Origin of the sequence: Nostoc sp. LPT (assembly GCF_017115165.1) — a bacterium.
GTDB lineage: Bacteria > Cyanobacteriota > Cyanobacteriia > Cyanobacteriales > Nostocaceae > Nostoc.
Map to the genome: position 1 here is coordinate 56,857 of NZ_JABXKF010000031.1, position 50,224 is coordinate 107,080.

Genomic DNA, 50,224 nt, shown 5'->3' on the forward strand with positions numbered 1-50,224 from the left:
TGTGATGAGGTGGGGCATGAACTCTACGAAATGGATACAGCAGTACGAAATTCGCTGTTGAAAGAATTGAAAGAGAATCCTCATTTTGGCGAAAAGCGGATTAATGAATTGTCTGATTTTTTACTTACCTCTGTGCGGCACCAACTTGAAAGCTATGATCAGGATATTCGTGATTTTGCTCAGGCTCAGAGGTGGACAGCGTTAGCCTATACGCGACCAAGTGAGGCAGCGCGTGAATTAGCATTAACTCTTTCAAAGTTAAAATTGGAGGAAAAAGCAGAGTGGGTTCGCATGGCATCACTAATAGATACCTTCGCAGAGCCATTAGCAGAATTTGCACCCCTAATGACTTATACTCGCGGCATGGCTAGCTTGTCTCGTGGCAATACGACAAAAGCTCTAGCTGAATTAAACCAAGTTGCTAGACAGCAAGACAAGGTAGAAATTGCAGGAGTCAAGTTATCTATTCCTACGCCCTTAATCAGACAAATAGAAATAGATCCCAAACCTGCTAAATTTGTTGAAAACAAAACTAATAATTCCCTTAAAATAAGAAAAAAAATCCTGATTTTGTCAGCTAATCCTACGACAACAGATAAACTTCGCTTGGACGAGGAAGTAAGGGAAATTCAGTCAGGGTTGCAACGCTCTGGCAGCCGAGATAAGTTTGAACTGATTACTAAATGGGCAGTGCGTCCTGACAATTTGCGGCGTGCGCTTTTAGATCATAATCCTCATATCATCCATTTTTCTGGACATGGTGGAGGAAATCAAGGTTTAGCCTTGGAAAATTATACAGGGGAAATGCAGCTGGTGAGTACAGAGTCACTGGCAAGGCTATTTAAGTTATTTAAAGACAAAATTGAGTGTGTATTATTAAATGCCTGTTATAGCGAGGTGCAAGCTGAGTCTATTTATCAACACATTAATTGCGTGGTTGGGATGAATCGGGCAATTGGCGATCGCGCCGCAATTAAATTTGCGGTAGGCTTTTATGATGCACTAGGCGCTGATAGGTCTTATGAGGATGCTTATGAGTTTGGCTGTAGCGCTATTGACTTAGAAAGTATTCCAGAGTCTTCCACCCCAGTGCTGAAAAGTCGGAACAATCCCCAAGGTGCTATCTCTGCTAAGGAAACTATTCCAGATACCGAGATAAAAACAGCAGTCTCCTTAGAAAATCCTGAAGGGCAGGTATCTCTCAACTCTGCTTTCTATGTGGAGCGATCACCTATTGAGGTAGACTGTTATGAAGCGATTCTTCAACCAGGGGCCTTAATTCGCATCAAAGCTCCCCGGCAGATGGGCAAAACTTCGCTGATGTCGCGGGTTCTCCATCATGCTAGTCAAAACGGTTATAAGACTGCACGTGTAAATTTCCAGTCAGCCGATGCAGAATTTCTCGCTAATTTAGATCAGTTTTTACAGTGGTTCTGTGCCAGCATTACTTATGAACTGAATCTACCAGATAAGTTAGGCGAGTATTGGAAGGGTGTTTTAGGTAGCAAGAATAAATGTACAAATTACTTTCAACGGTATTTATTACCCGCGATTAATAGCCCTATCACTTTGGGTTTGGATGAAGTCGATGAAGTCTTCAAGCATCCCATAATTGCGGCTGATTTTTTTGGATTGCTACGAGCTTGGCAGGAGCGGTCAAAGAATGAGACAGTTTGGAAAAATCTCCGATTGGTGATTGTGCATTCTAAGGAAGTTTATATACCGCTCAACATTAATCAGTCGCCTTTTAATGTCGGCTTACCCATTGATTTGCCAGACTTAAATCAAATACAAGTACAAGACTTAGTACAGCGTCACGGACTCAATTGGTCTAACTCACAAATTGAAGAATTAATGACACTCGTCGGTGGTCATCCTTATTTAGTGCGGGTAGCGCTTTATGAAATTGCCCGTCGTAGGATGACGCTAGAAAATCTGCAAAAAATCGCGGCAACCGAGGAAGGCCCTTACAGTGACCATTTACGTCGCCATTGGCTGAATTTGCAAGAGGATGCAGAATTACTGGCTGCGGTCAAACAAGTGATGATGGCAAATCGCCCCGTCGATCTAGGCACAACTGAAGCGTTTAAACTCCGCAGTATGGGGTTAGTTAAGTTTCAAGGCAATGAAGTAGTGCCTCTGTGTGAATTGTACCGTCAATATTTTGGCCATCGTTTGGGGATTAACTTTTAAACATAGGCTCAACTCATCACACAAAATGTTTAACTAGCATTAATAAAATTTTTTCAATTTTGAATACTTTGAAATGCGATCGCGCCTCTTTACCAAACGCGATCGCTAAATTTTGCATCCCCTAAGCAATAAAATGCAACTGCTTGATCGCTGCATTAATTAGATTATGGGTGACAGGAAGGCTATCCACTACCATCCCCAGACACAACAGCATCATGTAGGAGATGGAATAGAGAAACAAATCTCTAGCTACAGTGCGATCCTCTGGATGTTGCAACAAACGCCAAGATTTGTGGATAAATAATCCTCCCAGACTTAGGGCGATCGCAGCATAAACAATTCCACTTGCGCCCAAAGGATAAACCAATAACACGGTTGCAAATACTGTCACCAGCGTATAGTACCAAATCTGCTTCACGGTTGCTGTGTCACCTTCAACTACAGGTAGCATTGGTATCCCGACCTTTGCGTAATCGTCCCGAATCATCAGAGCTAAAGCCCAGAAATGGGGTGGTGTCCACAAAAAGACGATGGCAAAAATTAACCATGCTGACCAGCTTAAAGTGCCTGTGACAGCAGCCCAACCCACTAAAGCCGGAATTGCCCCAGCCGCCCCACCAACAACAATATTCTGGGTGGTGTGGCGTTTTAGCCAGTGGGTATAAACCAAAATATAAAAGACGATGCCAGAGAAGGCTAGCAGGGCGGCTAACAGGTTGGCAAATACTGCTAGGAGTGTAAAGGAAATTGTGGCCAGTGCGATCGCAAAAATTAGAGCATCGCGTGGCTGCACCTTACCCGAAGGTATCGGACGATGGCGCGTCCGCTCCATGTCATAATCAATATCCCGGTCATAGACACAGTTAATCGTCTGGGCGCTTGCAGCAGCCATTGTGCCACCAGTGAGAGTTACTAGCAACAGCAATGGGTCTACTTCTCCCTTAGCAGCAATCCACATACTTCCAGCCGTGGTAATCAAAAGCAACGGAATAATCCGAGGCTTGGTTAGCTGGTAATAACTTTGAACTACCTGTAAAAATGTTTCGTGGTGGCGAGAGACATTAGTCTCAATCATTTTGGCTCTGGTTCCTTATTTTTTTTCAACAACTTACAGCAGAATTCAGAATTCAGGAGTCAGAATTCAGAAGTAAAACAGGCTTTATACCTGGCTTTGATACTTAGCTTGTGTACTTCACTAACTTGAAATCTGCTGTATATGCAGCCCCGTTCAAGCTGGCTCTTTCAGGCAAATGAAAACACAGATTATCTGCACCTACGTGGGTCACATCATCAGTACTGAGTGCTGAGTTTAGGAGTAGAGACGCGATTAATCGCCTCTGTACAAGAGTTGGGAGTTAGGAATTCTTCCCCTGCTCCCTCGTCTTCCTCGTCTTCTTAATCTCCTCCACTCCCTACTCAGCACGAGCTAAACGCCCTGCTACCGCTAACAGCACCACTGGCTCAACGCCTCGCTACCGCTAACGTGACTCAGTACTCACTGAGTCACGTAGTGATAAAACTGTGAAAGCCACCAAAGTACCTAACAAAGTAGCTCCTATAGTTTGATGAGAGACGGTGAGAGGCTCGACTTGGAGGTGTAATTTGAAAGTGGCGAATCCCAACAAGATTTGTAATGTCAACAACGCACCAGCCATATTTGCCAGTCGCCGCAAGGCTGGATGTAGTGCTGGTGTCCGCCAACAGATAAATACTATTGCCAAGGTTGCCACTGTTGGCGGCACCAAACCAGCAATATGGCTGTACATTACAGTACAAAGTTGAGAACCGCCGAGGCATTGGTGTAGCGCCCAGCGAGAGCCTACCAAAGCACCTAGCAGACTTTGCAGGTAAACTAGAACAGCAGCAGTTAAACCGACCCAAGGCAACTTACCAACGGTTCCATTCCCCTGATAGGGTGTGAGTGCTGTGCCGATAATCAGGAGGGTGGTAAAAAACAACAGCGCCGTTCCTAAATGGGCGGTAACGATATCAAACCGCAACAGTTCGGTAACGGTGAGTCCCCCTAAGATACCTTGAAAGACGATTAGAAATAGGGCGAATGTAGATGCCCAAGGCAGCCAAGAGGGCAAGAAACGACGACGCCACCAGGACAAACCGAAAAGTGCGATCGCGCTTAAACCAATTAAAGCCGCATCCAATCTGTGAAACCACTCCAAAAACACTTGGAGATTCATTTGCTTGGCTGGCACGAGTTCGCCATAGCATAAGGGCCAGTCTGGGCAAGCAAGTCCAGCATTCATGACGCGGGTGGCACTGCCTATTGCCATCAAAATTAAGGTGGCTATGCACATTTTCCACACCAAGCGCCGAATCATTTCCTTGGGCTTTTGCTGCTGAAGAGCCGCTTCATTTTGTTGTTGTAGGACAAATTCGCTCATGAATGATACCTTCTGCCCGTTCTTGGTGGATGTCTTAAAATTTTCAATTTTCTTTTAGTGTCCCATCTCCACCCTAGCGTATAGGCTATGGGTTTATAGATTAGCACTCACTTATACTTTGAATCACTCCAGCAAGGTTTTGCCTGAAGCTTTAGGTATTTTTCAAGATGTCAAAAATTGATTAATCACAATTAATTTAAGCATTCTAAATTTTTCCTTAAATTTTTTTACTGATTTGCATCTATTTTCGGCGTTGTATGATAGTAAACTCATACTCAAAATTAGTGAAATAGCCAAAAAAATTAATAAAAATTTCAGACCTTTGTCCCCCATGTCTGACAGCCTAGACTACCTTAGTAAGTGAGCAGTTTTAAGATAACGTAGTAAATTCAATTAAGTAAGCCGTGAAGATTCCAAGTTCAATCTGGACATTACTCATTGGCATCGTGCTAACGCTCGCCAGCCTTTGGTACGGTCAAAATCACGGTCTGTTGCCAGCAGCAGCCACGGATGAAGCCGTGTTAGTGGATGGTCTGTTCAACGCGATGATGATCGTTTCTACAGGTATGTTCCTAATTGTCGAAGGTGTTTTAATTTACTCTGCATTTAAATACCGTCGGCGTGCAGGTGACAATGAAGACGGCCCACCAGTAGAGGGCAATGTACCTCTAGAAATTCTCTGGACGGCGATCCCAGCAATTATCGTTATCGGTATTTCTGTTTACAGCTTTGATGTCTACAACGAAATCGGTGGCTTTGATCCTCATGCTATCCATGAAGCACCGATGAATCAGGAGTCGATGAAAATGCCAGGTCATGGGAGTGCAATGGCCGCAACTTTAAGCGATACTCCTCCGAGCAGTGAACCGAACCTCAATCAAGAAAAATCTGATGAGGCAATGCAAGACCCAGCTACGGCAGAAGTCCGTAATGCTGACCAAATTCCCCAACTGCGGAATGCCCCAGGTGTAGGTAGTGTTGCTCCAACAATTGGGGGCACTCCTGAAAAAGCAGGTAAACCAGCAGAATTACAAGTCAACGTCACTGGTCTACAATATGCCTGGATTTTCACCTATCCTGAAACTGGTATAACTACAGGTGAAATGCACGTACCCATCGGGCGAGAAGTACAAATCAGTATGACAGCCAACGATGTTATTCATGCCTTCTGGGTGCCAGAATTCCGCCTGAAACAAGATGCGATTCCTGGTAGGCAGAGCGAGATTCGCTTCACCCCCAAAAAAGCAGGCGATTATACCCTAATCTGTGCTGAACTTTGTGGCCCCTACCACGGTGCAATGAGAGCGCCAGTAGTTGTTGAGCCACAAGAAGCCTTTGATAAGTGGATGCAAGAACAGCTAGTTGCCAGCAAAGAAATGCTAAATCAAGCCATTGCTGTTAACCCTGCGGATCTATCTCCAAATGAATTTCTTGCCCCTTACACCAAGGACATGGGAATTAAGCCAGAAATCCTCCATCAAGTTCACAAATAGTCATTGGTCATTAGTCATTAGTCACTGGTCATTAGTACTCATACAAAGGACAAGTGACAAAAGACAAGTGACAAAGCGCAAAGTCTGAGCGGAGGTTTCCTCCGTTCCACAAAGGGTTGCCGCAGGCATCAGAACTTTGTAAGAGAGGACAAATGACAAAGGACAAAGGACAAATGACAAATGACCCAAGCACAAGTGCAAGAAACTGCCAATATCCCTGCTCTTATTGAGGAACCAGGGATCAGAAAATGGCAAGACTACTTTAGTTTCAACACCGACCATAAGGTGATTGGGATTCAATACCTAGTCACTACATTCATTTTTTACTGTATCGGTGGCGTGATGGCTGATTTGGTTCGTACAGAACTGCGAACCCCAGAAGTCGATTTTGTCACCCCTGAAGTCTACAACAGCTTATTTACGCTGCACGCCACGATCATGATTTTCTTGTGGATTGTGCCAGCTGGTGCGGGTTTTGCTAACTTCCTCATTCCCTTGATGATTGGGGCAAAAGATATGGCATTTCCGCGCTTGAATGCTGTTGCCTTTTGGATGATTCCCCCTGCGGGTTTATTGTTGATCACCAGTTTAGTGGTAGGCGATGCACCGGATGCGGGTTGGACTTCCTACCCTCCCCTGAGCTTGGTAACAGGTCAAGTAGGTGAGGGAATTTGGATTATGAGCGTCCTCCTACTAGGTACGTCATCGATTTTAGGGGCAATCAATTTCCTCGTCACATTGCTCAAGATGCGTATCCCTGGTATGGGGGTTCACCAAATGCCCTTGTTTTGCTGGGCAATGTTTGCTACCTCGGCACTGACTTTGGTATCTACACCAGTGCTAGCAGCTGGTCTAATTCTGCTTTCCTTTGACTTAATTGCCGGGACAACATTTTTTAACCCAACTGGCGGTGGCGACCCAGTTGTGTATCAGCACATGTTCTGGTTTTACTCCCACCCAGCAGTTTACATCATGATTTTGCCCTTCTTTGGGGCAATTTCAGAAATTATCCCGGTGCATTCCCGCAAGCCGATTTTTGGCTATAAAGCGATCGCTTATTCGTCTCTTGCCATTAGCTTTTTGGGGCTAATTGTTTGGGCGCACCACATGTTTACCAGCGGCATCCCCGGTTGGTTGCGGATGTTCTTTATGATTACCACCATGATCATTGCCGTACCCACGGGAATTAAAATTTTCAGTTGGTTAGCAACCATGTGGGGTGGAAAAATCCGGCTTAACAGTGCCATGCTGTTTGCAATGGGCTTTGTCGGTACCTTTGTAATTGGTGGGATCAGTGGTGTGATGTTGGCAGCAGTGCCCTTTGACATTCATGTTCATGACACCTATTTTGTGGTGGCACACTTGCACTATGTGCTATTTGGTGGTAGTGTTCTCGGCATTTATGCGGCGATTTACCACTGGTTCCCGAAAATGACGGGACGAATGGTGAACGAATTTTGGGGTAAGGTTCATTTTGCCTTAACAATAGTGGGTCTAAATATGACCTTCTTACCAATGCACAAGCTGGGATTAATGGGCATGAACCGCCGTATCGCCCAGTATGACCCCAAATTTACCTTTCTCAACGAAATCTGCACTTATGGCGCTTACATACTAGCAGTTTCGACATTCCCCTTCATCATCAATGCGATTTGGAGTTGGTTGTATGGTGAGAAAGCTGCCAATAATCCTTGGAGGGCACTTACCTTAGAGTGGATGACGACCTCACCGCCAGCGATCGAGAATTTTGATCAAACCCCAGTACTGGCTACAGGCCCCTACGACTACGGTTTGGAAAATGCTAATGAAGGTGTACCTTTATCCGATCCCAATCCCGTCTTATCTGGTGGGCCAAACTCAGTATTAAGAGCAGAACCCGACCCAGCGGTTGCCGCCAATCCTGAAGACCGGAAATAGAGTTAGGAGTTATGAGTTATGAATGATGAGTTATGACTTTAATAAAGTTGTGAGTTCAAAATTTTTAACTCCTAACTTTTAACTCCTAACTTTTAACTCCTCATTCCCCACTTATCAAAATTCATGCAAAGTCAAACTATTGACCCAGCTAAAACCGAACTAAATCATCATCACGCGGCACAAGCCTCCGTCGGTCATCATGAAGAACATCCAGACCATCGCCTGTTTGGGCTAATTGTCTTCCTGATTGCTGAAGGGATGATTTTTATGGGACTGTTCGGAGCCTACTTGGCTTTCCGTGCTACCTTACCTGTGTGGCCGCCAGCAGGTACTCCAGAATTAGAACTATTGTTACCTGGAGTCAACACCATCAATCTAATTTCTAGTAGTTTTGTCATGCACAATGCCGATACTGCTATCAAAAAGAACGATGCGCGGGGTGCGCAAATCTGGTTAGCAATCACTGCTGCAATGGGTGCTATTTTCTTGGTGGGTCAAGTATATGAATATACCCATTTAGAATTTGGTTTAACTACCAATTTATTTGCTAGTGCATTTTACGTTTTGACTGGTTTCCACGGATTGCACGTTACTATCGGCGTTTTGGCAATTGTTGCTGTGTTGTGGCGATCGCGCGTTCCGGGTCACTACAGTAACGAAAAGCACTTTGGTATTGAAGCAGCCGAAATCTACTGGCACTTCGTTGACGTGATTTGGATTATTTTGTTCGGATTACTGTATCTACTGTGAGTATTAATTAACTAGTTGTTTAATCCACGCGAACAACTTAATAAGCCCCCTTAGTGGGGGCTTTTTTAATTAACAGAATAAAAATATCAGTGAAAAAGATTGTAGAGACGTAGCAGTGCTACCTCTCTACAAGGGTTATGGATAATGTATATTTATCGGTTGCCTCAAAAAGTTAAATAAAAAATATATAAAAACAAGCTTAGATTTTTCTCCCTATTACTTTTGCTAGATGCAACTGAGTTGTTGCAAGTGATATATATGCAAGTAAAGTAAAAGGTGGGAAAGGTCGGAAAAGTAGGATGTTTTGGAGAAAGTATTGAATAAGCAGTTAATATACTGTAAATTGATATCTTAAGGACTAAGTAAACCAATAAATAAAAAAAGTTCGCAACTCTATGCGGATTTAATTTAAGGAAATGCAGTCCTAATATTTCTTCTACTCATAAAAGTGGAAACTTAAAGTTATTCGAGAGATTGCAACCATTGTAATTCGCCATTTTGCTTTCTCATTTAAGTAGATTGTACCAATTCAAAAAATGTTTACGACAGATAACCCAACCTGCACTCTCGTCTTGCTAAGGGTAGGGTAAAGATGGATTCTTTTTTAACAATTGGTATCAGATATTAATTGTGGTATTTCATGGAAGCAAATACGCATTACAGATTTGCCATAATTATAAGTAGATCGAGATCGGAAAATGTGTGAGTGATTGAAAAGTTACACCTAATTTACCTCAAAAACCATTACTCGGTATCTACTCAAAAACTTATCTGCTCTTTTTTAATTTTTTCGTCGAACTCACATTGAGCTGACAACCCGATCGCGGTTAATAATGGCTCAAATCTGGTAAAAAAAATTGTGGCGAACACTGTCAGGGTATTTGTGCCTTTTGCCTTTAAATTTTACTGTTCAATGTTTTGTCAGTAATCAGACTTAACAGTTAAAATAAATAAGTAAATATCCTGATTCCTGAATATTCTTTTCTGCCCACAGTTTAAATACTGTAGACTAGTGTTAAATTTACTTAAGTGATAAAATTACAAAAGTATTTCATGAATTAATTTTGTATTAAGATACCTATAAAGGTATTAAATAAAGCAATCAAGCAACTAAGCATCCAACTCTTGTAAAGCATAGGTCGCCCGATGGCTAACTGCCGCAAATATCAGTAAATCTACCAGCAAGCAGTTATTCATAACCTCACCCAAGCTCTGAATGGTCAGTAAATTAAGAAGTAGTACACGCCACATGAGCCAGAACCCTCTAGTCAGAAAAACACTCCGAAGTCGCTTTGAAACTGTCAAAGTGATGGGAAGTGGAGACTCTGATAATACTTACTTATTAGGGGGTGCTATACGTAACAGAAATCGATACTCTTTCAATAGAAAAACACTTCGGAATCGCTTTGAGATTATCAAACACTTAGGAAGTGGAGGTTCTGGTGATACCTACTTGGCCATTGACTTGGATTTACCAGGACAACCCCATTGTGTGGTCAAACATTTCCATCCGAAAGATTCCAGCCCTGCTGTTCTACCCATTGCTAAAAAGCTATTTGATCGGGAAGCGGAAGTTTTATACCAGCTAGGCAACGATCACGATCAAATTCCGAGACTGTTTGCCCATTTTAATGAAGATGGGGATTTTTATTTAGTCCAGGAATTTATTGACGGTCATGCCTTGACTCAAGAAATTGTCCCAGGTCAGTCTCTTAACGAGAATACAGTTTTAAATTTATTAAAAGACATCCTAGAAGTACTGGCTTTCGTCCATGAACACGATATTATTCACCGAGATATAAAACCTCAAAACTTAATGCGGCGGTACTCCGATCGGAAGATTGTGCTAATTGATTTTGGGAGTATTAAGAAAATTGGTGCTTTGGGAGCAGGCTTAACAATTGCTGTTGGAACTCCTGGCTATATGCCAAGCGAACAGGCTAAGGGAAAGCCAAAACTTTGCAGCGATATTTATGCTGTAGGGATGATTGGCATTCAAGCTTTAACAGGTTTAATACCTGAGCAACTACCAGAAGATCCCAGTACTGGAGAAGTAATCTGGCGCGACAAGGCACAGGTGAGTGATGCTCTGGCAAATATTTTAGATACAATGGTTCGCGATCGCTACAGCCAGCGTTATCAGTCTGCTACAGAAGCTTTGCAAGCCCTTAATGATGTAGCGTTGTCAGAGTCTTCACAATCTGCTGACATCAACTACAAGGCTGATGATACCTATTTGCTAACTTATAGAAACTTTATTTTGCTGCTGGGTATCGGTCTTGGTGCAACCACTAGTTTGATAGTAATAGTTTTAATCTACACCTTTATTAATACAGGGTCATCGCTTCCAAACCAACCTACTCCATTAAAGAGTTTTCTAGAAAGATTTGTGGAGTTACCGTTAATTAATACAAATAGTCTACTAGCTAAATCAATATCAAACAGAAGAATCTGTCAAAGCAATTGCACCATTGCAGAAACTACCAAAGAGCAAATTTCATCTCAATGAGAAAGAGTTAATCATCTAGCAACAATCATAAAACTGCCTATTAACCAGCTATTACAGATTTATTTTTAATCTAAATATTTCAAGATTACTGTAGGATAAATACTTAGATATTCCTGTAAGATAAATACAATGAAACAATATTTAAAAATATGGACAATACAAATCAAAGAAAAGCTTTAATTAACAGCGAAATCGCCCTCTTTCTCAGAGGTTTGATTATTGGTAAAGTTTTGACAATTATAGTTATTGGCGGATTACTTTGGTGGTTCTTGAAGCCAAGTATATTGTCGACCCCCAACAGCGTTAACTCTTCCTCTGCTCGAAATGTCAAGAACGTCTCTAATAATGTCTCTAATAAAAAAGAATCAACTTTTCAGACAGTTGCTGATGTTCCCACTGCCTCATTCAATTATGGAGGTAGTACAGCTTGGGCATCTATCCGGCGATTGGTAGATTCTCAGATCCAGAGCGATCGCCCGGAACTACAATTACGCTACGTAAACCCTGTTAATGGTAGCCCTGGTTCTAGCTCTGGCATTCGGATGTTGCTTGATGGGAAAATAGACTTTGCTCAATCCTCCCGTCCTCTCACGGATGAAGAAAAAGCTATGGCAAAAGAGCGAGGCTTCACCCTTGAGGAACGTCAGGTGGGTAAAGATGGGATAGCAGTGGTAGTCAACCCATCACTCAATGTATCGGGTTTAACTGTTGACCAATTGCAGCAAATTTATTTGGGGAAAATTACTAATTGGAATCAAGTCGGTGGGCCAAATCTACCCATTACAGCTTTTTCCCAACGACCAGAGGACGCAGATACAGTAATATTCCCAAGTAACAGCGACTCAAAGGGGCAAGCACTTGGCTCTAATGTACAGTATGTCTACTCTGCTACAGATGCAGTGCGCCAACTCAGTAAAACCCCTGGTGGTGTGTATTACGCTTCTGCCCGTTCGGTAGTCTTTCAATGTAGTGTGAAGGCTTTGCCATTGGGTCGGACTTCTGATCAATTAATTACCCCCTACCGTGAACCGATGGTTTCGCCTGAACAGTGTCCGCGTCAGCGCAACCAGCTAAATACTCAGGCGATCAAAAATGGCAGCTATCCGATGATTGCTAATTTATCTGTGATTATTAAGCAGAATAAAGGTCGCCAACAGCAGATTGGAAATGCTTATGCCAATCTTTTATCAACCGATCAAGGGCAAAAAGCAATTGAGCAAGCCGGTTTCGTTGGAGTTCACTAGGAGATTTGAAGGACAATTGAGCAAGCTTCCTACCAATCCCCGACTTGTTTAAAAAGTTGGGGATTTAGAGCGATCGCTTTTCTATCCATTTACCTTCACTCGACAGCATAAGAAGTAAACTGGCGCTTAAAAGGAGAATGGAACCCAATAACAATATCACAAGGAGGTACACCTAACTCAACTAATCGTTTAGCAACAGACTCTTCTGTACCGTTATACTGTATCCATATTTTCCCATTTTGAATATCAAAATGCATAACCGGGCCAAACACCCGCTTATCTCCTTGCCAGCCAACGTAAGCTAGTTGATAATGGTCGTTTTCGCTGTCTAAAATTAATTGTGATTTGACAGTATCGGTATTAGATGTGATTTGTTGATGTTCACTCAAAATTTGTTTGATAAATTGTCGATAGCGTTCTATTTTATCCATAGCCGAATTTCCTCACGTTTTGGGTCGTAAACGATCAACTTAACTTTGTAACGATGAAGGGTGCGTTGGACAAAAGAAAGTTGGAAAAAGTCTTGATATGTTTCGCTCGGAACGGCTAAATAAAGCACTCTGTCTGCTTCTTTCTCTTCAATAGCTTGGCAGTAATTCAAATATTGTCCGAGTGCAGTATGAAATTCACTGATATCTGAATCTGCAATAAAACTCTTAATTTCAACAGCAATTTTCTCTGTATTACGTTCTGCGGCAATGGCATTTTCAGCCGCTAAATCTATTTGTAGCTTAATTGCTTCACTAATACGAATTGTAAACGGGTCGTGAGTAATTATCCACCCATCTTTGATTAATGCTTTTTTTACCTGTTGATGGAAAACATATTTAGCCATTTTGCTATCTCTAGATTAGAGTCTCAAAATGAAATATTCCATTTTTATGATATTTTAGCGTTTAGTTTAAGCCAAAATTAGATTTTTGCTCTATGCAGTGCGTTCCCCGAAGGGGTTGTCGTTCGCGCAGCGTGTCGTAGACAAGACATCGCACTCTCCATTATTCTGCATTGCTGCGGCGAGTTTTACGACACTTTTCAAACATCCTCTTAGCAATTTTCTACAATCTTTTTATGTCTCGCCCTTGTCGTAACTTTCAACCAGGTTTGTGCTACCACATCACCACCCGTTGCAATAATCGAGAATTTCGTCTTACGCGGTTGGAATGCCGTGAAGTTTTCCTTTATGCCATCAAAAAAGCACAGGAAAAGTATGGATTTAAACTCTATGCAGTGTGCATTATGAGCAATCATGTACATTACTTGCTGGAACCCAAGCAGCCAGAGGAATTACCCAAAATCATGCACTGGCTTAACTGGTACACTGCTATGTGCTTTAACCGAATGTTGAACCGAACAGGGCATTTTTGGGAGAAGCGATACCACAGTACAGTGAACAGTTATCAGTTATCAGTTATCAGTTATCAATAAGCTATGAACAGTTTGGTATATGAGAAGGCGTATAAGTTTGCTATCAGGATTGTAAATGCTTATAAATATTTGACTCAAGAGAAAAAAGAATTTATTTTATCAAAACAATTAATTAGAAGTGGAACATCCATTGGAGCTAATATTGCGGAAGCAAATGGAGCTATATCACCAGCAAAATTTTCTGCGAAAATTTCTATTGCTTACAAAGAATGTCTTGAAACTAAATATTGGTTATCTCTTTTAAAAGACACAGGTTATATTGATGACAAAGCATTTAACAGTATCTATGAAAATGCCGAAGAGATATCAAAAATCCTTTTCTCAATCCTCAAGAAAACTAGAATTTCTGATAACTGATAACTGGTAACTGGTAACTGATAACGGAGGTGCATGAGGTAGCAGAAAAATTTATTCAGGCGAACTGCTATCAGCCCACAGTGCCAGGTATCGAATCGATGAAATATTGATTAATGCGTGGAAAAGTGAGCTTTGATAAATGTTTACAAACTTCTGAAAGCGTTATATGTTACAGTTTACAAGTCTGGACGCGAGAGAATATAAGGTACAGGTACCACCATTTACTTCTAGTTGGTACAAAGTCGTATTTTTGGGGTAAGTGTCCCTTGGAGGCACTTATATCAAACTTTACTTGTTGCCAAAATGTTTGACCCACTTTCCATCCCACGCGATCGCTAAATCGTATATAGGCTTCGTAATTTTTTGTATTATTATCCATCACTCTACCACCGAAACGAGCATAAATCCATCTAACAGGAGGGAGAAACAGAAGCTTGTTAAAAGGCGAATTTGCTTGATTTCCTTCTAGTATTCCACCGACACTCAGATAAATTTCTTTTTGAACGCTAAAACCAAAGTGTCCATTGCTGTACTGTACCCAGAGTTGGTCAATAGTTCTCAAGTCTTCACAAGGAAATTGCCGAATGTCACCCAAGTCTAAATAGCCTTGTTTTTCTCGCCCTGCTACCTGAAGCATAAGTCTATCGGTTTCTTTATCAGCCTCTTCCCACATACCTGCTGCTAAGTAGTAGGCTAGTTGTCCATAAAGAGTAGGTACTTGAAACCGAACCAGTCGAATTCCTTGTTTATCAGCGTACTCTTTATCTTCCTCGCAGGGATGCTGTTGTCGGTCTGTTTGTATGATTTTTCTGTAGCAGATTCCTGGTTCGCCCAACTGTTTGCGACTTCTTAAACTCAGCCAAGCACAAAAACGATTAGCATCCCAAAAACTAATATTAATTACAGGTTCGCTAGCTCGTTTTTTATTTGCAAGAATACGAGGGGAACTTGTTTCATTTAAAAACAGTTGATATTCTGCACAAGTTATGTAACTGCTATCATAAGCTTGGCTTTCTTGTTCAGAATAGCTGTCTAAAGTCTGCAAGTCCTGATTCAGTTGACTGAGGCGGTAAGCTAGCTTCACCTCAGCCGCCAAAGTAAATTCATCCAGCTTATCGGACTCTAATCCTTGCTCTAATTTAGCTCTTAATTGCTGTTGAACTTCTCGCTCTATTTGTTGGGCTTCTTTGCCTTGCCAACATTGGTAGACAAGGGTTAGCACTGGTATTGTTGGATGATTCAGAGCAACTTGAATTAAGTGAGTTGCATCAGTTTGCGCCACATAAAAGCGAATTGTTTCTCTCCACCAAACAAATTTTTTATCGTCAGCTAATGCTTCTAACAATATATTTTCTTGCTTTGTTTTCTCAATTTCCACAGCAGCTAAATATTCTTGAAAAGTTTTGTGAGCAAACTCATATATTCCCTCTTGTTCTCTCTCAGTCAGTAACTCCCGCACACCCAAATCGTCTTTTTTGATAAAGTCTTCTGGTGAAAGGGTTTGATTAGGAAATCTGTCTAACTTTTCTTGAATCAGTGATTTAGCTTCTTTAAATGTCTTTTCATAAGTAGAAGTTTCATCTAAAGTAAATGCCTGGGTATTTTTTTGCATTAACTCTAGCGCTAGGGACTTTAAAACGACTTGTTTTTGATCGGCTGAAAGGGATGTAGAAGATGTAGACAATCCTTTGGCTCGTTGTCGCCCTTCTAACAATACCCGACAAATATCTTTGTATAAATCTACTCGTTTTGTAGACAGAGTAACTTCACTACCATGAGTGATGGCAATCATATTTAGTAATAGGGGATTCTTTGCCATCATTTTTAGAGACGGTGATGTATCAATTTGAGCAATCAGATTTTTTGCTGATTTAATGGCACTATCTCGAACTCCCAAGTCTTCTTTGTTGTTATTTCCCTCTTTTTTGCGGAACTTATACCAGTCTTGAATAAATTTATTGCGTTGTTCACGAGTAAATGGCTGTACTTCTAATTCCAGGAAATTACCTTGCAGTGGTGCTTTTTTATAACCCTCTGGGCGTGAAGTCAAAATAAAAGGAGTATTAGGGTATTCATTGATTTGTTGACTCACCCATTGGCTTACCTGTTGTCGTTGAGTATCATCAGCAATTTCATCTAAACCATCAAGCATAACCAAACATTTATTTTGACGTAGCCGTTTGGCAAACCAACCTTGACGTGGTTCTAGAGGTTGGCTAGATTGCAGTTTCTTAACGGCATTTTCAATCACTAATGCTAGAGGTGGCTGTGGTTCTTGGATAATATCTTGGTAGACATTTCGCAGTTGCAGCAAAATGGGAATTAGCTTCGGAATTTTTCGATGTAATCGGCGTTGTTTGCGTGTAGCATATAACAAAGTGATATGTCTGAGAAGTGTTGATTTTCCCGAACCAGGCGCACCCAAAATCACCAAACGTTGCTTGATATCCCCCGTCATCAATACAAGAATGTTTCCAATTTCTTGCTGTTTGAGCGGATCGAATGCCTGCCGATACTGAATAATATTATGAGAAACCTTTTGAGCAGATGTCTGTGCCATTTTCAAAGGAACAAAAAGATTTTCCAGTCGCAAGGTTCCCCGATTAATTCCCCGAATTTCATATTCCCGACAATCAAACTTTAGTCGTTCGTAGTATTTGCCTTCAAAGTCAGAAGTTAGCTTTGCATACAAATCCAAAGATATTCTTTCAACATTATTTAACATCCAGTCCAGCAATTTATCGATGCGTGGAGCCAGCTTATTAGCAACCTGAATCAGTAGCCACAGAGCAAACGCTCCTACCACGCAAAGTCCAGCTTCTTTCCATTGAGACTTGCGTGCAAAATCAACTGCAACCGCAATCAAAGCCGCAGGTGTTCCTAAACTGACAAGCTTTGAATCTAGAATTTTCCAAAACCCTTCTAGCGTCAAGTGTGCGTTTTGGTCTTTCGAGTCTTCTGCCATTTTAGATTTGTAGACGAAAGTCTGTTGATAAGAGTGAGTATAATTGCCCTCTTCCAAATAAAGCAGCGTAGACGCAGAGCGGCTTGTACTCAGACATCGCGTTTATTCTTAAACTCTAATGGCTGGCGTTCGGATTTCCCATAACGTGATTATATAGTGCAAACTTAGCTTGGGTAAGAAGCGATCGCTACTCAAATAAAAACTAAACAATTAACAAATTTCTGATATTTAACACCACAGAAATAATTAATTTAACTCAAATTATGCATAATTTATTACCGTTAAAACTTGAGAATTATTAATAAAAACTCTGCAAATAATGATTGACAAGTATAATTTTATACATTACAATAAAAATATGATAAAAGCGATTGCCAAATTCCGCAAAGAAGACAGCCATCGCTCTTATCTAAACCCCAAGATCGATAAAGGCGATCGCCTCATCCCGCAAAGAAGTGTGCGATCGCCCTTATCTAAACCCCAAAATCGGAGTATGAATACAATAATGGCACAATTGAAAAATTCCGCCCAGTCAAAATTAGAACAATATCTGCGTGGCGACGATTCCAGTCCACCCATCCGCAATCAATCGCCTGAGAGTTCATTTCCCAAGAAAGAACGGATAAAGCATCTACTCATTGGTTCTGCCAAAGCCGTTACTAGCACAATCCACTATTTACAGGTAATTGGCTACGCCAGTGTTGGCGACTGGAGTCCACTGCAACCAACCGATAACCCAGATGAGGTTATGAGCATTTTAATCCGTCAAATTCTCATCCAATAACCCAGATGTAGAGCTGACTTTTCACGTTATGTAGAAAAGTCCACCAAAAACCTAACCCCCTAACCCCCTTCCCGACGCGGGAAGGGGGAAAATTCAAAGTCTCTCTCCTTTTAGGAGAGAGATTTAGAGAGAGGTTTTCCAGATGCCGTGAAAAGTCAGAGATGTAGAGACGTTGCATTGCAACGTCTCTAAAATTGTTGATTTCTATTAAAAAACCTAAAATTTAAGTAATTTAGAGCATTGCGGAAGCTGCTAAAGACTATACCAAACACGCAAACGTGAAAGCAGAAGTTGCTACAGACTGCGCGGAACAGGCAAATGTGAAAGCAGACACTATCTGAATATATTTAATTTTGCATGACTATTTAATATCATGTCCGCTTGATTACTTACTAAACCCCAAGAACCCCACCCCGCCAAAGCTGCGCTTTGTCTCCCCTCCCCGCAAGCGGGGAGGGGTTGGGGGTGGGGTGCAATGACTGTGGGAATCATAACTAATTATGCGGACATGATATAACAGGCGATCGCTACCCAACTAAAAATCAAATGATTCTAGCGACTGTCTTAAAACTCAATCCTTCTACTCTGCACCTGTGCGCCTCTGCATGAGATTTTCTGACTTTAATTCTCCCGTATTGCTACACTAAGTTTTTCTAAATTTTCCCGCACAGCCACACAACGAAGATGCTCAACACCCCTGACTCGTTCGCAAATATCTAAAGCTTGCAAATAAAGCGGTTCTGCTTCACTGTAACGTCCAGTTGCACGATAAATTTCTGCCAGATTATTCAGACTTTCGGCAACATTGGGATGATTTTCTCCCAATAGGTGCTTATCAAGTTCTAAAGCTCTTATACATAAGGGTTCCGCTTCATTGTAACGCTCCTGCTCTCTGTACATATAACCCAAAGCATAGATAGTATCTGCTAATAGCGGATGCGCTTTTTGTAATACACGCTGCTTGAGTTCCAATGATTCCAAAAACAAAGATTCCGCTTCACTGTAACGTCCTTGAGCGCGGTATATTAAACCTAAATTGTGCAAATCTGTTGCAACATCTGGATTTTCTTCTCCCAAAAATCGCTTATCTAGTTCTATTGCTTGTTGCGATAACGGTTCAGCTTCAGTGTAACGTCCTTGATGATAATAAAGTAGGGCTAAATTATTCAGTATCAGAGCAAAAGAAAGATGATTTTCACCCAGCAGACGTTTTTCAAGTTCTAATGATTGCAAATATAAAGGTTCTGCTTCGTCATAACGTCCTTGTTCATCATATAGTAATGCCAAATTGTTCAGACTGGCAGCAACATCGGCATGGTGTTCTCCCAATAGACGCTTCCTCAGTTCTAAAGCTTCTTGATATAGAAGTTCTGCTTTACTATATTGTCCAGTAGATTTGTAGAGTCCTGCCAAATTATTCAGGCTAGTGGCAAAAGCAGGATGATTTTCTCCTAACAGGCGTTTGCTTAGTTCTAAAGCTTGTTTATATAAAGGTTCAGCTTCGCTGTAGTGTCCCGTTGCACGATATATTCCTGCCAAATTGTTGAGGCTAGTAGCTAAATCTATCTGCAAACCTAATTCATTTTGTAGCTCACTCGCCTGACGCCAATATTTAATTGCTAATTCTTGTTCTTCTTGATAATTTTGAGATTCACCCCGATTTAATCTGCTGTGGTAAATATCGCCCAATCTTGAGTATAACGTAGCCAAGGTGGGGTCTTTAGTTCCCCGTTCTTGTTCTACCTTCTCAATTAACCTTTGTAAATCTTGAATGGGTAAGAAAAAGTGATTAGTTTCATTAGTATCTGTGCTGGCTAATTCTGTATCTCGAAAAACAAAGCGTATAGGTTCTAATTCTTCACCAGGAATAGCATTTGTCTTTTGAGATTCAAACCGAAATACACCGTTGCGCCAACTCCAAAAATCAGGAGCTTTTTTAATTAGGTTGACTAAAATTTGGTTAGTTACCCAAAGCACGATCGCAAATGGAAATTCGCGCAATCCTTCCCTTGTCCACTGTAAGTAACCAAAAAATTTCTCTTGTTCCGATTGCTCATTTCCCAACCTGAGAAAATACAATTGTTCAGCACCCGTCACAGTGATTATTGCCGGATTCTGCTGACGAAGATATTCTTCTTGTTGTACAAGTTGATTAAGGGCAGCTTTTAGGCTTGGTTCCTGACGTGCTAAAGTTACTCGATATGCACCGAAGGCGGATTGTAGTTCGGCTTCATATTGAGCAATAATCTGATCGCGAAAGCTAGCATCATCGCAAACTGCAATCAGTAAATTTAATCCCCGCTTTTGAGCTTCAATAGAAACAATTAAATCATCATACGCATCTTGATTTTCTCCTTCATCATCAAATAATTGTTCACTTAACATTAATTGCTCCCTGCCTTCTCAAGCTTTCGATAATAATTGGATGAACATCGTACCAAGTTTCATCAGTGCGATATTCTAGAACATACAGCCCATGTAGCAAATCCAAAAATTCTGCTTGTTTGGGGTCATTGGGCATAAACTGTTCATAAACACTCTGCAAAATATCTGTATCAGCTTTTCCTAAACGTATAGAAAAATCATTGCGGATTTTATTGATTGCTTGAAGGAGAATTTTATCATCAATGATAACTTCGGCTGTGGGATTTCGCCGGATCATTCGCAAACAGATGCGGCAACATTCCTTAGAAATCCGAATTAACTCTCGCAATACGCCACCACTGTAAATCACAATTTTTTCAGCCGTTTCTGCTACGATTAATTCACTGGGAATCCGCTTTTCTAAAACTTCACCGAGAATGTTTGTTGCTTCCGGGCGAGGTTCAGCGTTAGGGAAGCGATTTTTACCTTTATCAAATATTTTTAATACAGGCATTGCCACAACTTGATCGTTGGTTTCAGTGGCAATTATTGTGCTAATAAATGTTTCTCGAAGAACTGCGATCGGGATAGTGTAAATAATTTGAAAGTTAGGTTGACAGAGAGCTTTAATATTATCTCGATAAATTTCGTTAACTCTGCCTAAGTCAAGTTTATCTAAATCATCAATAATTACTAAAACGTTTTGTTTAGTTGCAGCTTGAATTAGAGCAGCAATTTCATTAATTCTGGCAACTAAATCTGATAACTTGCGTTCAAACTCTTGCTTAATTTCATCCCGAACGCTAGCATCAGCTTTTAATTTAGAGCTAATCAATTTTAAAAGGTCAAAACCGATACTAGCTTCTGCTTGTAAATTTAATTCTTCAGTGCGAGTGCGGGTAGCGAACCACTTATAAAGAGCTTCTTTAGTAGATTGCGGAATATCAACTTTGCGTGCTTCTGCCTCGGTCATTAAATTAACTGCGATCGCAAACAGTATATTAATATGATTAACAGCCGACATTTCAATTTTGTCAGCAATAGAAAAGAGAACTACAAAATATTTATCTTGAATTTGTCGGCTAAATTCAGCTAACAAAGTAGACTTACCACATCCTCGATGTCCTGTAAAGACAATTTTGCCATCTCCATTAGGACTATCCTCTACTAATTGGTTCAGGTCTGCAATCAAATCATCACCATATTCGACTCGAAATCTTTCCATTTCGTTCCGTTCCATCAACGGAAACAGTTCGAGATTGCTGTATGCTTCTTGAAAGGAGTTTAATAAGTCTTGAGACATTGGATAGTGCTGTAAACATGCTAACTATTCATATAATGGCTCATGATTTTTAAAGCACAAGTTAAGGTAATGTCTAGGATAGAGTATGCCTACATAACTTCTCAAATTCCGTTAATAAATAACTACTAAGTGAGTAGTATGTTATGTCTTAAAAAGAGATGCCCTAATCCCCAAATTTCAACCTATCAATAAGTAACAGAGGTCAATAATTAATAAGACTGAATGATAGATTATACATTCGATAATTTAAACTGAATGATAGATTATACAGATAACATCCTAAAAGCTACTTAACACATAAATAAAATAAAATTTTCAGTTATAAAAATAAATTTTTAGTGTGCTTCGTCTCATCTCCCTCTAGCCGATGCGATGGTAGCTGTTGTTACTATTGGTTTACTAGGCGGGTATTTCACTTTTGCAAATATACTTACTACCACAAGACGGAAGTCATGCATTCAAAAGTCAAAAGTCAAAAAGCTTAGAAGACAGGCTTTTGAACGATTTGAAATAGTTGCTTTATTTACGCCGTGCTGTTTTACCCCACCCTAACCCTCCCCGTATGTATTGGGGAGGGAACTGGATTTCTTGTTTCTCCCCTTTCCAAGTTCTTGGGAATCAACTAAATCATCAATATTATTGGGAGGGAACTGGATTTCTTGTTTCCCCCCAATCCATCGGGGGGATTAAGGGGGGTAATTCGACTGTGTGTACACCGTAGCCCCGAAAGGTCGAGAAACTTTGATTCTTGCTCCCCTTCCCTTGCAGGGAAGGGGCTGGGGGTTAGGTTTGAAAGTTTGAACAACTTTCATCAAACCAGCTTTTGCGACTTCAAAACTAGCTTTTGCGACTTCAAAACCAGCTTTTGCAACTTCAAAACCAGCTTTTGCGACTTTAAAACTAGCTTTTGCAACTTCAAAACCAGCTTTTGCGACTTGTAAACTTGCTTTTGCAACTTCAAAACCAGCTTTTGCGACTTGTAAACTTGCTTTTCTCAACGAATTTCAGCAAATATACCTGCATCTATCTAGTTGGCTAATGCCATCCAATGCTTTTATAATTCTGTAACTTCACTGTGGCTGGTGCATCTGCTTATTGCGTATTTTGATGATATATAAATAACTCAGTGTGTAAGATCGGGGTTATTTATAAATTAATCCAAACAGGAAAACTATATGACGCAACGGAAACGAAACTCCATCGCACTGACCAAAGCTGAACGACGCATTGAAGGAATGCAGACAATTAACCCTGAGTTAGACTTTAGTAATGGGTTTTCAATTGCTACTTACAACACTAAAGTAATTGAATTACGAGAAAAGCTAGCCGCTTATAATCAAGCACAAACAATAGTAGATAAGACACACAATGCATTAATAGAAACAGAACGAGAGTTGAATACTTATTCTGAGCAAATGCTGTTAAATGTTGCATCTCGCTATGGCAAAAATAGTGATGAGTATGAGATGGCTGGTGGAACACGCAGGTCAGACCGCAAGAAACCACGCCCAGTAGTAAACCAAACAGTGATATCAGTGAAGTAATTGTTTGGACTCGCTGCTTCTTTAGATAAGGGTGCGTTGACCTTTGTGACAACGCACCATTAAAATTAATATAAAGCTAATCAAACTCTTTTTTACAATAAAGCCCTAATGCTACAAACCCCATCTAAATCGATAACTTTAGATGAGTTTCTCAAGCTACCAGAAACAGAACCTGCTAGCGAATATATTGATGGGCGAATCATCCAGAAACCAAAGCCACAGGGTAAGCACAGCACAATTCAAACCGAGTTTTCTACTACTGTCAATGTAATTCTTAAACCTCAACAGATTGCACGAGCATTTTCAGAATTACGTTGCACATTTGATGGACGCTCAATAATTCCAGATGTGTCTGTGTTTACTTGGGGTAGAATTCCCCGCGACGAAAAAGGCGAGGTTGCTAATACCTTTTTAATAGCTCCTGACTGGACAATTAAGATTCTCTCACCTGACCAAAGTCAAACAAAAGTCACCAAAAATATTTTGCGTTGCCTCAATTTTGGCACTCAAATGGGTTGGTTAATTGACCCAAATGAGCAAACAGTGTTTGTTTATCTTTCCAAGCAGCAACCACAAGTATTTGATGAACCACAGCAAAAACTTCCTGTTCCATCTTTTGCTAATGAGTTAAATCTGAGCGTGGCGTCTGTTTTTGGCTGGTTATTAGAGTAATATTGTGACAGATTTGGTCGTGATGTTTGATGGCGATCGCATTCCTCACTAGGATGCATAGGAAAACGTCCTAGTACCGCAAGGCGAAAGTCAAAAGTCAAAAGTCAAAAGTATTATGGAATAAGCTCTTTAGGGATTTTAAATGGTTGCTCTATTTACGCCGTGGCGTACTAGCTTGTCGCTGCTACAATTTTTTTATTCTACTGTGTTAGAATTTGTACCAATAACTCTGGTGCAATCCGAAACCCCGCTTTACTTATCAATTCATCAATCACAGGCTGCAACGATTCCAGTTCACCCGATTGTTTTGCACGTAGCAAAACCCCCAAAATTCCTGTTACTTTTAATCCCAGAGATTTAGCAACTTTTCTGCCTTCGCGTTCATCCAGAAGTGTCAAATCTGCCTTAAGTTCAACCGCAAGAGCGATCGCTTCAGATTCTCCTTTGTCCAATGTTTGCTTTAAGAGTTGTACAAGTGGTTCATTAGTCACCTCTCGACTTTGAATCCATCCGGCTGAAATCGCCTCACGAATTGCTTGAGAACCAGGTCGCTGTTCACTAATTTTCAACTCATTTAGTACAGCAATTGGAATCAGAATCTCATCAAATTGCTGGTGCAAAAGGATAAGACGATCAATAATTGCCAAATTTAGAATCGGTGAAGTATTACTCACCACGGGCATAAGCCAAGTCATCATCTAATTCTTCAAAACCATAATGCCGCACTACTTGACGACGAGCAAGCAATTGTCCGAATTCATATTTATCCATCTCAGCAAGTTCTCGTGCTTTACCAAAAGGGAGAATTTCTTGTGTGTACAGAGCGATCGCCAATTCTCGACGTAGTTCTTGTTCAATACGCTGCTCTGGTAAACGAAGAGCTTGCAAAATAGAGTCAGATATCTCAATCTGTAATCCCATTATCTTTAGAATGATTAATAGTTTATCTGTTATTGCGATCGTACATTGAATGCACCCGAACTAAACTTGGTTATAGTTGGGGATTGGAGGTTCTTGTGATTGAGCCAGACTTTAGCAGCATGAGCAAAACCGAGTTAAGAGCCTTTGTCATTGCTCACGCCGACAACAAAGCAGCGTTTCGTGCTTTTGTTGACCGCTTTACATCTGAAGCGTCTCCAGAGACTTTTGACATCCCAAAATCAAATGCTGAGATTGAAGAAGTTGAAATTTTGATTAAACAAAAATTAGAACAATTAAAAATGAGCTAGTACCGCAAGGCGGAAGTCAAAAGTCAAAAGAATTGTATTCCAAGCTCTTGCGCCATTTGAAATGGTGAGGCAGTCCGGTCTTGGGGGTTCCCCCCATGAGGAACTGCTGTTAGCGCAGCGTTAGCGAGCCTGCGAGCGTCACCCGAAGGGGTATGTTTATTTGCGCCATGTTGTACTAGATTTTAGAAGTTTCTTTTAAATGTCGCAGAATTAATTGAGTCGAACAACTGTTCGGTTTTGCAACCTACCAAGCTATCCTACTCGATTTGATTTTCGGAGGTTGTCGCCTTCCTCGCTGGTTCAGGTCTGGACTCGCTGATGTACGCTCGATAAATCCCCACTTATCAACTCTGACTTTGGGGAGTAATCACGCCACAGCCACCGCCACCACGCGAAAACCAACATTGTTATTACGATTCGCGCGCGCGTTCCTATTGCGATTGGCAGAACGGCAATTCCTGGCATTGTTGATCCAACTACCGCCACCCAGCAGCTAAAATCGACCTGCCCCATGCTCAAATTCTCAAACTAAGTGAGAAATTTGATTAAATGTAATGTATAATAGTTTTGATATCAATACACCAATTTTAGAAAAAATTTTTTTGATCCGCCTGTGGCGGCGAGGCAAAAAGAAGGGAAAAGAAAAAAAAGTGCAGAGGGCAAAAGGGGAAGAGTGTAAAGAGCAAGGAATCCTCATCCCACAGCCACCGCCACCACGCGAAAACCAATATTGCTGTCACGATTCGCGCGCGCGTACTCATCGCGATTGGCAGAACGGCAACCCCTGGCACCGTCGATCCAACTACCGCCACGCACCACCTTTTCGTCATTCTTTTTACCAGTCAGCCACGCACTACCATCTTTTGGCGCGTCTATGTAATTATTATACACATCTTCACACCATTCCCATACATTACCATGCATATCGTATAAATCGAAAGAGTTAGGCGGAAATTTTCCTACATCTATTGTTTGTTTACGATATTCGCCCTTTGGTGCAGAAGCATAAGGATAGTTACCGTTGTAGTTAACTAAATCTGTGGTTATCGTTTCACCAAAATAAAACGGTGTAGTTGTTCCTGCACGACAAGCATATTCCCATTCAGCTTCACTGGGTAGCCTATAGGTTTTTCCTGTCTTCTGACTCAACTTTTTACAAAACTCTACCGCCTCATCCCAAGTAACTTGTTCTATAGGTCGTTTCTCACCTTTGAAGTTAGAAGGATTACTGCTCATAATTGCTTGATACTGTGCCTGGGTAACTGCATATTTCCCCATGAAGAACCCAGGCACTTTTACCTGATGCTGTGGACTTTCATCTTTATCTCTCCCTGCTTCTCCTTCCGGCGAACCCATCATAAAGGTTCCCCCTCGTATCTGCACCATTTCCAGGGTGATACCATTTCCTAAGTTTTCAATGAAATATTTCGCTTCACGATTGCTACGGTTGGTGATGTTTCCCTTTGCATCCACCGTGACAACTTCAAATTGAAAGCTTTTTAGGCTAATTGCTTCAGTCGTGTGGGAGGTGCTGCTTTCTCCTGAGTTAGGTAATATTAGGTTTGATGGCGAAGAAGGTGTTGAAGATGTTGGAGTTGTAAATGTTGAAAATTGTCCCGCACCAGAAGCCTGAGTATTATTAATCGGGGATGGCTTAGAAGATGGAATTTGAGGAGGTTTACTTATAGGTGTATTTGTAACTGACTTAGATGCTTGTGGAATTGTTTGCTGAGGTAAATCAGGATTTGCAGAATTATTTCGCAACCGGTCAATTCTTTGTAAACTTCCCACCGCCTCGATGATATCTTGCCCTGAAGGCGCAGCTAAATACCGAATCCATAATTGCTCTGCTAAATTTAAATCCCTATTTACTTCTGCTTGGTAAGCATGATTTTTTAAGGTGGTGATATCCGGTAGAGTTGCATATCGTGGCATAAGTATTAGGTGATATTTATTCACAGGTTCAGCAATCACATAAGGCGTTTGCTCTGTATTCTTATACTGGCGAACCAGTTCAGGTACACGAAACTTAAGATATTGATCTAAGCGTTCAACGGTGGCGCATTTACCTTCAATTCCTAATCCTTCTAGTAGTGCAGTAGTAAAAGCACCTTTTTCTAAAGCATTAATTTCATAAGAATACTCCTGTGGGCTACAGGAAAATATGCTGATAACTCCTTGTTGACGTGCTTTTTCTGCGGTTTCTCGCCCAATTCCTTCACCTGTTTTTTCGCCTTCATTGCGACAAGCGTCCAGAATTAGGACAACATTATCAGCACCACAGCGACGCAAACGTTCAGTCACAAAGTTAATAGGAATCGCTGTTTCAATATCTCCTAGCTTGCCATCACTAGGCATGAGATAATCACGTTCAGCATGGCGTATTCCATGACCACTGAAGAAAAACCAAAAATTATCACCTGCACCCATGAAGGGTTTGTTAAATAACTCCAGCAACACTTCCCGTAAGTTAGCACGGTTGGGACAAGTCGATTTACCGCCAACATCAGGGGAGTCATCGGAGAAGAAGAAAATCTGCTCAAATCCGGCTTCATTGCCCAGAAACTCTTGCATCAACTGTGCATCCCGCTTGGCATAGTTTAGCGGTTGCAGAGAATCATACTGGTTAATTCCGATCGCGATCGCCCAATTTTTTGCCATCTCACTGTGATTCTTGACGCTTGAACTTCAGCTTAATCGCTCCTTTGCTCCCAGCTTTGACACCACTGCCAATTAATTTAACTTCTCCTTCGGCACTAATTTCCACCGACAGCTCAATTTCATCTAGCTGCATCCTGGAGTTGATTTTTGCTTGCTGTTCAGCTTGACTAAACAAACTTCCGACTACTTTGAGAAAGTGAGTCATATTTTGCTCTAATTTTTGAGGGCTAACTTGAACGGCATCTCCTACCCCTTTGCTACCAGTGCTTTCCCTGATAGCTTCGTCTCCCCAACCGCGTGTATTCGTACTGCCGCCTTTAGCACCATCAGGAATCGATATTTGAGGGGTATCATCCGTCACAATCCAAATGCGATCGTCTTGGGGTGTTTCTGACATATTACTTTAAATATTTACATTAAATCTTCCCACATTATAGATACAACGGTAGAGAGAGCGATTCCGATTACTAAGAAATTTCACTGAGCATCTTAGACATCGCACTCAAATTATCTCAGATTAGGTGCGATCGCTTTCTCTAAGTAGTCCAATCAAAAATCTAAATATCTGTAATCCAGTCTTAAGTACAATTATTTGATAACTTTCAGTGCGTTTACAACCCATGATCAAACCCGCCGATGTCAGCACCAAACGCTTAATCAGCCTTGCACCTGATAACTGGGTAAAATGGGTAACGCAAATCCCTGATATTGTTGCTGGCGAAATTCTCAACTCAGAATTTCAGTGGATAAGTCGAGAAAGTGATGTTTTAATCCGTGTTGAAAGCCCCCAGTATGGAAAATTTCTCGTTCTTAACGAATTACAACTACGCTATAAACCAGAAATGCCCCGCAGGATGCGTGCTTATGCAGCACTTGCAGAAGAAAAATATAATTTGCCAACGTATCCAGTACTAATTAATATCCTCAAGGCAAGTGATGCTGAAATACCGACAAGTTATGCATTAAATATAGCTGGTTTACGTGCTATTCAAGATTACCGTGTCATTAATCTGTGGGAAGTTGATGTAAACATTGCCTTTGCACAACCATTACCATCACTACTTCCATTTGTACCCATTCTCAAAGGAGGTGATAACGAGTCTACAATTCGAGATGCATTGCGAATATTACGTGCAGATGAACAATTGAATCAACTAGAAACAGTATTAGGATTTTTTGCTACCTTTGTATTAGATAGTGCAATAGTTCAACAAATTCTGAGGTGGGATATGGCACTTTTAGAGCAGTCGCCTTGGTATCAAGAAATTTTTAGCAAAGGGGAAGAACGCGGAGAACTGCGAGGAAGAAAGGAGGAATTATATTCAGGGATTGAATTGGCATTAGAAATTAAGTTTGGCAATCAAGGTTTAGAATTGATGCCGATAATCTCTCAAATTACAGATTTCCAGAAATTAAAAGCAATTCAACAGGCAATTAAAACTGTAAATACAGTCAATGAATTACAGCAAATTTTGTCAACCAACTTGACATGAAACACCAAAAACATAACCCCTCTCCGCCACCGGAAAGGGGTTAATCACTGCCGAAACTCAGCACTAAATTGTACAGACGCGATTCATCACGCTCTATTCAGCAATCTCTAATAAGCATCTTGCAACTCGTAGAAATCAGGCGAGATGTAATCCTTCCGCAAAGGCCAACCCACCCAATCTTCCGGCATCAAAAGCCGCTTGAGATTTGGGTGTCCTTCGTAGATAATGCCGAACATATCGTAAGACTCGCGCTCTTGCCAATCTGCGGTCTTCCAAATCCAGTATACAGAAGGCACTACGGGATTTTCCCGTGGTAAGAACACTTTCACTCGGACTTCTTCGGGGCGATCGCTATTATCACCCACTTTAATCAAGTGATACATACTCACTAATTCTTGTCCTGGGCCAAGGTCAATACCACCTTGACACTGGAGATAATTAAACCCATAAGCATAAAGGGCTGTAGCAGTAGGAAGCAAGAAATCTGCCGCCACCTTAATTATCTCTACACCATTCTTATCTGGTGCTAAAAACTCATGGTCAAAGCCATTTTCCGTTAACCACTGGGAAACTTTACCCGCTTGTACCAATGACTCTTCTTTGGCTGCTGGTACTGGTTTAGACTCTTCTTCGTCTGCTGGTACTGGTTTAGATTCTTCTTCAGGCACGGGTTTGTTCCTCCTTTTGCGCCTTTTCTGTCAGCAGTGCAGGTGGTATTGGCATACCGATCGCTTCCGCCAATTCCTTCGGTGGCACAGAGCGAGTTGCTGACTGCAAATACTTACCAGTTAAGATTTCCTCTACTGGCTTCAAATTATGAGTCGTGCTGTAGTAGCGGTGGGTTTGCTTAATTTTACCCCGCTCTTGCATCGACTCATTGGCGATTTTCTTCCGCAGCTTAATGATTGCGTCGATAATTGCTTCTGGACGGGGAGGACAACCAGGTAAGTACACATCCACAGGAATCAGTTTATCGACTCCGCGCACTGCTGTGGGAGAATCAACGCTGAACATCCCGCCAGTAATTGTGCAAGCTCCCATCGCAATTACATACTTCGGCTCTGGCATTTGTTCGTAAAGACGCACCAGTTGGGGAGCCATCTTCATCGTAATAGTCCCTGCCGTAATAATTAAATCGGCTTGGCGGGGGCTAGAACGGGGAATTAGCCCAAAACGGTCAAAGTCAAATCGGGAACCAATTAAAGCTGCAAACTCAATAAAGCAGCAAGCAGTACCAAATAACAACGGCCACAAACTAGAAAGCCGCGCCCAGTCGTAGAGATCGTCAACCGTCGTCAAAATGACGTTTTCTGAAAGGTCTTGAGTGATTGTAGTCCGTTCAATGGGGTTGATGATTCGTTCTTTGCCCTGGGTTGTTAAGTTAGAATTCAAGACCATTCCAAAGCTCCTTTACGCCATGCGTAAACTAAAGCGACTACAAGAATTGCAATAAAGACTAGCGCTTCAATAAATGCTAATAGCCCCAAACGGTGAAAAGCTACCGCCCAAGGATACAAGAATACAGTCTCCACATCAAAGACGACGAAGACCAGAGCAAACATGTAGTAGCGGATGTTGAACTGAATCCAGGCTCCCCCGATGGGTTCCATACCAGATTCATAAGTAGTGCGACGTTCTGGGCTGTAACCACTGGGTCGTAGAAGCTTGGAAGCTGAGAGCGCTAAGGCAGGTACTAGGCTACAGATGATGAAGAAGCCTAGAAGGTACTCGTAACCGCTGAGGACAAACACAATGAGTATCTACCGCTTATGGAGTATTTTAAGTAGGGAGTGGGAAGATGAGGGGAATGAGGGAGATGAGGGAAATGAGGTAGATGAGCAAGACAAGGGGAAATTATTGAATAAATCTCTCCCTTGTCTCCCCCCTCTTCCTTGTCTCCCTTGTCTCTTCTCCATGCCCCATACCCAATCCCTTAACTGCGTAACTTTCTTTTACATTATATCTGTTTGGTTTTTCTGAAATCTGGGAAACAGACGCACTTCAGGTATTTGATTCGCTTTTGCTAGTGATAGAAAAGTCTAACAATTATGTCATAATTTTTAACGTATATTTAAGATTTCTTCTCTGCGAGGCCTTAGCCATGAGCGAACCAGCTGTTGAGACTACGGTGTTAGACCGCTACGAGTGTCGCGCCTGCGGTTATGTTTACGAACCCGAAAAGGGAGACGACAAGGATGATATTCCTTCAGGGACAACCTTTGCAGAACTGCCCATGAATTGGCGCTGTCCAGTTTGTAGTGCTAAAAAGACCGCTTTTGCCAACATCGGCCCTGCGGGTACTGCATCCGGCTTCAAAGAAAATCTCGGTTACGGTTTGGGTGTCAACAACCTAACGCCAACCCAAAAGAATATCCTAATTTTTGGTGCTTTGGCTCTTGGTTTCTTGTTTTTTATTAGTCTCTACGGCTTACAATGACAGCCCTTAAGCAATTCTAAATAACGCTCTCTACGAGAGGTTTTACACTGCGTTAACAAAATTCAAAATGAAAAATCCTGGATTTTCCAGCATCCTGGCTGCCAACTCCGACAAAAATTTAGAAATAACTAAGAAATACTGATGCATTCAATTGTGAAAGGTTGGCAACGAATATTTGCCTTGTTAATAGTAGTCGTGATCTGCATAGGTTGTAGCCAAGTTCCCTCTGTTAGCTACAACCCTTGGAAAGTCATTTCTGTGCCAACAGACTCGAATTTATTGGATATTGCTTTTACTAATAACCTTGAGCATGGCTACTTAGTAGGTAGCAATGCCACCCTATTGGAAACTAATGACGGTGGTAATACCTGGAAACCAATAATACTGCAACTGGATGAGCAAAAGTATCGCTTTGACTCAGTAAGTTTTGCAGGTAAAGAAGGCTGGATTGCCGGAGAGCCTGGACTGTTACTACACACTAGCGATGAAGGTGCTTCTTGGTCGCGTATTCCCCTGAGCGAAAAGCTACCAGGTAGCCCGATCGCAGTTAAAGCGCTAGCAGACAATACAGCTGAAATGGCTACTAATGTTGGAGCCATATATAAGACCACAGACGGCGGCAAAAACTGGAAAGCCCAAGTGGAATCAGCAGTGGGTGTGGTACGTAACTTAGACCGTTCTGCTGATGGTAAATATGTTGCAGTTTCGGCTAAGGGTAGTTTCTACTCAACTTGGGAACCAGGGCAAGATGCTTGGGTACCCCATAACCGCAATAGTTCTCGGCGGGTAGAAAACATGGGCTTTGGTGAAAATGGGCAATTGTGGTTGCTAGCTAGAGGAGGTCAAGTTCAGTTTAGTGACGAAACTAAACCTGACGAGTGGCAAAAGGCACAATATCCAGAATTATCCACCAGTTGGGGTTTACTGGATTTGGCATATCGCACACCCAATGAAATTTGGTTAGGTGGCGGTAGCGGTAATTTGCTACGCAGTGCCGACGGTGGCAAAACCTGGGAAAAAGACCGTGAGGTAGAAGAAGTTGCGGCTAATTTATACAAGATTGTGTTCTTAGAGCCAGAGCGGGGATTTATAATTGGCGATCGCGGCGTTTTGCTCAAATATCTACCAAATCCTGAAACAACTTCCTCAGAAGCAGCTTAGTGAGTAATAGGTAGAGGGAGTGGGGAAGATGAGGAAGATGAATTAATAACTAATGCCCAATGCCCAATGCCCCATACCTAATTTCTGAGAAGAACGTTGCAACTTGTAACTCTTTCTTAACTTTGTAGGATAATAAACTCAATAACACTCTATGTATAAGGTAGGGATCTAAATGTCAGGTACCACTGGAGAACGTCCGTTTTCGGACATCATTACCAGCGTTCGTTACTGGGTAATTCACAGCATCACCATCCCAGCATTGTTTATTGCTGGTTGGCTATTTGTCAGCACCGGGCTGGCTTATGATGCTTTTGGCACACCCCGCCCCAACGAGTATTTCACACCAGCGCGGCAGGAAGTGCCGATTGTGAAGAACCGTTTTGAAGCTAAAAAACAAGTTGAAGAATTTATTGGAAAGTAGTTTGAGATCATGACTAGCGGAAATAACATCAATCAACCAGTTACCTATCCAATTTTTACCGTTAGATGGCTGGCAGTACACACCTTAGGTGTACCAACTGTATTCTTTTTGGGCGCGATCGCCGCAATGCAATTTATTCATCGTTAGGAGCAATTATGGCAGAAAGATCCCCCAATCCCAATAATCAGCCGGTTGAACTAAACCGGACTTCGCTATACCTGGGATTACTAATGATTTTCGTTCTGGGTATTCTGTTTTCTAGTTACTTCTTTAACTAATTAGAAGTACTGTTGTTAATCTTTGTTTATTGAACGTGTGTTGATTTGTTGTTAAGGGAGGAGAGAAGCTGTGTCTGGAAGTGGGAGAATTCCCCTGTGGGTCGTCGCTACGATCGCAGGTTTAGGTATAATTACAGTCTTGGGCATTTTCTTTTATGGTGCCTACGCCGGACTCGGTTCTTCGATTTAACATGAGTTAGTTTGAACCGAACACTATAAGTTAGAATTTTCTAGCATTTGTTGAGAAATCAACGTTAAAAAAACCGCCTGTCTCTATGAGATGGGCGGTATTAATTTTGGTCATTAGTCATTTGTCCTTTGTCATTTGTTTTTTACAAATGACTAATGACTAATGACTAATGACTACATCAGTATCAGTTGATATCACTGATGTCATCGCTTTCAAGGTATAAAAACAGAGACGCGAAGACCACACCTGGCAAAACCCAACCAATTATGGGAATGAAGATAGCAGACAAGTACGAAGTACTAGCCAAGACAGTAGGCAAAAAAGAAGCTGCCATAGTAAAGGTTCCTATTAAATGACACTACAATTCAAAATGAGCTTACTGCAAATTCTGCCAAATTTTTGAAATTATTTCATATTTTTAACACAGGGGAGCAGGGGGAGCAGGGGGAAATAAGGGAGATGAGGGGGAATTATTGAATAAATCTCTCCCTTATTTCCCCCCTCTTCCTTGTCTAACTTGTCTCTTCTCCATGCCCAATGCCCAACTCCCAATGCTTAATGCCCCTCATACCTGAGTTACATACCCAAGAGTTCATCTAGCTGCAAGTCTGGCAAGTCTGGAGGAATTACAGTTCGGACTATTGTGACTTTGTGACTCTCCTGTTGGGTTGTAAGATCGAGTGCGATCGCTTCTAAGCGAATTTCCAAACAGCCAAAAGGAATGTTTAATTGTGTCATCACTTCCAACCCTCCCGATGCATTAGGAAGTAAATTTGTCAATAAATGAGGGCCATCTAGTAAGTAGCGAGTTTGATAATCTTCAAGCCATAACTTGACAACAACTTGCAGAGGTACTTCCGGCAGGACTACGCGCACTATGACAGACTTGCCAGCAATTAATTCGCCTTCTGATACATACAAATGTGGAGTTGGCAAAGGCTCAGTGGCTGCCGCAATTATAGGTAAGGAAGAAGATGAATATAACAGTGGTTGCTCCTTTTCTTCAAAGGTGTAACTTTCCCTTGCATGGCCTTCCATTTCGGTATCTGTATCTTCTACAACGATTTCTTGCCCCAACCAAGCTGACGCTATATTTATTTTTATCGGAGGAGGAGGGGGCGGTACTTGTGTTAACACCGATGAGATTGTTGGTTCTTCTAGTACTTTTTCTATTTCCGTATTTTCTCCAATCCCCAGTTCCACTTCCCGCGCTGTGTCTATATCTTCCCCAAAGTTCCCCAGTTCAGGAGCTAACCCTTCGACTTTTTCCCATATCTCTTCTCCCTTGCGCGTTTCAGTTAGCAGAAGTTGTAAACTGCTCCAACCTTCGCTCAGATTATTCTCCGTGTTGGCATCTAGGTCTAACGGCAATTTAACATCAGTATTCGCATTTTCTGCACTAGGAGAAAGGGGTATCTGCTGTGCTGGAACATAGTTATTGTAATCTTGAGGTTGCAGATCGTCGATAGATTCAGGCAAAGAGTATCCTTGGCTCTGCATCCACTTCTTGAGCAGAGGAGATGAGTAAAGGTTTCCTGTTGTATTGAATTGTGCATTTTGCGCGGCTACTATTTCAGCAACAGATTCTTCCTGGAATTGTGAATTTTGCGCGGCTACTATTTCAGCAACAGATTCTTCTTGAAATTGTGCATTTTGCGGGGCTATTACTTCAGCAACAGATTCTTCCTGAAATTGTGCCTCACCTACTAATAATTCAGGTATATTTTCATCTTCAGCCACAGTTGCGTCCAACTTTGGCAAGTCTTCAGCCGCTTTAACTTCCAATGCATCTGGAGGAACATTATTTTCTACTTTTTCTTCGGCATCATCTGGCAAAGCTTGTAGCCGTTTCAAGTATGGCAAAGTAGTCTCGATTATTGGCATACGACGTTGCTTGATGACCAACTGCTCCAAGTTGATGGTGGCTATAGTAGTATCCTTTTCTACAAGCTCCTCCGGTGTCTGTGGTTCTGCAACAACATCTGTGGGAATGTTGGCATCACTTTGAATAGGGGGCAGTTTCGGTAATTGAGGCAACGAAATCCTTGAATTCTTGAGCTTAGATGTCCGTAGGTTAGCTTCTCGCAGAACTTGCAAGTTAATTTGCGGTGGTAGGGGTGTGTTTGGGGATGGATTAACTATCTGAGACAGGTCTGTTTTTGGAGTCTTGACCAGATTTAATAGTTTCAAATCGAGCTTAACAGGTGTCTTTGGTTCTGTGAGAGCAGTAGATGAGTCCGATGGTGTTATGGGGTCATTTAAAGATGTACTGGATTTTGCTGGGGCTGTGATTGCCAGTAATTCTGTTACATCTGCTGTAATGGTGAAGGACTGGCTGGCTAACGGCATGACTTCACCAGCATCGGCGAATCTACCATACAAACTGATATCTGCCAAAATTAGCTTAGATTCACAATCAGCAGGAATATCAATTGAGGTATTGATTGTAAAGGGTAACTCCTTATCTGATAAGGGTTGCCGTACTTTAGTCAAGATTTTCGAGTTCTTGGGCGATCGCAGTTCAATTTCTAGTTCAAGCGCCCGTAAGCTTTTTGAAGATAATGTTTCACCCCAATCTATATTTGTCTTTTCTTGGAATTCTATGTACCCGTTGATTATAAGAGCTTGTCCCCAACGAGCAATGAAATTATCCTGACTTAAAGTTAGCAGTAATGGTGGCGGTAGTTGTGTTGCCAAAGAATCTGTAACTTTGTCGTCTTTGGGCAGGAGTTCAGAGGCAGGTAAAGCTAAATCTATTAAATTTTGTAAAATCTGCTCTGCCGTCTCTCCTTTGAGCCACACAGGACTTACAGGCTGATCGATAACTATATCTTCATCTTCTTCCGTTTTCTCTAATACAACAGTGATATCAAGGTTTCTGTCTGTAGTTGCTAGTTCTTCAGAAACAGCGATCGCTTTCTCTAGCTCAATTACAGTTTCTGGTGGGGCATTAGATTCCAAGTTCCCTTCATCTGGTGCAACAGTGGGAACAAGGCTGCTATTTGTAGTAATTGCCAGTTCTTCGGAAACTGTGATCGCTTTATCTAGCTCAATTACAGTTTCTGTTGGGGCGTTAGATTCCAAGTTCCCTTCATCTGGTGCAACAGTGGGAACAAGGCTGCTATTTGTAGTAATTGCCAGTTCTTCGGAAACTGCGATCGCTTTCTCTAGCTCAATTACAGATTCTGTTAGGGCATTAGATTCCAAGTTCCCTTCATCTGGTGCAACAGTGGTAACAAGGTTGCTATCTGTAGTAATTGCCAGTTCTTCGGAAACTGCGATCGCTTTCTCTAGCTCAATTACAGATTCTGTTAGGGCATTAGATTCCAAGTTCCCTTCATCTGGTGCAACAGTGGTAACAAGGTTGCTATCTGTAGTAATTGCCAGTTCTTCGGAAACTGCGATCGCTTTCTCTAGCTCAATTACAGATTCTGTTAGGGCATTAGATTCCAAGTTCCCTTCATCTGGTGCAACAGTGGTAACAAGGTTGCTATCTGTAGTAATTGCCAGTTCTTCGGAAACTGCGATCGCTTTCTCTAGCTCAATTACAGATTCTGTTGGGGCATTAGATTCCAAGTTTTCAGAAACAGTATCTAGGCGATCGTCGGGTGAACTTGATTCTAAATTTTTCCTCGGCTCTCTCTCTGCTAACAGTGAGAAGACTTGCACTTGCACACTGTATTGCCAAGATTTACCGAGCAGATCCGACATCAAATCGCCAGAACACCGCAACTCCCAAACTCCCGGTTGGAAGTAGGTAAAAGGAATTATCGGCATTAAGCCTTCTGAATTAGTGCGACGCGATCGCTTGAAAATTCGCCGCGTTGGTTGAACTTCCTCAGTTGAAGAGTGAGTTACCCGCACTTCCACATCTGTATTCTGAAGGTTAGAACGAGCCAAAACTCTATACTGCCCTTCCAAAATTTCCAAATTTGGCGATTCTAGGATATGCCACGAGCGAGCGCCTTGTTTCTGTATCAGAAATTGCCAGTGTTCCATTGTAAGTGATGCCCAGACCGACGAGCCGCTGAGTAATATTGTGGATTAACTTGCTTGCAAGTTTACCTCAGTATTTTAGAAATGCCTCACTTAAATGGCTATCAAGTTAACTCAGTTTTACTGACTTGGCTTCTCACACTTTAACTACTCACCTCAAGGGAATTTCAATAAGTCGCCGTGTTGCTTGTGCGTAAAGCTTTTGTTGTTTTCTGAATATTAAGTTTGACACCTCTTAGTGCTAAATTAACAAGAATCCAATGAATACCTTTAGTTGTCTTTGCTCAACTTAATACCAAAACTTTTGTATTATTTTTTACTAAAATTCCCACTTTGCAATAGACACAACGTACAATAAATTAAAATTCACTTGAGAATTGTTATTGAATCGTAATTGCCCAGATTTTTGCTACAAAGAGGTAGGATGTGGTTCTTAAGTGTCCTCTGTGATCGCCCAAGTTAGGCGCAAAGCGAGATCGCAAATCACAACACTTAACCACACAAAACCCATCCAATCTATCTGAAGTGGCTCTTTGAACCGCTACAAAACACGTCTTACCTTAAGTGAAATGTGGGTTGACAATAAGGATTTACAGGAGGGATTCGATGCTAGTCATTTTAATGGACGAGCAAATCCTTGCCCCTGAGCAAGTTTGCCAGTCTTGTTTACTCGCTGACGGGAGCGGTCAACCCCGTTGGCGTGGGGGTCAACTGCGCTGTGGTCAAGCCATTCGCAAACTTACTCAACAGCAGCCAGACCAATATGAATGTATGATGGGCTTTCGCATCGCCAATATAGAATAGTTGAATTTCTCAGCAAGACCAAGCAACTGCGTTATCCTAAGCTCAAGTAACTATTAAAATTTAACGACAGGAGAACGCATAATGTCTTGGCGCGGGTCTACAACAGTTTCAGATCGGATTTTTGCTTCCTTGCCTTATTTGCTTCCTCTAATTGAAGTTTTTGTATTTGGTAGATATTTGCTCTCAGAGTTTCCACCATTACAACTACTGTTTCTACCGCTTCTGCCATTGTTGAGAATTTACTATGGCGTGCGTTATGCAGGAATGATTATTTTCTTTGCTTTATTTTTGCTGGTAGTAAGAAACGAAAAAATTAGTCACTTTATTCGTTTCAACACCATGCAAGCAATCCTTTTGGACATCATTATCTTTTTGTTTAGCATCCTAACTGATGTTGTGGGACTAGTTCCCTCCGGTGGTTTTGCCATCCAAACCCTATCCACCACCATTTTTATCGGCATAGTGGGAGTAGTCGCATATTCAGTCATCCAGTCTGTGAGCGGACGTTATGCAGAAATTCCAGCGATTTCCGATGCAGTGTATATGCAAGTGCGTTAGAAGTTAACGGGTCGCTACGGTGTTTTCCAGGCGACCGATACCTTCAATTTCTACGCGGACGCGATCGCCTGGATGCAAAGCACTTACACCCTCCGGCGTACCTGTGAGCACCAAATCACCAGGTAGTAGCGTCATCACCTGACTGATATAGGAAACTAAAACATCGGGGGAAAACACCATCCGATCGATACAGGTAGATTGAACTGGATTAGCGTCGTCATTGACAAAAGTCTGCAATCTCGCTCCTGGATTTAATTCCCGTACAATCCAAGGGCCCAAGGGACAGAAAGTATCAAAACCTTTGGCTCGCGTCCATTGACCATCCTGTTTTTGTAAATCCCGCGCTGTTACGTCATTGGCAATGGTGTAGCCCCAAATTTTAGTTTGGGCTACCTCTGGCGTACATTCAAAGGCGTAATCGCCAATCACTAGAGCTAACTCTCCTTCATAGTCAACTCTATGTGACTGGGGAGGATACTTAATTTCTCTTTCAGAAGGAATGATCGACGTAGGTGGCTTAAGAAAGATTAATGGCTCAGAAGGTACTGGAGTTCCCATTTCGGCTGCATGATCTGCATAATTCTTACCCACCGCCACAATTTTTGAGGGAGCGCAGGGAGCCAGAATTTGGTAATTTTCTGGTGTCAAAGTTAAATCAGTGGGTTGTCCTTGTAACCAGGGTGGAGCATCTAGCACCTGCACATTCAGGGATAGCTGTAGTAACCCATAGTAAATTTGTCCTTCTGGATTTTGAATTCGCACGTAGCGCTGCGCCATAACCTTGATGAATATCCTTTTTTCTGCTTTTTAGTTGCTGTGAGCAGGTAGCAATCGTCAGTTTGCTGTTTAGCAAACCGATTGAGCCTTAAGCAAAAAAGCGATCGCTATAAGATGCCCTTAAAGAAAGATACCCCTTAGCGAACCTGATAGCTCGATCTTGTGAAAGAAATATCAGGGTTTCCTCCCAACCTAGTTTTCATTAGGGACATCCAAAAAATCCTAACTTCGGCGATTTGGCTAATGATTCAAATTGAAAACTGGTAAGATTATAGTTCCTTGTTGCTTCAGATGTTGATTAATACTGGCATTTTAAATAAAAGTTAAGTATAAATTAATACTAGCAGCCACTTTTGTCCATGAGGAAACTGAAAAATATGACTACAAATTACGAAACAATGTACATTCTCCGTCCTGACTTGGGAGAGGAACAGGTAGAGCAAGCAGTTACTAAATATCAGAATTTGCTTCGCGATCAAGGTGCCCAGGAGATCCAAATTCAAAATCGTGGTAAGCGCCGTCTGGCTTACGAAATCAAAAAACACCGGGATGGCATTTACATCCAGTTAAACTACAGCGCGCCTGCAACTGCGATCGCCCCCTTTGAACGCGCCATGCGCTTGAGTGAAGAAGTGATTCGCTATTTGACAATTAAGCAGGACATTGAAGAAGAAAAACCCCCGAAAGAGGAAAAGGAAAAGCCCACTAAAGTAGCTGCACCTGCACCTGCAACAGTGTAGGGAGATGAGGGAGATGAGGGAGCAGGGGGAAAATTCCTCTCATCTGCACCCTTCCCCATGATCCAATGCCCCATGCCCAATTCCCAATCCCCATTCAATAAAATTTTGTCTTTTTCTTTTTTCGTGACTTGTTTGGGAATGCTAAATTAACAAATACTTGCCAAAGGTAGTACTCCCGCAGTTATACCTAAGAGTGGACAAGATTCTGAATGGGAGCTTTAAGCTACTGTGAACCAATCTGATACACCTAATATTCAAGTTCTCTCGACGGAAGTATCGCAGCTACGCCAGGAGTTGCAACTTCGCGATCAATTAGTGCAACAACTATCTCAAGAACTCTTCCGGCTGGTAAAGGGTAACACTAGTTTTATGCCCCAGCAGCCGGAAGTTGAGCGCGATCTGACCCAGTTACACGCTTTACAAGAACAACTTCAAGCTGTGGAACAGCAGGTGGCGTTCTACCAAGAGCAAATTACAACTCGTGACTCTGAAATTTACCAATTGCGACAGTCAGTTCAAGAACTTACCGATCGCACTCGGATGTTAGAGCAAGTAGTACAAGAGTTGCCTCAAATTTACCGTCGGAAGTTTGAAGAGCGGATGACGCCAGTCAGAGAAAAGGTAGCAATGCTACAACGAGAAAACCGCCAGCTGCAAGCAGAACTGCAAAGTGTGAGTTACCGTTTAGCACTAAAAACTCGCAATGCTAGTCATAGCGGTATTGATTTACCAAATTTTTCCCGCCCAGCATCCCAACAAACTAATATTTCGACTCCCCAGAATGCCTAAATTTACCATTATGGTGGAATCTAAGAGGTAAGAAATTGATGCATCAAAGCATCTTGGAGGCATCCAAGTAATAGATCGAGGCAAAAATAACCATAGAGTTAGAAATAACGGAAAAGCTGATATTCTAACCTTTCTTACGGACTTCCAGAAAATAAATTATCCAATTTACTCAGATAATATTTTTCTTTCTCCCCAAGCTTTGAGCTCCCTGCCCCCTGCCTACACAGCGATAGGATATTTTTATTAGTTGGAAGTCCCTTACCTCCTGCTTCCTTTCACTAGTTACGCCGGATATAAAACAATTAGCTTAGAGTAATTTGAAAAAGCCTGTCTTTAAAAGGCTGGGGAGTGTCACAAACAGTTGCATTTGCTTTGACCAATTTTGGTCATTTCTAAACTTTAGTACTTTAGGTAGATGACTTACAATAAGCAGATTCATTCATCTGTAATTTCTACTACCTAGCTCAAAGCCACGAGTTTCACTCAACATTCTTCTCTAGACAAGAAAGAAAATCAGCCTGCTAGCACCAGACTGTTATCTTAAGAGAATGTGAAAAGATGCAAATATTGCTTGACTCCGCCATCCTTCTTTAGGTAGATTTATTAGTTAGTCTGCTAGCATCAGACTGTTATCTTTGACGTTGGTAAAAATATCTTGGTAAGTGTGAAAAATTTCAAACACTGTATCAAGTTGGGTAAGTTCCAAAATCAACCGTACAGGAGCTTGTACGTTGCATAGAACCAAGCGGCAACCACTCTGACGTGCAGCTTTTAACCCTTTTACTAAAGGAACTAACCCAGAGCTGTCCATGAAGTTAACTTCTGCTAGGTCGATAACCCAAAGTTGATAAGCTTGAGGGACTACTCCAGCCATCTGTTCGCTCAAAGCCTTACCGCCTTCCAAATCTATGCTTCCTTGGGGTTTAAACAAAATCACTTGAAGTTCTTGTGTGAAAGCCATGAATTTAACAGGGTAATTGGAACACTTGACAAAAAATTGAAAAAGACATAAACACTTCTTCTCTTTCAACAGTGAAATGACTCTTTTACCCAGATATTTGGGCAATTGCAGTCCTACAGTTGAGAGAGATTATTTCAGTATTCATGTCGTATAATTTGTGATAACTTTCATCAATATAGGCATAAGCGCCTAACAATTTCGGTATCAACCGTATCTTTTACAAGATTTTCACAATTTCAACGGATATTTATAAATTTTCTCCAAAATTTTTCATCTTTTTTCAATAAATTATGAATATATGGTATATATTACAAAAATATTCAAAAGTTAACAGTTACTATAGACTAGAAGCTATGGATTATTCAGTATTAAACTAATGACATAATGACTCTATGTATTAGTTTGATTGACACCCCACCCAAAAAAAAGCAAAGATATAGTAAAAGTAAAAATTTGTAAAGACGGCGGTGCGGAATGTCTTTAGAGCTGATTTCACTAGAAAATATCCAGAAAGTTGCTCATAATTACGGGTATTGGGCAATTTTTTTCGGAATTTTGCTAGAAAATTTAGGCATTCCCCTTCCTGGTGAAACCGTGACCTTAGTGGGCGGGTTTTTAGCTGGCAGCGATGAACTAAATTTCTGGCTGGTTCTCGGTGACGCAATCATGGGTGCTGTCATTGGTGGTATTTGTGGCTATTGGATTGGTAGAGTTAGCGGTTGGGCTTTTCTGGTAAAAGTTGGCAGCATATTTCGGATTTCTGAAGTGCGGCTGCTGAGTATTAAAGATCAATTTAGTCAAAATGCTGCTAAAGGAGTGTTTTTTGGGCGTTTTTTGGCATTGTTACGAGTTTTTGCTGCACCACTAGCTGGTATAGCTGAAATGCCCTTTGGAAAATTCTTTTTATACAACTTGTTAGGAGCAGTTGCTTGGGCTAGCTTGATGGTGACATTAGCTTTTTTTGCTGGCAAAATAGTCTCTTTAGAACAATTGGTTGCTTGGGTGGGTCAATTTGCGATCGCAGCGTTATTAATCCTCGCTGCCTTAATTTTTGTGCCCCTGTGGCTGGAGTCTCGCCAGGTTAAAGGTGCAGCAGAAGAGTAAGTCAAGCATAAATTAAGTGAGGAGTGAGGAGTGAGGAGTGAGGAGTAAAGTAAAAAGTGAATTTTTTAACTTTTACTTTTGTATTTTGCTTTTTTAACTCCTAACTCCTAACTCTTAACCCCTAATCTGCTTTGACCAAATACGAGTCGGTAGTCCCCAAACGTAGATAAAGCCTTCAGCGGCTTTGTGGTCAAATTTGTCTTCGGCTCCATAGGTTGCCAAATCGGGAGTATAGAGAGAATTATCGCTCGAACGCCCAACTATCGTAGAGTTGCCCTTGAACAACTTGACTCGCACAGTTCCAGAGACTTGCTCTTGTGTCTTTTGAATAAAGGCATCAAGTGCAACTTTGAGTGGACTGTACCACAAACCGTTGTAAACAATTTGGCTGTAAGTTTCTTCAATCCCACGCTTGTAATGGGTGACATCTGCCGTTAAAGCCAAGCTTTCTAAATCTCTATGTGCCTGAATTAGCACCAACATCGCGGGTGATTCGTAGATTTCCCGCGATTTGATCCCCACCAGACGGTTTTCAATCATATCGATCCTTCCGATGCCATGATTTCCTACCGCCTGATTGAGTTCTTCAATTAGCTCAACTGGCTTTTTGGCTATACCGTTGAGGGTTGTGGGAATACCACCGTGGAAACCAATTTCGATGTACTCTGGGTCGTTGGGAGTGTGAGCGATCGCTTTGGTCATCTCATAAATTTCTTCTGGTGGCTCAAATGACGGATCTTCGAGTAAACCAGCTTCAATACTACGACCAAGCAAATTCTTGTCAATACTATAGGGAGAAGATTTTTTGACTGGTGAGGGAATACCAAACTTTTCCCCATAAGCGATCGTTTCCTCACGACTCATCCTCCATTCTCTGGCTGGTGCGAGGATCTTCAAGTTGGGGTTTAAGGCGGTTACAGAGACATCAAAGCGAACCTGATCGTTGCCTTTGCCGGTGCAACCGTGAGCGATCGCATCAGCACCATATTTTTCGGCTGTTTCTACTAATATTTTGGCGATCAGTGGACGAGCCAGAGCGGTTCCTAGAGGATAACGATTTTCATAAAGGGCGTTGGCTTGAATCGCTCCAAAGGCGTAATCTTTAACGAAGCTGTCTTTGACATCCGCCACTAGGGATTCACTTGCACCCGATTTCAGAGCTTTTTCTCTGATTGGCTCTAATTCATCTCCCTGACCTAAATCTGCTGCTAGGGTAATTACCTCTTCTACACCCCACTCCTGCTTGAGGTAGGGGATGCAAACTGAGGTATCCACTCCGCCAGAATATGCCAGGACAACCTTTTTGGCGCGACCCATTAATTTCTCCAGTTAGGATAACAAAGAATGAGTCATTATTATATCTAAACTAATCCATGTATATTTTATTCATGCAACAACCTATAAGGGGATTTAGGAGTTAGGAGTCAAAATTATAGTTCACTCTTAATCCAGTTCGGTTAAGCTGTAAGCAGTTATTGAGTATAGAAAAAGAAAATTATTTCTCAAGGTTGCTATGCGTAGCATTGATCGTAGAAGAAGGCCCGATCGTAAATAGCAAAAGGATTAGGGCGAGTTTACCTAAGTAAGCTCACCCTAATTTGTATTTAATATTAACTTAGTTTTGAAATCCTTATACAGGCTAAGGTTAGAGTATAGAGAAAATCAGGAAAATCTTACTGAGCTCAGATTGATATATTTAATGAGATTGCCTTACACTTTGCAACTTCTCGTTCTTGCGCTTGCGTAGAAACATACCACCTACAGCCAGCATACCTAAGGTAACACTAGGCTCAGGAACAGACTTAGGATCAAAACCTGTAAATCTGTCAGTTCCTTGATGGAAAGAATGGTTGTCACTTTCAAATCCACCACCACCTGCTTGGGTAATGACAATCTTGTTGAAAATATCGTTGCTACTATCTGAGTAGAAGTGAAGGTAGCCATTTCCTTCACCGTAATGCTGTGACGCACGAATTGGAGCAACCGGGTTCACATCTTCAGTTGTAAATGATTTGATCAGATTATCGCCTTTGTAGAAGGAAAAAACGTTACCAGAACTGATAGCTCCCCAGTCAATACCGAAATAATTGAGGGAATTTGCAAGGTTAATTGTGACTTGATCGCCGTTGAAAACTGCCAAATAGTTACCCTTATTATTGACTTCACCGTTTGCCCCAGCAGGTGCCCATTGATCTAACTTAACACTGCTGATTCCACTGTTATTCTCAAATGAGTACTTAGCGAAACCAGTGGTTGGTGCTTCACCATCATTGAAGTCAATAGTTTTTGTACCAGGAAGCTGAGTAAACTCAGAAAAAGCACCTTTGTCAGTTTCTCCATTAGGACCTGCAATGCCAGTGGTTACTTTGAAGGAAATAGCCTGGGCAGAACCTGCATAGATAAATGAGGAGATTGCAGATAAAGATAGAGCCGCGATACAAGCAATTTTTGTAAGAGACATACTTTTGAGATTCTGTATTTTTAATTGTTGAAAAATTCGCTGTGCGATTTGAGTTCATTATGTAATGTCTTTTATCAGAAAGAATAGGATAAAAATACTGGATTTATATTTACTGAAAAATTGCTATATCTAGTAAAGCACTTGCTTGATTTTTGAACATAAATAAGTAGTTTTACTTGCCGGAAAAGTAGATAAAGTATCTGTTCTTTATCTGAAGATAAAAAAGCTTTAAAGTTAGCTCCTATATATCAAGAATTTGTATCTTCGGATGTTGTCCTGATTAAGAATCAATCAAGATAACAAACAAGACTGTTTAAAATTCTTTGTTTGCTGATAAATAAAAATAGATTCGTGGTCATTGCTATTGGTTTTGACATTCTTCCCTCGCTCTATTTACTTTTACTTCTGTAGTCAACTATGCAACCTAAGTGTTTTGACATAGCTAGTAACATGAATTAAACTAAACTCTTGCAATCAACAAAAGAATCTCGATCGATGCATCCAACTGAAAAAGCTGTTGTCCCCACTCGCGTTATTGGTTTAATTAGTGGCACATCCGTAGATGGCATAGACGCTGCGTTGGTAGAGATTTCCGGCACAGAATTGGATCTCAAAGTTGAGTTGCTAGCCGGGGCAACATATCCTTATCCAGCCGAACTCAGAGAAAGAATATTAGCAGTTGGTGCAGGCGTTGCCATCTCAATGGCAGAATTAGCAGAAATAGATGATGCGATCGCTCAAGTCTTTGCCCAAGCCGCCCAAAATATTCAAATTGGTCATCAACCAGCCACTCTCATTGGCTCCCACGGTCAGACTGTTTATCATCGACCACCCAAAGAGGCAGCAGGGGAGCAGGGGAGCAGGGGGAGAGAAATGCTCACTACCCACTGGCTCAACCCTAGCTATCTGCTAACAGCACTGGGCACTACTTTGGGTTACAGTCTTCAACTAGGGCGCGGTGCATTAATTGCCCATCTTACGAGCATTGCAACTGTGAGCAACTTCCGCGTTGCTGATATTGCTATTGGTGGTCATGGTGCGCCTCTCGTGCCCAGAGTGGATGCTTATTTACTCAGTCATCCCCAGGAGGGGCGTTGTATTCAAAATATTGGTGGTATTGGCAATGTTGCTTATATTCCGCCTCGGCGTGGTGACTGGCTCTCAAAAATTCGCGCTTGGGATACTGGCCCAGGAAATAGTCTATTAGATATAGCGGTGGAGCATTTAAGCGCTGGTGCTAAAACTTATGATCAAGATGGCAATTGGGCAGCGAGTGGTACTCCTTGCCATCCTTTAGTAGAACAATGGCTCAACCAAGACTACTTTCATCTACCGCCACCCAAATCCACTGGACGCGAATTATTTGGTGTGACTTACCTGCATCAGTGTTTAAAAGATGCTCAAGCATACCAACTCAATCCTGCTGACGTACTGGCAACTCTTACAGAACTTACAGCTGCTTCAATTGTTCACAGTTACCGCACTTTTTTGCCAGAAATGCCACAACGGGTATTATTATGTGGTGGTGGTAGTCGCAATCTCTATTTGAAACAAAGATTACAGTTATTGTTGGCATCCATACCAGTCTGGACTACAGATGAAGTCGGCTTGAGTGCAGATTTTAAAGAAGCGATCGCTTTCGCAGTTTTAGCCTACTGGCGACATTTGGGTATTCCTGGCAACCTACCCACTGCTACAGGTGCACCTCAAGAAGTACTTTTGGGAGAAATTCACCAAGGTCAGTCCTGAGTCAAGAACAATAAACAAGATAAAAAATTTTTTCATTCTTCACTCATAACTCAGCACTGGCAACTTAGCACTGCTATAACTATAGTCTTGGCGGCACTCGAGCAAGACAGGGAATAAAAGGTGGCTCATACTTTTTTATTGGAACCAGGACGCTGGGCAATGGAAGGAAATTGGCTGGAACGCAATGGTATGCCAATTAGCGTCAAGGGTATGACCTTGGTCGCTTGGAATCGAGATAACTGGTTTACTATGGCCACAAAACTGATATTCCCAGGTAGCGATCGCTCCGAAATCTCTCTGCAATATAAGGGGCGGTTGCATGATGGAGAGCGTCAGTATACTTTTTTACTACAACATAATATTTTGGGGCAAGTTGAAGGCGAAGGCTGGATTGGTCTGGATACTATCGTACAGCGTTACTGGGTACTAGGCGATCGTCAGCGTCGTAGTGGCTTTGAAACCCTACACCGGATTTCGCAAGATACATATTACCTCAGTAGTGGTATCTTGGCTGGTCATTTTTTAACTAACACAATGGAAGCTAGCCTAGAGCGTCAGTCAGCTTAAAGGCAACGCTGCCTCACTGCTTTGCTGTTCTTTTGGGCCAAAAACCGTCGTTCAAAAAACTCTGGTAACGCACTGGTTTCCCAACGCCTAATATCTCCTGCCCAACTTTAACCACTCATCGTTTATTCTCACCGACCTACTGAGTTGTATAGTAAAAAAGAAACGATCAAATTATCGTCAGGATTTTAGCATTTTACCTAACCGTGTAGTCAGGAGTTCAGTTTCGTGAATCCTAAAGTCTCCGTTATTATCCCTGCTTACAATACTGAAACTTATATTGGGAAGGCAATAGAGTCAGCCTTAGAGCAAACACTCACTGACATTGAAGTTATTATTGTCGATGATGGCTCAATTGATAAAACTGTAGAAGTCGCTAAAAGTTTTACCGATCAACGTCTCAAAGTGATAGTTAATCAGCAAAATCTTGGAGCAGCGGCTGCACGTAATCGCGCCTTTAGAGCAGCCCAAGGAGAATGGATTGCTGTACTTGATTCAGATGATTGGTATGCTCCCGAAAGATTGTCCAAGCTTGTGTCTCTGGCAAATGAAAGAAATGCAGACATGATTGCTGACGATCTTTATTTAATCAAGGATGGAGAAATATCTCCTTGGAGCACATTGATTCAAGAAAGTGAAGAACGTATAGATAAAATTCTCCAAATTGATATTGTTTATTTTGTAGAAACTGATGTCTATGGGCAATCAGGGTTGCATCTTGGTTTAAGCAAGCCTCTATTCAAACGAGAATTTCTGGTTAAGCACGGCATTGAGTACGATGAAGAAATCAGGATGGGTCAAGATTTTTGGATTGATATGAAATGCTTAATCAAAGGAGCTCGCTTTTTTATTGAACCAAAACCCTATTATTTCTACCGTTCACGCCCTGGTTCTCTTGTATATCAAAGCCAATTACCACGCCTAAATCAATACTGCAAAGCTGCTAAATATTTCATGCAACAAGACGTTGTGAAAAAAAATCCTGCTCTAATGCGTGCTTTATCTTATAATCTCTCAGTCTATAAGAAAAATCTAGCTTACCTTCAAGTTGTAGAACCTATAAAACAAGGAAAATGGTTAACAGCATTCACAGAAATCAGGAAATATCCGGGCTTTTTTTATGATTTTATGTCCCGATTTAATAGTATCGTTGAACGTCGAATTCAATACTATGTGATGGATAATAAATCAAGTTTTGATATGTATCCTAACCAACAAAGGAAACGAAAAACTACCTCTTAGACTATTACAGTTTTATCAATAAATAATGCATCTTTACATATAAGAATGAGCTTAAAGGTTAAAAATATTGTTAGGTAATCAGAAAATGTTTTAAAAGTATCGGGCGAATATAATTCGCTATTACACAAACAAAGTCTACCTCCGTGGACTAATGCAAATTTAAGGGTTTGTTAACCTGCAAAGGCAGGTAAGGTTTCATGTAGCCAAACTAGTGCCGTCTTCTCCCAACACAAAGCAACGTCTCCAAGAGTTAGAGAGACATCAAGAGTGATAGCGCGTTAGTCAAAATTGGGCAAACTAAAACTACACCACAATTAAAGTGCAAAATGGTATAAAGCGTCATTATAAATCTACTCTTTATGCTTGTTTGATTTGGTATGTTGCATCAGTTGCAATAACCATCTTGGTTGCAAACGGTCAGATCGTGGTTTCAATCTTCTGAAAGAGGACTGAAAAACCTAGTACAGCACCGCCTAAATAGACCAACTATTGGAAATCGCACAAAAGCCTAGCTTATAAGCTTTTTGCCTTTTGACCTCCATTTCTGTCTTGCAGTAAGAGCATAAAAAGTTATTTATAGGCGCAATAATCAGATATCAGTTTGAATGCACTTGTCCTCCTAAACACTTACAACCCCCTAGCTATCTAATTGGTATACAAAGCAGGTAAGCTGAAAACTTGCATCTAGCA

49 protein-coding genes are annotated in these 50,224 nt (G+C 41.5%); 27 read left to right on the top strand and 22 right to left on the bottom strand.

Features of this window, described 5'->3' with window-relative positions; genetic code table 11:
- The first annotated feature begins 549 nt into the window (after positions 1–549).
- Positions 550–2,193, top strand: coding sequence for an AAA-like domain-containing protein (locus tag HWQ58_RS06535; RefSeq protein WP_292859445.1), 1,644 nt, complete (start codon positions 550–552; stop codon positions 2,191–2,193).
- 121 nt (positions 2,194–2,314) lie between these two features.
- On the opposite strand, the gene HWQ58_RS06540 is transcribed toward HWQ58_RS06535, so the two are convergent.
- Both HWQ58_RS06540 and HWQ58_RS06545 read right to left on the bottom strand, forming a co-directional pair.
- Entirely contained in the window at positions 2,315–3,268 is a 954-nt protein-coding gene (locus HWQ58_RS06540; RefSeq protein ID WP_292859332.1) for a heme o synthase, read from the bottom strand.
- 403 nt (positions 3,269–3,671) lie between these two features.
- Positions 3,672–4,592: a heme A synthase gene (locus HWQ58_RS06545; RefSeq protein ID WP_292859335.1), complete on the bottom strand. Its 921-nt coding sequence runs from the start codon at positions 4,590–4,592 to the stop codon at positions 3,672–3,674.
- Between the two features lie 404 nt (positions 4,593–4,996).
- Here HWQ58_RS06545 and HWQ58_RS06550 point away from each other — a divergent pair, with 404 nt between their 5' ends.
- The 3 genes from HWQ58_RS06550 (at position 4,997) to HWQ58_RS06560 (ending at position 8,752) form a co-directional block, all read left to right on the top strand.
- On the top strand, positions 4,997–6,085 hold the full coding sequence (locus HWQ58_RS06550) for a cytochrome c oxidase subunit II (RefSeq protein ID WP_292859337.1): 1,089 nt from the start codon (positions 4,997–4,999) through the stop codon (positions 6,083–6,085).
- Between the two features lie 180 nt (positions 6,086–6,265).
- A complete protein-coding gene (ctaD, locus tag HWQ58_RS06555) occupies positions 6,266–8,002 on the top strand; it encodes a cytochrome c oxidase subunit I (RefSeq protein WP_292859339.1) in 1,737 nt (578 codons plus the stop codon).
- Positions 8,003–8,125: 123 nt separating this feature from the next.
- Complete coding sequence (locus HWQ58_RS06560; protein ID WP_292859342.1) at positions 8,126–8,752, top strand: heme-copper oxidase subunit III; 627 nt, start codon at positions 8,126–8,128, stop codon at positions 8,750–8,752.
- Between the two features lie 1,110 nt (positions 8,753–9,862).
- Here the strand turns inward: HWQ58_RS06560 and HWQ58_RS06565 are convergent.
- On the bottom strand, positions 9,863–10,003 hold the full coding sequence (locus HWQ58_RS06565; RefSeq protein WP_292859345.1) for a hypothetical protein: 141 nt from the start codon (positions 10,001–10,003) through the stop codon (positions 9,863–9,865).
- On the opposite strand from HWQ58_RS06565, the gene HWQ58_RS06570 reads away from it, so the two are divergent.
- Both HWQ58_RS06570 and HWQ58_RS06575 read left to right on the top strand, forming a co-directional pair.
- Positions 10,002–11,261 carry a serine/threonine-protein kinase gene (locus HWQ58_RS06570; protein ID WP_292859348.1) on the top strand — a complete coding sequence of 420 codons (1,260 nt, stop codon included), beginning with the start codon at positions 10,002–10,004 and terminating at the stop codon, positions 11,259–11,261. The two genes, HWQ58_RS06565 and HWQ58_RS06570, sit on opposite strands and share 2 nt — an antisense overlap.
- A 149-nt stretch (positions 11,262–11,410) precedes the next feature.
- Entirely contained in the window at positions 11,411–12,505 is a 1,095-nt protein-coding gene (locus tag HWQ58_RS06575) for a substrate-binding domain-containing protein (protein WP_292859351.1), read from the top strand.
- Positions 12,506–12,600: 95 nt separating this feature from the next.
- Here HWQ58_RS06575 and HWQ58_RS06580 read toward each other — a convergent pair whose 3' ends face one another.
- Both HWQ58_RS06580 and HWQ58_RS06585 read right to left on the bottom strand, forming a co-directional pair.
- Complete coding sequence (locus HWQ58_RS06580) at positions 12,601–12,936, bottom strand: XisI protein (RefSeq protein ID WP_292859353.1); 336 nt, start codon at positions 12,934–12,936, stop codon at positions 12,601–12,603.
- Positions 12,924–13,340, bottom strand: coding sequence for a XisH family protein (locus HWQ58_RS06585; RefSeq protein ID WP_292859356.1), 417 nt, complete (start codon positions 13,338–13,340; stop codon positions 12,924–12,926). Before HWQ58_RS06585 ends, HWQ58_RS06580 begins: the two co-directional genes overlap by 13 nt.
- Positions 13,341–13,573: 233 nt before the next feature.
- Between HWQ58_RS06585 and HWQ58_RS06590 the strand changes: the two genes are divergently transcribed.
- Positions 13,574–13,930, top strand: a complete 357-nt coding sequence (locus HWQ58_RS06590) for a transposase (protein WP_292859358.1) — start codon at positions 13,574–13,576, stop codon at positions 13,928–13,930.
- A gap of 3 nt (positions 13,931–13,933) precedes the next feature.
- Positions 13,934–14,287, top strand: coding sequence for a four helix bundle protein (locus HWQ58_RS06595; protein ID WP_292859361.1), 354 nt, complete (start codon positions 13,934–13,936; stop codon positions 14,285–14,287).
- Between the two features lie 169 nt (positions 14,288–14,456).
- On the opposite strand, the gene HWQ58_RS06600 is transcribed toward HWQ58_RS06595, so the two are convergent.
- Entirely contained in the window at positions 14,457–17,252 is a 2,796-nt protein-coding gene (locus HWQ58_RS06600; RefSeq protein WP_292859364.1) for a GUN4 domain-containing protein, read from the bottom strand.
- A 505-nt stretch (positions 17,253–17,757) separates the two neighbouring features.
- Between HWQ58_RS06600 and HWQ58_RS06605 the strand changes: the two genes are divergently transcribed.
- Positions 17,758–18,036, top strand: a complete 279-nt coding sequence (locus HWQ58_RS06605; RefSeq protein WP_292859448.1) for a hypothetical protein — start codon at positions 17,758–17,760, stop codon at positions 18,034–18,036.
- Between the two features lie 621 nt (positions 18,037–18,657).
- Here the strand turns inward: HWQ58_RS06605 and HWQ58_RS06610 are convergent.
- The 3 genes from HWQ58_RS06610 to HWQ58_RS06620 all read right to left on the bottom strand — a co-directional run bounded on the left by HWQ58_RS06610 (position 18,658) and on the right by HWQ58_RS06620 (position 22,701).
- Positions 18,658–20,421: a tetratricopeptide repeat protein gene (locus HWQ58_RS06610; protein WP_292859367.1), complete on the bottom strand. Its 1,764-nt coding sequence runs from the start codon at positions 20,419–20,421 to the stop codon at positions 18,658–18,660.
- The gene (locus HWQ58_RS06615; RefSeq protein ID WP_292859369.1) at positions 20,411–21,703 is read right to left on the bottom strand and encodes an ATP-binding protein; all 1,293 of its coding nucleotides are present in this window, start codon (positions 21,701–21,703) and stop codon (positions 20,411–20,413) included. The genes HWQ58_RS06610 and HWQ58_RS06615 overlap by 11 nt, the downstream gene beginning before the upstream one ends.
- 686 nt (positions 21,704–22,389) lie before the next feature.
- A complete protein-coding gene (locus HWQ58_RS06620) occupies positions 22,390–22,701 on the bottom strand; it encodes a hypothetical protein (RefSeq protein ID WP_292859372.1) in 312 nt (103 codons plus the stop codon).
- A gap of 177 nt (positions 22,702–22,878) precedes the next feature.
- Here HWQ58_RS06620 and HWQ58_RS06625 point away from each other — a divergent pair, with 177 nt between their 5' ends.
- The gene (locus tag HWQ58_RS06625; protein ID WP_292859374.1) at positions 22,879–23,247 is read left to right on the top strand and encodes a hypothetical protein; all 369 of its coding nucleotides are present in this window, start codon (positions 22,879–22,881) and stop codon (positions 23,245–23,247) included.
- A 108-nt stretch (positions 23,248–23,355) separates the two neighbouring features.
- On the top strand, positions 23,356–23,919 hold the full coding sequence (locus HWQ58_RS06630) for a Uma2 family endonuclease (protein ID WP_292859377.1): 564 nt from the start codon (positions 23,356–23,358) through the stop codon (positions 23,917–23,919).
- Positions 23,920–24,119: 200 nt separating this feature from the next.
- Here the strand turns inward: HWQ58_RS06630 and HWQ58_RS06635 are convergent, their stop codons facing one another.
- Together HWQ58_RS06635 and HWQ58_RS06640 are read right to left on the bottom strand one after the other, a co-directional pair.
- On the bottom strand, positions 24,120–24,617 hold the full coding sequence (locus tag HWQ58_RS06635; protein ID WP_292859380.1) for a DUF3368 domain-containing protein: 498 nt from the start codon (positions 24,615–24,617) through the stop codon (positions 24,120–24,122).
- Positions 24,586–24,840, bottom strand: coding sequence for a UPF0175 family protein (locus tag HWQ58_RS06640; RefSeq protein ID WP_292859383.1), 255 nt, complete (start codon positions 24,838–24,840; stop codon positions 24,586–24,588). Before HWQ58_RS06640 ends, HWQ58_RS06635 begins: the two co-directional genes overlap by 32 nt.
- A 95-nt stretch (positions 24,841–24,935) precedes the next feature.
- On the opposite strand from HWQ58_RS06640, the gene HWQ58_RS06645 reads away from it, so the two are divergent.
- Entirely contained in the window at positions 24,936–25,148 is a 213-nt protein-coding gene (locus HWQ58_RS06645) for a hypothetical protein (protein WP_292859386.1), read from the top strand.
- Positions 25,149–25,841: 693 nt separating this feature from the next.
- Here the strand turns inward: HWQ58_RS06645 and HWQ58_RS06650 are convergent.
- Positions 25,842–27,809, bottom strand: coding sequence for an SUMF1/EgtB/PvdO family nonheme iron enzyme (locus HWQ58_RS06650; protein ID WP_292859389.1), 1,968 nt, complete (start codon positions 27,807–27,809; stop codon positions 25,842–25,844).
- Between the two features lies 1 nt (position 27,810).
- Entirely contained in the window at positions 27,811–28,206 is a 396-nt protein-coding gene (locus tag HWQ58_RS06655; protein ID WP_292859392.1) for a hypothetical protein, read from the bottom strand.
- Positions 28,207–28,429: 223 nt separating this feature from the next.
- Between HWQ58_RS06655 and HWQ58_RS06660 the strand changes: the two genes are divergently transcribed.
- Complete coding sequence (locus HWQ58_RS06660) at positions 28,430–29,302, top strand: Rpn family recombination-promoting nuclease/putative transposase (protein WP_292859451.1); 873 nt, start codon at positions 28,430–28,432, stop codon at positions 29,300–29,302.
- Between the two features lie 107 nt (positions 29,303–29,409).
- Here the strand turns inward: HWQ58_RS06660 and HWQ58_RS06665 are convergent, their stop codons facing one another.
- From HWQ58_RS06665 to ndhC, 3 genes are read right to left on the bottom strand one after another with little or no spacing between them, the layout of a single operon-like run.
- Positions 29,410–29,970 carry an NAD(P)H-quinone oxidoreductase subunit J gene (locus HWQ58_RS06665; RefSeq protein ID WP_292859395.1) on the bottom strand — a complete coding sequence of 187 codons (561 nt, stop codon included), beginning with the start codon at positions 29,968–29,970 and terminating at the stop codon, positions 29,410–29,412.
- Positions 29,963–30,700 carry a photosynthetic/respiratory NAD(P)H-quinone oxidoreductase subunit K gene (ndhK, locus tag HWQ58_RS06670; RefSeq protein ID WP_292859398.1) on the bottom strand — a complete coding sequence of 246 codons (738 nt, stop codon included), beginning with the start codon at positions 30,698–30,700 and terminating at the stop codon, positions 29,963–29,965. Before ndhK ends, HWQ58_RS06665 begins: the two co-directional genes overlap by 8 nt.
- The gene (ndhC, locus tag HWQ58_RS06675; protein WP_094333328.1) at positions 30,691–31,053 is read right to left on the bottom strand and encodes a photosynthetic/respiratory NAD(P)H-quinone oxidoreductase subunit C; all 363 of its coding nucleotides are present in this window, start codon (positions 31,051–31,053) and stop codon (positions 30,691–30,693) included. The genes ndhK and ndhC overlap by 10 nt, the downstream gene beginning before the upstream one ends.
- A gap of 350 nt (positions 31,054–31,403) precedes the next feature.
- Here ndhC and HWQ58_RS06680 point away from each other — a divergent pair, with 350 nt between their 5' ends.
- From HWQ58_RS06680 to HWQ58_RS06705, 6 genes are all read left to right on the top strand, one after another.
- Positions 31,404–31,739: a rubredoxin gene (locus HWQ58_RS06680; RefSeq protein WP_292859401.1), complete on the top strand. Its 336-nt coding sequence runs from the start codon at positions 31,404–31,406 to the stop codon at positions 31,737–31,739.
- A gap of 141 nt (positions 31,740–31,880) precedes the next feature.
- Positions 31,881–32,900: a photosynthesis system II assembly factor Ycf48 gene (locus tag HWQ58_RS06685; protein ID WP_292859404.1), complete on the top strand. Its 1,020-nt coding sequence runs from the start codon at positions 31,881–31,883 to the stop codon at positions 32,898–32,900.
- A 172-nt stretch (positions 32,901–33,072) separates the two neighbouring features.
- Positions 33,073–33,321, top strand: coding sequence for a cytochrome b559 subunit alpha (psbE, locus tag HWQ58_RS06690; RefSeq protein ID WP_094348030.1), 249 nt, complete (start codon positions 33,073–33,075; stop codon positions 33,319–33,321).
- A gap of 9 nt (positions 33,322–33,330) precedes the next feature.
- A complete protein-coding gene (gene psbF / locus HWQ58_RS06695) occupies positions 33,331–33,468 on the top strand; it encodes a cytochrome b559 subunit beta (RefSeq protein WP_012411801.1) in 138 nt (45 codons plus the stop codon).
- Between the two features lie 8 nt (positions 33,469–33,476).
- Positions 33,477–33,599, top strand: a complete 123-nt coding sequence (locus HWQ58_RS06700; protein ID WP_104908255.1) for a photosystem II reaction center protein L — start codon at positions 33,477–33,479, stop codon at positions 33,597–33,599.
- Positions 33,600–33,669: 70 nt separating this feature from the next.
- The gene (locus HWQ58_RS06705; protein WP_012411803.1) at positions 33,670–33,789 is read left to right on the top strand and encodes a photosystem II reaction center protein J; all 120 of its coding nucleotides are present in this window, start codon (positions 33,670–33,672) and stop codon (positions 33,787–33,789) included.
- A gap of 184 nt (positions 33,790–33,973) precedes the next feature.
- Here HWQ58_RS06705 and psaI read toward each other — a convergent pair whose 3' ends face one another.
- Positions 33,974–34,123, bottom strand: coding sequence for a photosystem I reaction center subunit VIII (psaI, locus tag HWQ58_RS06710; RefSeq protein ID WP_292859409.1), 150 nt, complete (start codon positions 34,121–34,123; stop codon positions 33,974–33,976).
- A 242-nt stretch (positions 34,124–34,365) separates the two neighbouring features.
- A complete protein-coding gene (locus HWQ58_RS06715; RefSeq protein WP_292859412.1) occupies positions 34,366–37,788 on the bottom strand; it encodes a hypothetical protein in 3,423 nt (1,140 codons plus the stop codon).
- Between the two features lie 603 nt (positions 37,789–38,391).
- On the opposite strand from HWQ58_RS06715, the gene HWQ58_RS06720 reads away from it, so the two are divergent.
- Together HWQ58_RS06720 and HWQ58_RS06725 are read left to right on the top strand one after the other, a co-directional pair.
- Positions 38,392–38,589, top strand: coding sequence for a hypothetical protein (locus tag HWQ58_RS06720; protein ID WP_292859415.1), 198 nt, complete (start codon positions 38,392–38,394; stop codon positions 38,587–38,589).
- Positions 38,590–38,670: 81 nt separating this feature from the next.
- A complete protein-coding gene (locus HWQ58_RS06725) occupies positions 38,671–39,147 on the top strand; it encodes a Tic20 family protein (protein ID WP_194042159.1) in 477 nt (158 codons plus the stop codon).
- Between the two features lie 3 nt (positions 39,148–39,150).
- Here the strand turns inward: HWQ58_RS06725 and HWQ58_RS06730 are convergent, their stop codons facing one another.
- A complete protein-coding gene (locus HWQ58_RS06730; protein WP_292859418.1) occupies positions 39,151–39,924 on the bottom strand; it encodes a fumarylacetoacetate hydrolase family protein in 774 nt (257 codons plus the stop codon).
- A 377-nt stretch (positions 39,925–40,301) separates the two neighbouring features.
- On the opposite strand from HWQ58_RS06730, the gene rpsF reads away from it, so the two are divergent.
- On the top strand, positions 40,302–40,664 hold the full coding sequence (gene rpsF, locus HWQ58_RS06735) for a 30S ribosomal protein S6 (RefSeq protein WP_292859421.1): 363 nt from the start codon (positions 40,302–40,304) through the stop codon (positions 40,662–40,664).
- A 228-nt stretch (positions 40,665–40,892) separates the two neighbouring features.
- Positions 40,893–41,453, top strand: coding sequence for an Npun_F5560 family protein (locus HWQ58_RS06740; protein WP_292859424.1), 561 nt, complete (start codon positions 40,893–40,895; stop codon positions 41,451–41,453).
- Between the two features lie 607 nt (positions 41,454–42,060).
- Here the strand turns inward: HWQ58_RS06740 and HWQ58_RS06745 are convergent.
- Complete coding sequence (locus HWQ58_RS06745) at positions 42,061–42,414, bottom strand: STAS domain-containing protein (protein ID WP_292859427.1); 354 nt, start codon at positions 42,412–42,414, stop codon at positions 42,061–42,063.
- Between the two features lie 474 nt (positions 42,415–42,888).
- On the opposite strand from HWQ58_RS06745, the gene HWQ58_RS06750 reads away from it, so the two are divergent.
- The gene (locus HWQ58_RS06750; RefSeq protein WP_292859430.1) at positions 42,889–43,518 is read left to right on the top strand and encodes a DedA family protein; all 630 of its coding nucleotides are present in this window, start codon (positions 42,889–42,891) and stop codon (positions 43,516–43,518) included.
- A 114-nt stretch (positions 43,519–43,632) separates the two neighbouring features.
- Here the strand turns inward: HWQ58_RS06750 and HWQ58_RS06755 are convergent, their stop codons facing one another.
- Positions 43,633–44,835: an argininosuccinate synthase gene (locus tag HWQ58_RS06755; RefSeq protein ID WP_292859433.1), complete on the bottom strand. Its 1,203-nt coding sequence runs from the start codon at positions 44,833–44,835 to the stop codon at positions 43,633–43,635.
- A gap of 379 nt (positions 44,836–45,214) precedes the next feature.
- Positions 45,215–45,979, bottom strand: a complete 765-nt coding sequence (locus HWQ58_RS06760) for a PEP-CTERM sorting domain-containing protein (RefSeq protein ID WP_292859436.1) — start codon at positions 45,977–45,979, stop codon at positions 45,215–45,217.
- A 495-nt stretch (positions 45,980–46,474) separates the two neighbouring features.
- Here HWQ58_RS06760 and HWQ58_RS06765 point away from each other — a divergent pair, with 495 nt between their 5' ends.
- The 3 genes from HWQ58_RS06765 to HWQ58_RS06775 all read left to right on the top strand — a co-directional run bounded on the left by HWQ58_RS06765 (position 46,475) and on the right by HWQ58_RS06775 (position 49,534).
- Entirely contained in the window at positions 46,475–47,728 is a 1,254-nt protein-coding gene (locus HWQ58_RS06765; protein ID WP_292859454.1) for an anhydro-N-acetylmuramic acid kinase, read from the top strand.
- 120 nt (positions 47,729–47,848) lie between these two features.
- A complete protein-coding gene (locus HWQ58_RS06770) occupies positions 47,849–48,295 on the top strand; it encodes a hypothetical protein (protein ID WP_094348018.1) in 447 nt (148 codons plus the stop codon).
- Positions 48,296–48,520: 225 nt separating this feature from the next.
- The gene (locus HWQ58_RS06775) at positions 48,521–49,534 is read left to right on the top strand and encodes a glycosyltransferase family 2 protein (protein ID WP_292859439.1); all 1,014 of its coding nucleotides are present in this window, start codon (positions 48,521–48,523) and stop codon (positions 49,532–49,534) included.
- The last annotated feature ends 690 nt before the right edge of the window (positions 49,535–50,224 follow it).

Bases quoted from the DNA above. Each gene is read 5' to 3' on its own strand.
- HWQ58_RS06630 (WP_292859377.1), top strand. From the start codon at position 23,356: ATGCTACAAACCCCATCTAAATCGATAACTTTAGATGAGTTTCTCAAG.
- HWQ58_RS06745 (WP_292859427.1), bottom strand. From the start codon at position 42,414: ATGGCTTTCACACAAGAACTTCAAGTGATTTTGTTTAAACCCCAAGGA.
- HWQ58_RS06575 (WP_292859351.1), top strand. From the start codon at position 11,411: ATGGACAATACAAATCAAAGAAAAGCTTTAATTAACAGCGAAATCGCC.
- HWQ58_RS06610 (WP_292859367.1), bottom strand. From the start codon at position 20,421: ATGTTAAGTGAACAATTATTTGATGATGAAGGAGAAAATCAAGATGCG.
- HWQ58_RS06760 (WP_292859436.1), bottom strand. From the start codon at position 45,979: ATGTCTCTTACAAAAATTGCTTGTATCGCGGCTCTATCTTTATCTGCA.
- ndhK (WP_292859398.1), bottom strand. From the start codon at position 30,700: ATGGTCTTGAATTCTAACTTAACAACCCAGGGCAAAGAACGAATCATC.
- HWQ58_RS06595 (WP_292859361.1), top strand. From the start codon at position 13,934: ATGAACAGTTTGGTATATGAGAAGGCGTATAAGTTTGCTATCAGGATT.
- HWQ58_RS06600 (WP_292859364.1), bottom strand. From the start codon at position 17,252: ATGGCAGAAGACTCGAAAGACCAAAACGCACACTTGACGCTAGAAGGG.
- HWQ58_RS06540 (WP_292859332.1), bottom strand. From the start codon at position 3,268: ATGATTGAGACTAATGTCTCTCGCCACCACGAAACATTTTTACAGGTA.
- HWQ58_RS06590 (WP_292859358.1), top strand. From the start codon at position 13,574: ATGTCTCGCCCTTGTCGTAACTTTCAACCAGGTTTGTGCTACCACATC.
- HWQ58_RS06545 (WP_292859335.1), bottom strand. From the start codon at position 4,592: ATGAGCGAATTTGTCCTACAACAACAAAATGAAGCGGCTCTTCAGCAG.
- HWQ58_RS06580 (WP_292859353.1), bottom strand. From the start codon at position 12,936: ATGGATAAAATAGAACGCTATCGACAATTTATCAAACAAATTTTGAGT.
- HWQ58_RS06650 (WP_292859389.1), bottom strand. From the start codon at position 27,809: ATGGCAAAAAATTGGGCGATCGCGATCGGAATTAACCAGTATGATTCT.
- HWQ58_RS06655 (WP_292859392.1), bottom strand. From the start codon at position 28,206: ATGTCAGAAACACCCCAAGACGATCGCATTTGGATTGTGACGGATGAT.
- HWQ58_RS06615 (WP_292859369.1), bottom strand. From the start codon at position 21,703: ATGTCTCAAGACTTATTAAACTCCTTTCAAGAAGCATACAGCAATCTC.
- psbF (WP_012411801.1), top strand. From the start codon at position 33,331: ATGACTAGCGGAAATAACATCAATCAACCAGTTACCTATCCAATTTTT.
- HWQ58_RS06750 (WP_292859430.1), top strand. From the start codon at position 42,889: ATGTCTTTAGAGCTGATTTCACTAGAAAATATCCAGAAAGTTGCTCAT.
- rpsF (WP_292859421.1), top strand. From the start codon at position 40,302: ATGACTACAAATTACGAAACAATGTACATTCTCCGTCCTGACTTGGGA.
- HWQ58_RS06725 (WP_194042159.1), top strand. From the start codon at position 38,671: ATGTCTTGGCGCGGGTCTACAACAGTTTCAGATCGGATTTTTGCTTCC.
- HWQ58_RS06560 (WP_292859342.1), top strand. From the start codon at position 8,126: ATGCAAAGTCAAACTATTGACCCAGCTAAAACCGAACTAAATCATCAT.
- HWQ58_RS06660 (WP_292859451.1), top strand. From the start codon at position 28,430: ATGATCAAACCCGCCGATGTCAGCACCAAACGCTTAATCAGCCTTGCA.
- HWQ58_RS06730 (WP_292859418.1), bottom strand. From the start codon at position 39,924: ATGGCGCAGCGCTACGTGCGAATTCAAAATCCAGAAGGACAAATTTAC.
- HWQ58_RS06700 (WP_104908255.1), top strand. From the start codon at position 33,477: ATGGCAGAAAGATCCCCCAATCCCAATAATCAGCCGGTTGAACTAAAC.
- HWQ58_RS06635 (WP_292859380.1), bottom strand. From the start codon at position 24,617: ATGATGACTTGGCTTATGCCCGTGGTGAGTAATACTTCACCGATTCTA.
- HWQ58_RS06640 (WP_292859383.1), bottom strand. From the start codon at position 24,840: ATGGGATTACAGATTGAGATATCTGACTCTATTTTGCAAGCTCTTCGT.
- HWQ58_RS06570 (WP_292859348.1), top strand. From the start codon at position 10,002: ATGAGCCAGAACCCTCTAGTCAGAAAAACACTCCGAAGTCGCTTTGAA.
- HWQ58_RS06685 (WP_292859404.1), top strand. From the start codon at position 31,881: ATGCATTCAATTGTGAAAGGTTGGCAACGAATATTTGCCTTGTTAATA.
- HWQ58_RS06565 (WP_292859345.1), bottom strand. From the start codon at position 10,003: ATGTGGCGTGTACTACTTCTTAATTTACTGACCATTCAGAGCTTGGGT.
- HWQ58_RS06680 (WP_292859401.1), top strand. From the start codon at position 31,404: ATGAGCGAACCAGCTGTTGAGACTACGGTGTTAGACCGCTACGAGTGT.
- HWQ58_RS06720 (WP_292859415.1), top strand. From the start codon at position 38,392: ATGCTAGTCATTTTAATGGACGAGCAAATCCTTGCCCCTGAGCAAGTT.
- HWQ58_RS06625 (WP_292859374.1), top strand. From the start codon at position 22,879: ATGACGCAACGGAAACGAAACTCCATCGCACTGACCAAAGCTGAACGA.
- ctaD (WP_292859339.1), top strand. From the start codon at position 6,266: ATGACCCAAGCACAAGTGCAAGAAACTGCCAATATCCCTGCTCTTATT.
- HWQ58_RS06715 (WP_292859412.1), bottom strand. From the start codon at position 37,788: ATGGAACACTGGCAATTTCTGATACAGAAACAAGGCGCTCGCTCGTGG.
- psbE (WP_094348030.1), top strand. From the start codon at position 33,073: ATGTCAGGTACCACTGGAGAACGTCCGTTTTCGGACATCATTACCAGC.
- HWQ58_RS06755 (WP_292859433.1), bottom strand. From the start codon at position 44,835: ATGGGTCGCGCCAAAAAGGTTGTCCTGGCATATTCTGGCGGAGTGGAT.
- psaI (WP_292859409.1), bottom strand. From the start codon at position 34,123: ATGGCAGCTTCTTTTTTGCCTACTGTCTTGGCTAGTACTTCGTACTTG.
- HWQ58_RS06765 (WP_292859454.1), top strand. From the start codon at position 46,475: ATGCATCCAACTGAAAAAGCTGTTGTCCCCACTCGCGTTATTGGTTTA.
- HWQ58_RS06605 (WP_292859448.1), top strand. From the start codon at position 17,758: ATGGCACAATTGAAAAATTCCGCCCAGTCAAAATTAGAACAATATCTG.
- HWQ58_RS06585 (WP_292859356.1), bottom strand. From the start codon at position 13,340: ATGGCTAAATATGTTTTCCATCAACAGGTAAAAAAAGCATTAATCAAA.